The 57,671-nt window shown below is 38.1% G+C and carries 48 protein-coding genes and 1 tRNA gene (2 of these 49 running past the window's edge); 23 read left to right on the forward strand and 26 right to left on the reverse strand.

Features of this window, described 5'->3' with window-relative positions:
• Positions 1 to 167, forward strand: the end of a protein-coding gene (locus tag BUA97_RS13320; RefSeq protein WP_072999051.1) for an MBL fold metallo-hydrolase. Its footprint begins 601 nt before the window's first position; 167 of the gene's 768 nt are visible here — the last part of the coding sequence; the start codon falls outside the window, past its left edge; the stop codon is at positions 165 to 167.
• Positions 168 to 240: 73 nt separating this feature from the next.
• Positions 241 to 320, forward strand: a tRNA-Leu gene (locus BUA97_RS13325).
• A 156-nt stretch (positions 321 to 476) separates the two neighbouring features.
• Here the strand turns inward: BUA97_RS13325 and BUA97_RS13330 are convergent.
• The 12 genes from BUA97_RS13330 to BUA97_RS13380 all read right to left on the reverse strand — a co-directional run bounded on the left by BUA97_RS13330 (position 477) and on the right by BUA97_RS13380 (position 18,773).
• The gene (locus tag BUA97_RS13330; protein ID WP_072999053.1) at positions 477 to 974 is read right to left on the reverse strand and encodes a cupin domain-containing protein; all 498 of its coding nucleotides are present in this window, start codon (positions 972 to 974) and stop codon (positions 477 to 479) included.
• Positions 975 to 1,036: 62 nt separating this feature from the next.
• On the reverse strand, positions 1,037 to 3,304 hold the full coding sequence (locus BUA97_RS13335; protein ID WP_072999055.1) for a GH92 family glycosyl hydrolase: 2,268 nt from the start codon (positions 3,302 to 3,304) through the stop codon (positions 1,037 to 1,039).
• Positions 3,305 to 3,375: 71 nt separating this feature from the next.
• Complete coding sequence (locus BUA97_RS13340; RefSeq protein WP_072999059.1) at positions 3,376 to 4,242, reverse strand: ROK family protein; 867 nt, start codon at positions 4,240 to 4,242, stop codon at positions 3,376 to 3,378.
• A 125-nt stretch (positions 4,243 to 4,367) separates the two neighbouring features.
• Positions 4,368 to 6,692: a glucosamine-6-phosphate isomerase gene (locus BUA97_RS13345; RefSeq protein WP_072999062.1), complete on the reverse strand. Its 2,325-nt coding sequence runs from the start codon at positions 6,690 to 6,692 to the stop codon at positions 4,368 to 4,370.
• 143 nt (positions 6,693 to 6,835) lie between these two features.
• A complete protein-coding gene (locus BUA97_RS13350; protein WP_072999065.1) occupies positions 6,836 to 8,263 on the reverse strand; it encodes a glycoside hydrolase family 125 protein in 1,428 nt (475 codons plus the stop codon).
• A gap of 30 nt (positions 8,264 to 8,293) precedes the next feature.
• Positions 8,294 to 10,519 carry a GH92 family glycosyl hydrolase gene (locus tag BUA97_RS13355; protein ID WP_072999067.1) on the reverse strand — a complete coding sequence of 742 codons (2,226 nt, stop codon included), beginning with the start codon at positions 10,517 to 10,519 and terminating at the stop codon, positions 8,294 to 8,296.
• Positions 10,520 to 10,658: 139 nt separating this feature from the next.
• Complete coding sequence (locus BUA97_RS13360) at positions 10,659 to 11,630, reverse strand: glycoside hydrolase family 130 protein (RefSeq protein WP_175546205.1); 972 nt, start codon at positions 11,628 to 11,630, stop codon at positions 10,659 to 10,661.
• Positions 11,631 to 11,743: 113 nt separating this feature from the next.
• The gene (locus BUA97_RS13365) at positions 11,744 to 13,021 is read right to left on the reverse strand and encodes an MFS transporter (protein WP_072999070.1); all 1,278 of its coding nucleotides are present in this window, start codon (positions 13,019 to 13,021) and stop codon (positions 11,744 to 11,746) included.
• Positions 13,022 to 13,096: 75 nt separating this feature from the next.
• Positions 13,097 to 14,719: a SusD/RagB family nutrient-binding outer membrane lipoprotein gene (locus BUA97_RS13370; protein ID WP_072999072.1), complete on the reverse strand. Its 1,623-nt coding sequence runs from the start codon at positions 14,717 to 14,719 to the stop codon at positions 13,097 to 13,099.
• Positions 14,720 to 14,735: 16 nt separating this feature from the next.
• Positions 14,736 to 15,932: a SusC/RagA family TonB-linked outer membrane protein gene (locus BUA97_RS17345; protein ID WP_245795923.1), complete on the reverse strand. Its 1,197-nt coding sequence runs from the start codon at positions 15,930 to 15,932 to the stop codon at positions 14,736 to 14,738.
• Between the two features lie 41 nt (positions 15,933 to 15,973).
• Positions 15,974 to 17,686: a TonB-dependent receptor plug domain-containing protein gene (locus BUA97_RS17350; protein ID WP_245795925.1), complete on the reverse strand. Its 1,713-nt coding sequence runs from the start codon at positions 17,684 to 17,686 to the stop codon at positions 15,974 to 15,976.
• A 208-nt stretch (positions 17,687 to 17,894) separates the two neighbouring features.
• Complete coding sequence (locus BUA97_RS13380; RefSeq protein WP_072999073.1) at positions 17,895 to 18,773, reverse strand: AraC family transcriptional regulator; 879 nt, start codon at positions 18,771 to 18,773, stop codon at positions 17,895 to 17,897.
• 520 nt (positions 18,774 to 19,293) lie between these two features.
• Between BUA97_RS13380 and BUA97_RS13385 the strand changes: the two genes are divergently transcribed.
• The 3 genes from BUA97_RS13385 (at position 19,294) to BUA97_RS13395 (ending at position 24,874) form a co-directional block, all read left to right on the forward strand.
• Positions 19,294 to 19,863 (forward strand): hypothetical protein, encoded by a 570-nt coding sequence (locus tag BUA97_RS13385; protein WP_139258324.1) that lies wholly within the window; start codon positions 19,294 to 19,296, stop codon positions 19,861 to 19,863.
• A gap of 118 nt (positions 19,864 to 19,981) precedes the next feature.
• Entirely contained in the window at positions 19,982 to 24,076 is a 4,095-nt protein-coding gene (locus BUA97_RS13390; protein ID WP_072999075.1) for a beta strand repeat-containing protein, read from the forward strand.
• Positions 24,077 to 24,214: 138 nt separating this feature from the next.
• Positions 24,215 to 24,874, forward strand: coding sequence for a hypothetical protein (locus BUA97_RS13395; protein ID WP_072999076.1), 660 nt, complete (start codon positions 24,215 to 24,217; stop codon positions 24,872 to 24,874).
• 86 nt (positions 24,875 to 24,960) lie between these two features.
• Here the strand turns inward: BUA97_RS13395 and BUA97_RS13400 are convergent, their stop codons facing one another.
• The 3 genes from BUA97_RS13400 to BUA97_RS13410 form a co-directional block, all read right to left on the reverse strand.
• Positions 24,961 to 25,539: an NAD(P)H-dependent oxidoreductase gene (locus tag BUA97_RS13400; protein WP_072999077.1), complete on the reverse strand. Its 579-nt coding sequence runs from the start codon at positions 25,537 to 25,539 to the stop codon at positions 24,961 to 24,963.
• Positions 25,540 to 25,643: 104 nt separating this feature from the next.
• Positions 25,644 to 27,674 (reverse strand): TonB-dependent receptor, encoded by a 2,031-nt coding sequence (locus tag BUA97_RS13405; protein ID WP_072999078.1) that lies wholly within the window; start codon positions 27,672 to 27,674, stop codon positions 25,644 to 25,646.
• A 278-nt stretch (positions 27,675 to 27,952) separates the two neighbouring features.
• Positions 27,953 to 28,648 (reverse strand): VIT1/CCC1 transporter family protein, encoded by a 696-nt coding sequence (locus BUA97_RS13410; protein ID WP_072999079.1) that lies wholly within the window; start codon positions 28,646 to 28,648, stop codon positions 27,953 to 27,955.
• A gap of 288 nt (positions 28,649 to 28,936) precedes the next feature.
• Here BUA97_RS13410 and BUA97_RS13415 point away from each other — a divergent pair, with 288 nt between their 5' ends.
• The 16 genes from BUA97_RS13415 (at position 28,937) to BUA97_RS13490 (ending at position 42,701) form a co-directional block, all read left to right on the forward strand.
• Positions 28,937 to 29,479, forward strand: coding sequence for a hypothetical protein (locus BUA97_RS13415; RefSeq protein WP_072999080.1), 543 nt, complete (start codon positions 28,937 to 28,939; stop codon positions 29,477 to 29,479).
• Between the two features lie 16 nt (positions 29,480 to 29,495).
• Positions 29,496 to 30,113, forward strand: coding sequence for an outer membrane beta-barrel protein (locus tag BUA97_RS13420; protein WP_175546206.1), 618 nt, complete (start codon positions 29,496 to 29,498; stop codon positions 30,111 to 30,113).
• A gap of 3 nt (positions 30,114 to 30,116) precedes the next feature.
• Positions 30,117 to 30,599, forward strand: a complete 483-nt coding sequence (locus BUA97_RS13425; RefSeq protein ID WP_072999083.1) for a hypothetical protein — start codon at positions 30,117 to 30,119, stop codon at positions 30,597 to 30,599.
• Positions 30,600 to 30,611: 12 nt separating this feature from the next.
• A complete protein-coding gene (locus tag BUA97_RS13430) occupies positions 30,612 to 31,070 on the forward strand; it encodes a hypothetical protein (protein WP_139258326.1) in 459 nt (152 codons plus the stop codon).
• A 13-nt stretch (positions 31,071 to 31,083) separates the two neighbouring features.
• Positions 31,084 to 31,587: a hypothetical protein gene (locus BUA97_RS13435; protein WP_072999087.1), complete on the forward strand. Its 504-nt coding sequence runs from the start codon at positions 31,084 to 31,086 to the stop codon at positions 31,585 to 31,587.
• A 113-nt stretch (positions 31,588 to 31,700) separates the two neighbouring features.
• The gene (locus tag BUA97_RS13440; RefSeq protein WP_072999089.1) at positions 31,701 to 33,365 is read left to right on the forward strand and encodes a tetratricopeptide repeat-containing sensor histidine kinase; all 1,665 of its coding nucleotides are present in this window, start codon (positions 31,701 to 31,703) and stop codon (positions 33,363 to 33,365) included.
• Positions 33,358 to 34,014: a response regulator transcription factor gene (locus BUA97_RS13445; RefSeq protein ID WP_072999091.1), complete on the forward strand. Its 657-nt coding sequence runs from the start codon at positions 33,358 to 33,360 to the stop codon at positions 34,012 to 34,014. The genes BUA97_RS13440 and BUA97_RS13445 overlap by 8 nt, the downstream gene beginning before the upstream one ends.
• A 130-nt stretch (positions 34,015 to 34,144) precedes the next feature.
• A complete protein-coding gene (locus BUA97_RS13450; protein WP_072999425.1) occupies positions 34,145 to 34,618 on the forward strand; it encodes a Dps family protein in 474 nt (157 codons plus the stop codon).
• A gap of 69 nt (positions 34,619 to 34,687) precedes the next feature.
• Positions 34,688 to 35,383 carry a LytR/AlgR family response regulator transcription factor gene (locus BUA97_RS13455; RefSeq protein WP_072999093.1) on the forward strand — a complete coding sequence of 232 codons (696 nt, stop codon included), beginning with the start codon at positions 34,688 to 34,690 and terminating at the stop codon, positions 35,381 to 35,383.
• A gap of 280 nt (positions 35,384 to 35,663) precedes the next feature.
• Positions 35,664 to 37,886: a hybrid sensor histidine kinase/response regulator gene (locus tag BUA97_RS13460; protein WP_072999095.1), complete on the forward strand. Its 2,223-nt coding sequence runs from the start codon at positions 35,664 to 35,666 to the stop codon at positions 37,884 to 37,886.
• Positions 37,887 to 37,899: 13 nt separating this feature from the next.
• Complete coding sequence (locus BUA97_RS13465) at positions 37,900 to 38,451, forward strand: antibiotic biosynthesis monooxygenase (protein ID WP_072999098.1); 552 nt, start codon at positions 37,900 to 37,902, stop codon at positions 38,449 to 38,451.
• A 427-nt stretch (positions 38,452 to 38,878) separates the two neighbouring features.
• Complete coding sequence (locus BUA97_RS13470; protein WP_072999100.1) at positions 38,879 to 39,928, forward strand: cupin domain-containing protein; 1,050 nt, start codon at positions 38,879 to 38,881, stop codon at positions 39,926 to 39,928.
• 11 nt (positions 39,929 to 39,939) lie between these two features.
• A complete protein-coding gene (locus BUA97_RS13475; protein ID WP_072999102.1) occupies positions 39,940 to 40,626 on the forward strand; it encodes a YoaK family protein in 687 nt (228 codons plus the stop codon).
• Positions 40,627 to 40,631: 5 nt separating this feature from the next.
• A complete protein-coding gene (locus tag BUA97_RS13480; RefSeq protein WP_072999104.1) occupies positions 40,632 to 41,093 on the forward strand; it encodes a redoxin domain-containing protein in 462 nt (153 codons plus the stop codon).
• 2 nt (positions 41,094 to 41,095) lie between these two features.
• Complete coding sequence (locus BUA97_RS13485) at positions 41,096 to 41,611, forward strand: DsbA family protein (protein WP_072999106.1); 516 nt, start codon at positions 41,096 to 41,098, stop codon at positions 41,609 to 41,611.
• Positions 41,612 to 41,879: 268 nt separating this feature from the next.
• A complete protein-coding gene (locus BUA97_RS13490) occupies positions 41,880 to 42,701 on the forward strand; it encodes an alpha/beta fold hydrolase (RefSeq protein ID WP_072999108.1) in 822 nt (273 codons plus the stop codon).
• A gap of 70 nt (positions 42,702 to 42,771) precedes the next feature.
• Here the strand turns inward: BUA97_RS13490 and pgl are convergent, their stop codons facing one another.
• The 3 genes from pgl to gndA are packed head-to-tail and all read right to left on the reverse strand — an operon-like array spanning position 42,772 to position 46,419.
• Positions 42,772 to 43,485 (reverse strand): 6-phosphogluconolactonase, encoded by a 714-nt coding sequence (pgl, locus tag BUA97_RS13495; RefSeq protein WP_072999110.1) that lies wholly within the window; start codon positions 43,483 to 43,485, stop codon positions 42,772 to 42,774.
• 26 nt (positions 43,486 to 43,511) lie between these two features.
• The gene (gene zwf / locus BUA97_RS13500; protein ID WP_072999112.1) at positions 43,512 to 44,990 is read right to left on the reverse strand and encodes a glucose-6-phosphate dehydrogenase; all 1,479 of its coding nucleotides are present in this window, start codon (positions 44,988 to 44,990) and stop codon (positions 43,512 to 43,514) included.
• 10 nt (positions 44,991 to 45,000) lie between these two features.
• Positions 45,001 to 46,419 (reverse strand): NADP-dependent phosphogluconate dehydrogenase, encoded by a 1,419-nt coding sequence (gene gndA, locus BUA97_RS13505; protein ID WP_072999114.1) that lies wholly within the window; start codon positions 46,417 to 46,419, stop codon positions 45,001 to 45,003.
• A gap of 264 nt (positions 46,420 to 46,683) precedes the next feature.
• On the opposite strand from gndA, the gene ccoG reads away from it, so the two are divergent.
• A complete protein-coding gene (ccoG, locus tag BUA97_RS13510) occupies positions 46,684 to 48,126 on the forward strand; it encodes a cytochrome c oxidase accessory protein CcoG (protein WP_072999116.1) in 1,443 nt (480 codons plus the stop codon).
• A 4-nt stretch (positions 48,127 to 48,130) separates the two neighbouring features.
• On the opposite strand, the gene BUA97_RS13515 is transcribed toward ccoG, so the two are convergent.
• The 6 genes from BUA97_RS13515 to BUA97_RS13540 all read right to left on the reverse strand — a co-directional run bounded on the left by BUA97_RS13515 (position 48,131) and on the right by BUA97_RS13540 (position 54,733).
• Positions 48,131 to 49,012 carry a helix-turn-helix domain-containing protein gene (locus BUA97_RS13515; RefSeq protein ID WP_072999118.1) on the reverse strand — a complete coding sequence of 294 codons (882 nt, stop codon included), beginning with the start codon at positions 49,010 to 49,012 and terminating at the stop codon, positions 48,131 to 48,133.
• Positions 49,013 to 49,117: 105 nt separating this feature from the next.
• The gene (locus BUA97_RS13520; RefSeq protein WP_245795927.1) at positions 49,118 to 50,191 is read right to left on the reverse strand and encodes an alcohol dehydrogenase catalytic domain-containing protein; all 1,074 of its coding nucleotides are present in this window, start codon (positions 50,189 to 50,191) and stop codon (positions 49,118 to 49,120) included.
• Between the two features lie 123 nt (positions 50,192 to 50,314).
• Complete coding sequence (locus tag BUA97_RS13525; RefSeq protein ID WP_072999120.1) at positions 50,315 to 50,764, reverse strand: low affinity iron permease family protein; 450 nt, start codon at positions 50,762 to 50,764, stop codon at positions 50,315 to 50,317.
• 8 nt (positions 50,765 to 50,772) lie between these two features.
• Complete coding sequence (locus BUA97_RS13530; RefSeq protein WP_072999124.1) at positions 50,773 to 52,917, reverse strand: catalase; 2,145 nt, start codon at positions 52,915 to 52,917, stop codon at positions 50,773 to 50,775.
• A gap of 163 nt (positions 52,918 to 53,080) precedes the next feature.
• Positions 53,081 to 53,329, reverse strand: a complete 249-nt coding sequence (locus BUA97_RS13535; protein ID WP_072999126.1) for a hypothetical protein — start codon at positions 53,327 to 53,329, stop codon at positions 53,081 to 53,083.
• Between the two features lie 132 nt (positions 53,330 to 53,461).
• Positions 53,462 to 54,733 carry an NAD(P)/FAD-dependent oxidoreductase gene (locus tag BUA97_RS13540; protein ID WP_072999128.1) on the reverse strand — a complete coding sequence of 424 codons (1,272 nt, stop codon included), beginning with the start codon at positions 54,731 to 54,733 and terminating at the stop codon, positions 53,462 to 53,464.
• Positions 54,734 to 55,084: 351 nt separating this feature from the next.
• Here BUA97_RS13540 and BUA97_RS13545 point away from each other — a divergent pair, with 351 nt between their 5' ends.
• Positions 55,085 to 56,938, forward strand: coding sequence for an endonuclease (locus BUA97_RS13545; protein WP_072999130.1), 1,854 nt, complete (start codon positions 55,085 to 55,087; stop codon positions 56,936 to 56,938).
• 84 nt (positions 56,939 to 57,022) lie between these two features.
• Here BUA97_RS13545 and rpsO read toward each other — a convergent pair whose 3' ends face one another.
• Both rpsO and thrC read right to left on the reverse strand, forming a co-directional pair.
• Entirely contained in the window at positions 57,023 to 57,292 is a 270-nt protein-coding gene (gene rpsO / locus BUA97_RS13550) for a 30S ribosomal protein S15 (RefSeq protein ID WP_072999133.1), read from the reverse strand.
• A gap of 236 nt (positions 57,293 to 57,528) precedes the next feature.
• A protein-coding gene (thrC, locus tag BUA97_RS13555) for a threonine synthase (protein WP_072999135.1) crosses the window boundary here: on the reverse strand, positions 57,529 to 57,671 show its 3' portion. The gene runs 1,192 nt beyond the window's last position; the window shows 143 of its 1,335 coding nt (coding positions 1,193–1,335); its start codon lies beyond the right edge, outside the window — the gene reads right to left on this strand; it ends in the stop codon at positions 57,529 to 57,531.

Genomic DNA, 57,671 nt, shown 5'->3' on the forward strand with positions numbered 1-57,671 from the left:
ATTCACATTTTATTCTTCCACAGGTTTTGGAACTCGTGGAAGAGCTGAAACCAAAGAAAACTTACCTTATCCATATCAGTCATCATTTAGGTTTTCATGATGAAGTGGAACTTGAACTTCCTGATAATGTACACCTTGCTTTCGATGGATTGGAAATTGAATTTTAATTCTAAAAAAAGTTGAAAAAAATTTCCAGAATAATGATTTTTTGAATTATATTTGCACACCAATTTAAAAGCAGCCCAGGTGGCGGAATTGGTAGACGCGCTGGTCTCAAACACCAGTTCTTAGGAGTACCGGTTCGATCCCGGTCCTGGGTACAGAAAATCCTCTGAAACTATTGTTATCAGAGGATTTTTATTTTAAAGGGTAGTGAGTTAATAATGTTTAACAGACGAATTAGAAAAACTGCCCAATCAAAACATTGCGGTTGACAGAGCAGTTTTGAATTCTTTAAAATGAAATATCAGTTTATTTTACCTTCCAAAATCGTCCTGAACTCTTACGATGTCTTCCTCATCAGAAGGATTTGAATCATCTGTATGTTGCCAGATTTCTGCAACTATTCCCCAATTGTCTAGTCCGATCAAGCGGTGTCTTTCTTCCTGTTTCAGCCTGATCTGATTTTTTGGTCTATACTCCTTCATCTCACCTTCCTCGTCTGTATTGCTGATTTTGATGCCTACTATGCCTTCCAGCACTTGCCATATCTCAGCTCTCCTGTGATGATATTGCCAGCTTAGTCTGGCATTGGGAGCAACAATAAGAATTTTCGGGCTCAGTTTTCCTCCTATTTTCAAATTTTTAACATCAATACCGTCAAAATATTGATCTGCAAATGCCTGTGCCTGGGTTTCATCAATAACAAAAAAACCGCCCCATGGTTTTTCGTCATTTTTCGCAGCAATATTAAAACCTTGTGAGGAAAGTAATGTTTCCATTCTCTCGAAAATCTCTATTTTCTCTGTGTTCATAATTTTTTATTAAATCAATTTTATTAGATTGAAATTTCACCTTTCAAAATAAACCACAATATTTATTCCCTGGACATCGAATATGGAAAATCTTTTTCATCCGAACCTCGTTCCTTATTGGGCTTATCATTCATGTTAAACTCAAGGATGCTTCCTTTGATCAGTTCCTTATGGCTTAACCAATTTTTTGAATACGGCTGCAAATTTACATTTAATGCTGTTACATAAATGTTTTTAAGGCTATTTTTCTGTGCTTTTATTTGGATCTTTTTTCCATTTTCCAAATGTATTGTTGCTTCCTTAAAAAGTGGAGTGCCTAAAACATACTGATCTGTTGCAGGTGTGACCGGATAAAATCCTAAAGCAGAGAAAACATACCATGCAGAAGTCTGTCCGTTATCCTCATCTCCACAATACCCGTCAGGTGTTGGCAAATATAACTTATCCATCACCTGTCTAACCCAGTATTGTGTTTTGTAAGGCGAACCCGCATAGTTGTAGAGATAAATCATATGCTGTATCGGCTGATTTCCGTGGGCATATTGACCCATATTCATAATCTGCATTTCTCGAATCTCATGGATCACTCCACCATAATAGCTGTCATCAAAAACAGGCGGTAGTAAAAAAACTTCATCTAATCTGGCCTCAAAATTCTTTTTGCCTCCCATCAGTTTTGCCAATCCGTCCACATCCTGAAAGACCGACCAGCTATAATGCCAACTATTACCTTCTGTGAATGCATCACCCCATTTGAACGGGTTAAAATTTTTCTGGAAACTTCCATCTTTATTTTTCCCACGCATTAAACCTGTTTCTTTATCAAAAAGATGTTTGTAATTGTATGCTCTTTTTTTATAGATATCAATCTCTGCAGCAGGCTTGCCAAGTGCTCTTCCTAACTGGTAGATGGCAAAATCATCATAGGCATATTCCAAAGTTCTAGCCGCATTTTCATTAATTTTAACATTATAGGGAACATAGCCGAGTTTGTTATAATATTCTACACCTCTTCTTCCAACTGCATCCATTGGGCCTTCGTTGTTTGCTCCATGCAGGACTGCTGTCCAAAGGGTTTCTATATCATAACCACGCAATCCTTTTATGTACGCATCTGCTACGACAGAGGCAGAATTGTTACCTATCATAATATTGGAATATCCCGGGCTGCTCCATTCCGGCAAGAAACCGCCCTCCTTGTAAGCATTCACTAAACCTTCCTGCATCTCTGAATTCATACTCGGGTAGACCAGATTAAGAAAAGGATACAATGCACGGAAGGTATCCCAAAATCCCGTGCCAGCAAATATCTTTCCATCTTCTATCTTTCCGTTGTAAGGACTCCAGTGTTTTATTTTGTTCTGTGCATCTATCTCGTATAGTTTCTGGGGAAAAAATAAGGTTCTATACATAGCGGAGTAAAAAGTTTTGACTTGTTGCTCTGTACCGCCCTTTACTTCAATTCTACTCAGATGTTTATTCCATATATCTTTGGCCTGGGTTTTTATCTCTTCAAAATTTTTATTTCCTATTTCCCTTTTAAGATTCAGTTCTGCCTGTTCAAAACTGATGAATGAAGAAGCTATCTTTGCATAAACAGATTCTTTATTTCTAAGTTTAAAACTTATAATCGCTCCCACATGGTCGCTCATAATCTCTAACTGGTCTTTTACAAAACGATCATCTTTCCAGCCTGTCGTAGCATCAAAACTTCTGTCGAACTGGATGATAAAATAATTTTTAAAATTCTCATATTTCCCTCTCGCATATTTCGTTGTGTAGCCAATAATTCTTCTTTCTTTTGGTAGAATTTTGATATAAGAGCCTTTATCCAAAGCATCAATGACAACATAAGCACTATCGGTTTTAGGAAAATCAAATTTAAAAAATGCCGCTCTCTCAGTTGGTGTAAATTCTGTGGTTACATTGAAATCAGCCAAATAAACGCTGTAATAATAAGGCTTTGCTACTTCGGCCTTATGACTGAACCAACTTGCCCGCTCATCTTCTTTGAATTTTATTTTGCCGATGCCTGGCATTATTGCAAATGCTCCATAGTCATTCATCCAGGGAGACGGCTGATGTGTCTGTTTGAATCCGTTGATTTTATCTGCATCATAAGTATAAGCCCAACCATCGCCCATCTTGCCGGTCTGTGGAGTCCAGATGTTCATTCCCCAAGGAAGTCCTATTGCGGGATATGTATTCCCGTTTGAAAGAGAGGGCTTTGACTGGGTTCCCATTAATGGATTCACATAATCTGCAGGTAAAAATTCTTGGCCAAATAATAAACTGCTGAATAAAATAAAAGCTAAAAATATGGACTTCATTATTTGATGTTAAAGGTTAGGATTAATTATATTCAAATCCTGAATTTATGATTTTTTTGAATACAATCTGTCTATTGATCTTTTACTTTTTTCAAAGCGTAACTTGCTGCTCCCAAAATAGCAGCATCTTCAAATATTTCTGAAATTTTCACTTGAAGAAAAATATTATTTTTGATTAAATTTTCATTAAATCTCTTCTCAAAATGAGGATATGCTTTTGTGATATTTCCGCCAATAACTAAAACTTCAGGGTTGTATGGTTTAACATATTTTGCTATAAACTCGGCAAAAGAATCTGCAAATTCTTCAAATATTCTGGATTGAATTTCTTTCGACTTCAACTGTAAATCTTTGCTTCCTGATATGGTTTTTCCTGTTAAATCTGCATATCGTTTAACAAACCATCTTGTAGCAAGATAATCTTCTGATATAGAGTCCTTCATAGGTTTATTCCAGAGATTTTCGTCTGTAGCAAAAGTCGAATTGAAAAATGTGGTGCCTAAACCTGTACCCAGAGTCACTCCAAATATTTTTTGAAATCCACCGACACAGCCACCGTAAACTTCGCCTTCCAGAAACGCTACGGCATCATTTAAAAAATGAATTTGCTGAGTAGAAATACACAATCGTTTTGCCAGCTCTTCTTTTATATTAACTTTATAAATATCGATGAATTTTCCTTGCAGCATCAATGAAATGCCATTTTCATAATCGAAAGATCCAGGCATTGCAATCCCAATCAAAAGATTATTAAAATTCAATTTTTTTGCTGCCTTCTCTATTGCAGAAACCCAGACAGAAAGTATTTTATCTTGTTTATCTAATGAATCTACAGTATCCCTTACATAAGTGGATGAAATAACTTTACGATTCTTGGGATCCACTTGAGCCAAAGTGATATGTGAACCACCAATATCTATTCCTATTATATTCTGCATTATTTTAATATTATATACCAATCAATCCTATTTTTTGAAAATCAATTTATAAATATTAACCAACAAATATCGTTAGTTTAAAAAATTAAATTGACCGTTTTTAATTTAAACGACTCATAAATATTTTAAGGAATACCTTGCGTAGACCTCTCCAATTCCCTTGCAGATCGAAGAAACTCATCTACACTCATTTCTCTGAAAAACAGCAGTCCATGGGTTGCCCTCAGGCGGGGACTTTGATTATCATAGAAGTATGCTTTTCCCAATATCAGCTGGATATCCTGCAACTGCTCTACCCAAGTCTTGATAGATAAGTGACTGAACTTTCCATTATACCTGTAGCTCGGGAAAGAAGCTTCTACCTGACTAAGATAAGAATTGGTAAAACTCTCGTCCATAGTGGTCATTGCATTCAGTGAAATCGGGAAAATATGGCTGGAATCTGCAACATGAAACTGATACCAAACATTTCTGTAACCCCATATCTTCAATTCTGACAGGTCTTTTTCCTTGGCCCATTCTCTCACAGCTTCAGCAATGGCCTGCAGAACTTTGTAATGTGTGTCCGGGCCACTGCCTTCCGGATCAAAAGCCAGGCTGATGACTGTAGGATTAATCTCTCTTAACTGTTTCAAAATTGGCAAAACATCCCTTTCTTTAATTGGTTTTTCTGTAAAAATTGCTCCGGTGTAGAATCCTAACCGCAGATGATGAACATGATCGCCCATCACACCAAAATGTGCCCACACCAACTCTTCTTCATATTCCCGAAGCATACCTTTGAGGGTCTGAATTTTTGGTTCGGGATTTTGCCCTGTATAACTGCCTTTTATAGCAAAAATTATTTCCAGAATTTGATTTTCTAACTCTGTTCTATGATTAACATCCCAAAGTTCTGCAATATTCCTTACGATCCTGTGAGATAAAGCTCTGTTTCTCTGATAGGTATCTCTAGAAGCAATATGTATGAGATAATGATAGACATCTTTATCTTTTTTGTTCCGGAATCCAGTTTCAAAAAAATCAGGATAAACCAACATTTGAATCTCTCCTTTTCTAATAAAAACAAGTGCGTCTTCCAAACTTTTTAATAGGAACTTGTTCGTTACAGCTGTAAAACCAGATGTAAGAACAGAATAATGAGACTGATTCGATTCATTTCTGGACTGATAGTTGATGTAAGGCAATAGTCCAAGAGAAATATCATCGTGATGAGGACCAGTATGATAAAACACTTCATTTTCTAGTTTTTCAATACCTTTAATAATTTTGCTCTCCATAGAATCCATAACACTTTTGACGGTATTTTCACCAAGGCCTGGAATTAGTTTTGTATAACAGTCATTCTGCAAATCCTGCAAGGTGAGGTGTTCTGCATATCTATTAAGCTTTTTTGTCAGTGCCATTACAGCTTTGTCTGTTTTGTCCTGATTCCATTTCCCAGAATTATAAAAATTATCAATACAATCCTTTAGCATACTTGCTGCGCCAGCAGTCAAATAAAATCTTCCGAAAGGAAGCTTCGCCAGGACAGACGCTGGATATAGATTAGAGGGAAAAAACTCCTGCGCATCCTTTATCATAGGCGCTTTTGCTTCTCCTGCAGCAAAAATAATGGCAACAGCATCTTTATTATAAGTGATCGTTTCCAAGCCGATGGTGATTACCAGACGTTCTTTGGAAACTTCTATACCACCAAGATCTCCGGCTGCAACCGCCTGTGTTTCAAAATTTGTAGCGGTGAGTCTGGTGGTGGAAAGTGCATCGGAACCCCGTGTGTTGAAAGCAATATGACCATCGGGACCTATACCGCCAAGGAAAAAACCAATGCCGCCTAAGTCACGGATTTTTTGTTCATAATCAGAACACCATTGATCGATAAGAAAAATGGATTTCTGCTGAATTTCCTCAGTTATGTTTTTTGGTGTTTCATAACGTAGATTGAGGTTTACAATATTATCAGGGAAGACCTGTTGATAAGTTTTACCTTCTGCAAGAGGGATTTCGTCACAGTTAATAAGTATAGCCTTTTCCCGGTTCAACCCCAGTCCTTCTATATAATACTGGTTGACATAATGGAAAAAACTATTACCCTGAGTAGATTTTATTGGGTAAAACTCATCGATCTGAACAAAATGAAGCCCATCCAGAGCAGGCTTTTCATCAAAGATTATCAAGTGTTTCTTTCTAATTTCTATGACATCATCTCTTTCCCAATTCTGCAAAATATGTTTGGTCCAGGAAATAAAATATTCTGGAGTTTTTCCTGTTGGCAGACTTATGACACCATTTGGATTTTCATGAGCCCATTCCAGAAAACGCAACGCAGTAAGTAAACCTAGATTAGGAAAATTATCTACAACTATGTAAGGAACGTTGGTTCTGTTTTTTCTCTCAATATTATCAAAAAAAGATTTTTCTACCGGTGTAAAGTTTTTTAACTTTTTCATTTTTCAAGAGTTATTAAATGTATCAGTTATTAGCCCGGCCAAATATTTATTTTTTAGCATGACTTTCCATATAGCCCATTTGGAAACCTATAAATAAATTCCGATAAAATGCTTATCATTTAAATTTTATGAGATTATCAAGTTTAATACAATAATTCGGGATGTTCATTGAAGGTTTTCCAAAGCAGTTCGCCAAACAATGTGTTTACCCATGCAAACCAGGATCTGGTAAATTTCTTGGGATCATCTTTATGAAAAGACTCATGCATAAAACCAGTCCCGCCATGTGTTTTCTGCAGGACTTCTATACACCATCTGATTTCTTTTTTATCCTCAGAAGTCAGTGCCTTCATAATGATACTCATTGGCCATATCATATCGAGTCCGATGTGTGGGCCGCCAATTCCTTCTGCCACTTTCCCCCTGAAGAAAAAAGGATTGGCTTCCGACCACACATATTTTCTAGTATTGATGTAAATAGGATCATCAGCCGCCAAAGCTTCCAGATAAGGAAGTCCCAAGAGGCTTGGACAATTTGCATCATCCATCAGATTATAGCTTCCAAATCCGTTGGTTTCAAAAGCATATATTTTTCCATATTCGGGGTGTTCGTAGATGCCATATTTTTTAACTGCAGCTTCTATCTCATCAGCCAAGCGATTAAGTTCATGAGCCAATGTTGTCTCATTTCTTATTTTTGAAACCATTTCTGCGACTTGACGCAGACTAACCACAGCAAATAAATTTGAAGGAATAAGGAAAGCATAAATAGTTGCATCATCACTTGGGCGAAACATAGAATTGATGAGTCCTACGGGTTCTGTCGGATAGCCATAACCTCCCATCGGGATTCCGTCGGTAGCCCATGCCGTTGTACGTTCAAATTTGTAGGGACCAAGATTTGTTTTCCGTTGTTGCTCGATAAAAGTCTGTAGAGTAAGCCTAATACCCTTAAGCCAGTCATTGTCAAAAGGTTTTGTATCTCCTGTTGTTTTCCAAAAATGATATGCGAGGCGAATTGGATAACACAAAGAATCTATTTCCCATTTTCGTTCATGTATTCCCGGTTTCATATCGGTATGATCAAACTGTTTCCATTCGCTTATTTTATTTTCATCATTATAGAATGCGTTGGCATAAGGATCTTTCAGGATGAAATCTGTTTGTTTATAAATAATTCCTGAGATAAGCCTGTGCAGTTTATGATCCTTGTTTGCAAACTGCAGGTATGGAAAAACCTGGGCAGAGCTGTCACGCAGCCACATAGCATCAATATCACCTGTAATTACATAAGTATCCGGATCTCCATCATTGTTTTTGTAGTAAACCGTTGTATCTAATGTATTTGGAAAGCAATTCTCAAAAAGCCATGCCAATTCTTTATTCCTGACCTTTTTCTTAAATGCAGAAATCGCATTTTCCACTGCTTCGCTGGTAAAATGTCTTTTATCCCTGGACACACGCACCACGGGAAATTCTTCAGCAATAAAGCTCTTCGAAAAGATATTCTGAGTAAAGAATAATCCTGCTCCGGCCAGGGTACTTGTTTTTATAAATTTTCTTCTTTCCATTACTACTATTTGTTTAGATTCTCTGTGTTTTTATTTTACAGGTTTGCTGCCCATTACAAATTTCAGTTCACCACCATTCATAATATCCTTGTGATTAAGCTCCCACCCAATTAATTTTTTGCCATTAAGGTATATTTTCTGGACGTAAATATTTTTCTCAGAGAGTTTATTGGCAATAACTGTGAATATTTTTCCGTTTTCGAGTTTTAGAGATGCTTTTGGGAATTGCGGAGCACCAATGGAATAAACAGGTTTACCTGGCGTTATGGGATAAAAGCCAAGTGATGAGAATATGTACCAGGCAGACATCTGCCCGCAGTCTTCATTGTTAACAATCCCTTCTGGTTTTGAAGAATACATATTATCCCGGATAAATTTTACCATTTTTTGAGTTTTATGAGGTGTTCCGGAAAAGTTATAAAGATATGGAACCGAATGCCCCGGCTCATCACCAAATCCTAAAGAGCCAATAAATCCGGAGATATCAGCATGTTGTTCACCTTTCATTTTTAAAGGTTCCGTAAAGGTGTTATCGATTTTTTTTTCGAAACTTTTCTTCCCGCCATACAGGTCCATTAGCTTGTCTATATCGTGTGGAACAAAAAAATCATAAGCCCATATATTTCCCGAAATCCAGTGTGGTTGAAGGTTTTTCCAATCATTAAGGATAAAATCTTCTATGAAACCCCCATCTTTTTTTCTTGGCCAGAAATGCTTATTTCCTCTATTAAATATATTTAAGAAATTCTGAGAACGTTTTTTATACACTTTAGCATCTTCCATTTTCCCTAATTTTTCTGCTAATTGTGCTATGCACCAATCGTCATACGCATACTCCAAAGTTGCAGACACCGATGCACCTTTTTCCGCAGGAGAATATCCCAATTGCATATAATCATTTAACCCGCCTCCAACATCGCTACTGCTCATTTTGTCAGTGAGAGATGCATCTTTCATGGCCGCAAAAGCTTGTTCATAATCTATACCCGGAACATCTTTTGAAATTGCATCCCAAATTACAGAAACGCTGTGATATCCGAGCATACAAAGATTGTCATATCCACAAAGCTCCCATATTGGCATATGGTCTTTTCTGTCGGTATACCTGCTAATAAGGGAATTTGCAAATTCTTTCGTATGTTTCTGGTCCATAATTGTAAAAAGTGGGTGTGTAGCCCGGAATCCATCCCAATAAGAATAGGTGGAATAATTGGTAAACCATTTTGCATTCAGATTTTCTTCTGAAGCCACGTAATTACCATTGGTATCCATATACAAGTTGGGAGCTATGTTTGCATGATAAACACTGGTATAGAAAATTTTTCGCTGGTCTTTCGTTCCACCGGATATTTCGTAACGATTGAGCAGATCCCTCCAGATAATTTGTGCATTTTTTCTGGCTTTTTCAAAATCAACATTTGCGGCTTCAAGATTAAAATTTTCCTGAGCACCTTCGAGACTTACAGGAGAAAGGGAAACTTTCACCTCTATAGCCTCACAATTATTTGTATCGAATCTAACCCAGGCTTTGGCATCTTTGCCCAGTGCAGACTTTTTATTCTGAATGGTACCATTAACATAAGTACCGGAGGATTTGAAAGGTGTGGAAAATTCTATCACAAAATAAGAAAAACGCTTTCCACCCCAGCCTTTACTGTAGCAATAACCTGTAATTTTTTTGTTGCTGTCTATATTAACATTGGTATGATAAACAGTTCCGAAAATTTTATTGGTAGGATCGACAATGATATTGGCTTCGTTCGTTTGTGGGAATGTATATTTATGGAAGCCAACTCTCTGAGAGGCTGTCAGTTCTACCTTCACACCATAGCTGTCCAGAACTACGGAATAATATCCAGGCGAAGCATATTCTTTGTCATGGCTGAACGCCGAGCGGTAAGTTCCTTCAGTATTTTTTTCGGTTCCGGGAAGCATATTTATCTTCCCAACAGTCGGCATTACCAGAATATCTCCTAGATCTGCCCATCCTGTTCCGCTCAGGTGATTGTGACTAAAACCCATGATGGTTTTACTGGAGTAATGATAGCCCGAGCACCAATCCCAGTCTCCGGATTTTGTATTTTGATCAGGACTGAGCTGGATCATACCAAAAGGCATGGCAGCACCTGGAAATGTGTGGCCGTGTCCGCCGGTTCCAATGAACGGATCTACTTCCGAAAGTATATCGTATTTATTTTTTTGTGCATTGATCACTTGCGTGAAAGCCAAACAAAATATTAAACCAATTTTTTTCATATTGACAAGCGATATAGTTTTTTTGATAATTAAACTTTCATTTTATGTAGCCCGACCTGAGTGAACATCTTTTATTTGTGGATTGGAAAGGCTGATAAAAAAGATTAGGAACGGAGACCGGATCAGTTGCCATAAAAAATCACAGAGCATTTTTTTTCATAAAATCTATAATTTCGGAAATATAACCGAAAGCTATAGCAACACAAGTATCGGCAGCGCCATAATAAACTGCTACTTTATCACCTTCATAAAGAGCTGCGCAAGGGAAAATAACATTGGGGACATCACCTGTTGTTTCATACAATTCTGCAGGTGCTATCAAGTAAGATTTGTTTCTGTAAAGTACTTTTCCGGGATTTTCCAGATCCAGCAGAGCCGCTCCCATTGAATATCTGAATCCGTTGCAGGTGCTGATTACCCCGTGGTAAAACATTAGCCATCCTTCTTCTGTTTTTATAGGAACAGAGCCGGCACCTATCTTTGTGCATTGCCAGGCACTTTCTGCGAATGGGGCTATCTTCATCACACATCGATGTTCACCCCAGTATTTCATATCCGGACTATAGCTGATATAGATATCACCAAAAGGCGTATGTCCATTATCGCTGGGTCTGCTCAGCATTAGGTACTTTCCGTTGATTCTTTCCGGGAACAAGACACCATTTCTGTTGAATGGCAGAAAGGCATTTTCACATTGAAAAAACTCCTTGAAATCAAATGTATAATCAATTCCAATTGTTGGTCCATTATAACCATTGCACCATGTAATCCAATATCTATCATCTATGAATGTAACTCTCGGATCATATTTATAATCAGAATCTATCATTTCTGTATTTCCTGTCTTGAAATCAATGGGACTATGTTCTATGTTCCAATGGAGTCCATCTTTACTAAAACCTACAAAAATATTCATCTGAACAGACTTGCTGTCGCAACGGAAAACACCTGCAAAACCTTCTCCAAAAGCGACAACTGCGCTATTAAATATGCTATTGGAGCCAGGAATATCGTAGCGGTGTATAATCGGATTTGCAGAATACCTCCACATTATATCTTTGAAATGTTCCGGACGGTCCTGCCAAGGGATTGATTTTTTATCAATTATCATTATTGCTTATAGTTTTTATTTTTAATCTCATTACTATTTTTAAACACATTTAAGAATGTCTGAAGTTGAACAATCAATGTCAATGCGACATTAATGACTGAGATAAATATTAATTATTTTTGACTATCAGGGTAGCTGAAAGGAACGAATATACTGACAAGAAAAGCCGGTATAGTGGCAACCAAAACCCATATAAAGAACATTCTGTATCCTAACCAATCGCTTAACAAACCACTTAGCATGCCAGGGATCATTACTCCAAGATTCATGATTCCTGTTGCAAATGCATAATGTGCAGTGGCATTTTTGCCGGGTGCTACCTGCTGCATCATATATAAAATGAGTGCGACAAAGCCAAATCCATAACCAAAATATTCAAAAATCACGGCACTGCTGATTGTAGCTATATCTGTGGGCTGGAATATCGCAAGGACAGCATAAACCGCAAAAGGAATATTAAAAATAGCGCATAGCCAAAGTAGTGATTTTTTCAGGCCTTTTTTTGAAATGAAATATCCGGCGAGAACAGAACCAAAAATAAATGCGGCAGAACCATAAGTTCCATAAATAAGTCCAATCTGTGATGTTGAAAGCCCCAGACCCCCGTCTTCTCGGGCTGCCTTGAAGAACAAAGGGGCGATTTTCATAGCAAATCCTTCTGCAAACCGGTACAATATAATGAATGTAATTGACCATACAATATTTCGTTTTGTAAAGAATGATGAAATCACTTCCCATAGCTCACGGAAAATTTGTTCTGAAGATACAGCTCTTTGTAATTCTGGTTGATCTTTTGGCAATATAAGATGATGATATACGGATAAGATAATCATCACTATACTATACATGAACATGATGCAGATCCAGCATTTAGTAACCCCATACTGTTTCTCAAGGATACCAGCGATATAGACTAAAAAACCAATACTGAAAATTTTTGCGAGGTTGTAGAAAGCACCTTGCCAACCCACATACTTAGCCTGCTGACCATTGGAAAGAGAATGAATGTAAATACCGTCCGCAGCAATATCATGTGTGGCTCCGCAAAATGCAATCAGACTTAATATCGCAATAGATTTGCTGAAAAAATCAGCTAAAGGTAATGTTACAGTCAGTAATGCAAAAAGTATCCCACATGCTAACTGGGTTGTTATTGCGAAGAACCTTTTGGTCATATATATTTCCAGAAAAGGACTCCATAATGGCTTCAAAGTCCAGGGTAATATTATAAAAGCTGTCCAGAAAGCAATTTTAGCATCTGAAACGCCCATGTTTTTGAACATAATCCCAGATGTTGCATTGATTGTTACAAAAGGTAATCCCATTGCAAAATATAAAGTTGGAATCCATAGAAGTGGTCTTGCACCACCTGCTTTTGTTTTTATTTTCATCAATAGATGATTTTTTAAAGATAGAGCACGTTACTACTGTGCTCTATCAATTGAGAAAATGATATAATTATGAATTTATTGTTTTTTATCCCACCATAGTTTTGTGCCTCCATTGTCTGCGCCGCCTAGCTGCTGTAATGCCTGTGCATAGTTGAACAATGAGTTTTTAGTACTGTTGGTATAAGGGATTCTGCGTATCATAATATTTGTATCAATGAGATTACCGCTGTCATTTTGTTTTATCTTGAATAAGATTGGATAACCTGTTCTTCTTTGTTCTGCCCAAGCTTCTGGTCCGTTCGGATACAGAGACAGCCATTTTTGTGTAATGATTCTTTCTAATTTCCTTTCATTAGAATCAGTGGTGTTCCAGGCGATTGTAATTGTACTCAATTGTGGGTCGCCGGAGGCAATGTTATTGGCTGTATTTTTTGGATCCACATAGGGTGCTTCTATTGACGTATTATCAGCCAGATAATTAGTAATATTTGTGTTTTTGCCCCATTCTCCAAAAGACTGCGTAATACCTGTTGTATAGTTTGTCTGGATATCTCCCGCACCGGAGTAACCTCTCAGAGATGCTTCTGCCTTTAAGAACCAAGTTTCTGCAGCTGTAAATAATTTGAATTTACCATCTGTTCCGGAAAAATAATCGCCGTTGGCAGATTTTGCCTGTGGCTGAGAATATCCTCCATAAGTGCTTTTCCCATTAAGAAGATCTATGCCTTGGCGAATCCCAATATATTGACCACTCACTGCGGCATCAGTTGCTGGTAAAACATAGGCAGAAAGCCGTGGATCATTATACCCTTTCAGATATGTTACTAAAGGGGCTCCAATTAAACAATCTCCCCATTCATAAATAATGAAGCTGAATTCGTGCTTGGTAACACTGATCAGTGCGTTATCTGTATTATTAGTTATCAGACCCGCAGAAGATGTAAGAGCTTGTTCAGAATACTGTTTGGATTTTACCGGGTCTGCATAGCTCATGCGCATAGCAAGTCTGAGTTTCAGAGAGTTTGCCAACTTTGCCCATTTTGCAAGATCTCCTCCATATACAAGATCAGCTCTTTTCAGTGCGGACTTATCTTCTGCATTTTGAGTTGATGAATTGATTCTTTGTAAATCTGCAATAACAGCAGTGAGATCCGAAATGAAGTAATTGTATGCATCCTGCTGAGAGTCAAAATCTGTTGTTCCGTTAGAATTCGGTTTTTCATATTTGCTGTAAACAACCGGACCGTGGGAATCGGAAACCCTGCTTGCAACAAAAATTTTTAATATTTTTTTAACTGCAAGTGTAGCTGTAAAGTCTACTCCCGGATAATAGTTTTTTGCAGCATTGTCAATAATAATAGAAGCATTAAACATAGATTGTTGTTCAGACATAATTGTTGAGTTCCATCCATCTATCATATTATAGGTAAGATTGTTTTTTCCGCCTGCAAAAGGGGTCGCTGTACTGAACATTCCACTATACATATCTGCATTCAAATTATACCTTATCTGATAGTTTGCCTGGAAGTTTCTTTGCAGAGTCTGCAAAGGATTAACAATTGCAGTATAATCTGCGAGAAAATTTTCCGGGCTACCATTATTTTGCTGGTTGATCTCTTCAAAATCATTAGTACAGTTTGAGGCAGAAAACATTAGTCCAGCACTAAGCATCCATATTTTAATATTATTTATTTTCATTTTTGTTTTGTTAAGATTAGAAATTGGCTTTTAAAGATAACCCGACAGATCTTGTAATCGGGATTCCAAATGAATCTACCCCTACACCTCCTGGTGTGTTTCCGGATACTTGCTCCGGATCAAAAGGTGCTTTTTTGTAGAAGAAAAATAAGTTGGTTCCAATAAGACTTACTGATACATTCTTCATATATCTGGAATCAAGATCAAAAGTGTAGGCAACAGATGCTTGACGCAAGCGAACAGTCGTAGCACTATATATATAAGCTTCGTCTATTCCTGAATTATTATTAAACCCTCCCACTCTTCCATAATAAGCTTTGGAATCTGACAGGCCGGTGTATGAAGCTCCAGCATTTGGTGTACCTGATGCGTAAACTGCATTTGCAATGGATACACCTCCTGCATCGCGTGAGCTTCCGGTGGTTTGGCTCACACCGTACAGATCATTGGCTTTTTCTGTAAGTGATAAAACCTGACCTCCAAATTTACCATCAACAAGAAAGGAAACATCCAATCTGCCAATCCTAAAAGTATTGGCAAAACCTAACATAAATTTAGGATTTGGATTGCCCAGATATCCAATTTCTTTGGTTGCTAAAGGAAGACCATCTGCATCTACCAAAATCCTTCCTTGATCATCCCTCTGGTACCGGAATCCATAAATATCTCCGAAAGAACCTCCCAGTTTTAATTTTGTATAGTTCCCTCCTCCTGAAAGAGAAAGAAGTAGTTTTTCGTCGATATTCAGACTATTTGGAAATAATTCTGTTATTGTATTTTTGTTTGTAGAACCATTCAAAGTAGTTGTCCAACCAAATTTTTCTGAAGTCAAAACTTTGTAAGATAATGATGATTCAAAACCTGTATTTTTTATCTTACCGGTATTTACATAATAAGAACCAGATGGCAATCCGCCTAAATTTGAAGAAATCGAAAGTGGCAAAAGCTGATTGGTAGCATTTGAATTATAATATGTAAAATCAAATGATAATTTATTTTTAAACAATCTTAATTCTGTTCCGGCTTCAAACGTTTTATTGAGTTCTGCCTTTGGAAATAACTGGCTGAAATTAGGGTCTGTCACCATTGAATGGGTAGGATACACAATATTTCCTGCATCTACAATATATGTATAGGTTCCATTAACATTTTCAACTGTATTGGTTCCATTCGGTGGCAGCCCTATTCCTACAGTTGCATAAGAACCCCTCACCTTCCAAAAGCTTATAGATTCCGGCAACTTAAAAATAGTTGTTAAATGGCATTGGCACCTAGTGATTCATAGTCGTAGCCGCCAGCCTGAGAGTTTGCCAAAGAGCTATCCCAATCATTCCTGAAAGTCATATCAACATATAACATTTCCTTGTATCCAACTGATGCACTTGTAAATACAGACTGTACCTGTTGTTTTCTGCTATAATATATATTGTGATATCCGTCTCTTGGACTTCCGCCCATCCATAAAAGATTGTTCGCAGTAAACAAATTGGGTGCAGATAAATAAGAATTGTCAATCTGGGTTACATTGTTTCTTGTGGTGCTAATACTTCCTCCCAATGTAAAATCTAAAGAAAAGTCATCACTTAATTTCGGGTTACCAATCAAAAGTGCATCACCATATGTAGAAGAAGTTTCGTATATATTCTGAAGAAGTCTACCATTGTTACCGCCAGCCAGCATATTCGGATCAGAATATGCAGAGATATGCCTTTGTGTATTTGAATTAACCCAGCTATAATTCCCTCTGATTCTAGCAGATAGCCACGGATTGATCTGATATGCCAGAGAAACTGAGGTATAAACATTTTTGTTTTTGCTTGTTACCCTGTTTCTGTTCAGTATCCAATACGGATTTTGTGTTGCAGGATTACCTTTAAATTTTCCATCTGCTCCTATTTCCCACCAGTTTTGGGCAGGCAAAAGTCTATCTTTATTAAGATATGAATAATTATCCTCTGTAAATTTGTCAAAATCTACACCCCTTGGAAGCCAGTACAGGCTTAAAAGCGGATTAAATGACGCACCTGGTGTTTGCCGGTTAACACTATTCTGCAGAGATCCGATAAAATTAGCATCCAGGGTTAATTTATCATCCAGTAGCTTACTGGAGTTTCTAAACGAAAGATTATACTGATCAAAAGCAGATGTCGGTACAATTCCTTTATTAGTCGTATTTCCCAGAGAAAAATAATTAGTTGATTTTTCATTTCCGGATTGAAAACTGAGACTATTAACCCAAGTCGTTCCGTTTTGTAAAAAACTTTTCAGATAATCATTTGAGCTGCCTTTCGCACCCCAGCTTTCTATAGTTTCTCCAGGCATCTGACCTGCAACTGAAGGATCAAATGACAGATAACTATGCTGCAGTTTTGGAAGACTGTACGCTTGATCTACAGTTAAACTTGTACTATAGGAAATAGAACTTTTACCGGCACGACCTTTTTTAGTAGTAATCAGAATTACTCCGTTTCCGCCAGCAGATCCGTACAAAGCAGATGCAGAAGCTCCCTTCAGGAAGTTGATGCTTTCTATATCATCTGGATTGATTGAGCTTAATACATCTCCGGAATCCGGCATACTGGAATACTGACTAATGTCTGGTGCTTTTCCCGCTCCGTTGATAATAGGTATACCATCTATAACGTACAATGGCTGGCTACTGGAAACCGATTTGTTTCCTCTCATTAAGACTCTTACGGAACTGCCAACGCCATTGGTTCTATTGATTTGTACGTTTGACACCTTTCCATTGATAGCGTTTAAAAAATTAGGTGTTTTTACCTCTGTCAACTCATCTCCGCCAATCTGCTGTGCGGAATACGTGAGTGACTTAGCTTGTCTTTTAATGCCTAATGCAGTAACCATAACCTCTTCTATATTAGATGTTTTGGTGGTGTCCTGTAATGTTTCCTGAGCATTAGAACAAAAAGAATAAGCCAGAAAAATTGGAATAATTGCTTTTTTCATAGAATTTATTGTTTTTTGATCAGAGATTTAAAATTTTTATTATCATTATTATTAATAATTCATTAATACTTAATTAATAATGACAAATCTAAATTTTGTTACTGATGTGATGTAATACTATTTTGTCAAAAAAACATATTATTTTTCCCTGTCACAGATCAGCTGATATAATTTTAATATAATAACCCTGAAAAAGCAGAATAAAGATCTATTGGATTTTCTTCACACCATTGAACTGTTGTTTAAAAACCGTAGGTGTAACTTTTTTTATCGACTTAAAAGTTTTATTGAAATTAGCAATATTATTAAAGCCCGCTCTGAAGGCTATTTCAGAAATCGTCAGATTATTCTCCAAAAGCCAGCGTGTCACATAGCTGACTCTGATCTCATTGATATAGTTGATAAACGTTTTTCCACAACGTTTCTTGATAAACCTGTTGAATGTAACAGTGCTCATATTCACCAATGCTGCACCGTCTTCCAAAGTGATCTTATCCCCGAAGTTTTTATGCGCATAATCATGAATTATTTTCATTTTATCGTTATCTCCAAAATTTTCATTTTCAACACTATAAGAAGATAGAGGTTTCCTATTTTCCGCTGTGGACAATTCATAAAGAATTTTCATAATCTCAATAAAAGAGTCGAAACCCCGCAGGTCGGAAAGATTAAGAAACGATTGCTTCAGCTTCTCAGCCGTACTTTCTGTAAATAAAATGCCAAGATTAGATTCTTTTAATAAACTATTGATGGACTTGAAAATATTTTTATCCATCAGGCTTTGGCTGAAAAAATCCTGGTTAAACTGTACGGTAATCTCGTGTGTTTTCTTGTGTTGGCATTCATGATTTGCCCAGCAATGAGGGAGATTCGGACCTATAAGCACCAATTCTATATCCTCAATAATACCTATGTGGTCGCCAACCAATCTTTGATATCCTTTTCCCTTTAATATAAAATTGATCTCTACCTCCGAATGAAAATGGTATGGATAATCAAAAGATTTTTTTACACGGTCGAACACAAGAAAGCTGTCTTGTGGAGAAAGCGGAGTTATTTCTCTTAGAATGTTTTCTAAATTATGCATATATCTCTTTTAATGTTAATAAATCAACTATTATAACATCTAGAATCTGTGAAAAAAAGCATAATCCTTGAACAAACGGTTTGGAAATTAAAGATTTTAAGGACAATCATATTAATATTTGTGTTTTTATTGATACTATACCATAAGAAAAATAAAATTATGAAAAAATTAATTAAGAGATTTATTTTTTTGCATCAATTAAACGATTGGATTTAAAATAAATATTTCTAATTACGTTTTTATCGATCCGGAAACACATTGCCATTTAGAAATAAGTTATAACTGTCAGATTAAATTTCTGTTAACAAATCAGTCAGAATCAAAAATGCGCATACCATCACCATTACATTTAAAATACTAATATTCAATCAATTGAATTTAAAATTAAATTATATCAGATGTGTGACTGATTAAAAAATAATAGCTTATTATTAAAAATTTTGAACTAACATTCAATTATTTTAATAATACATTCAAATATTAACAAAATAAATGTAAATTTGCACAAACCACAAACCTCATGATGATAAAAAATAACAGGATAACACCTCTGTTATCTTTTTTTCTGTTCTTTTTTTTCAATACCATTTACAGTCAGATCTACGTTTCTGAAGGTGCAAGCGTGTATGTAGAAAAAAACACCCTTGTAACTCAGAATCTTGAAAATGTAACATCACATTCTAGAAATCTTACTGAAAGTTATTCACAAACAAGCTTATCTACTGAGAAAACAGAAAAAAACGAAAAACTTCTCGCTGCAAAGAAAGCAAAATCAAGCCAGCCAAAAAAGCTGATTGCAGCTGACAAAAAAGGACAAAAACCATCTTCAGCCAAAAAAAAAGAAAAGACATATACATTTTATCACAGGTATACTAATACTGATGACTGTCATTTCACAACATCTGATTCTACTAAAAAACCTATTATATCACCCGACCAGCACCTGAAATGGGATGTATCGAAGTCGGGATTTACATTCGCCTCTGTTTGTTTTTATGAAAAAGTGCGGATATTCTATAAAACCAGTTATCTTCATAACCGAAACAACCAGGCTTTTCGGACGCGGCCTCCCCCAATCTCTTTGTCTTAAGATTAATATGAATGTATTTTATACATTTTATTAATTAAAACGAAAACTTTTTGATTATCTATCAGTTATATCCTTCTTTTCGGAATAGATACAGCTATTTTTATTATATAAACGAATAATGAAAAAAAATACTACTTACTCTGCATTTGAAAAAAGTGCAGCACAAAAGCTACGGCTTTTAATTTTCACACTAGTGATGATATTCAGCTATTTGCCACTTTCGGCACAACAGCCTAATTCCTTTGTTCTTACCGTTCCCGGACAGAATCTTAATTTTCTGAATGCTAACCGTACTCTTGTTACAAATGCGGGAAACAATGGTTTATCGGCAGGTTCTGTTTGGCGTTATGATAACCTTATTACGACGAATGGTATTACTATTTATGGATTGTTAACCATCAAAGAAATCAATGGCACCGGAACAGTCTTAACCGTGTTGGATGATGAAACAGCAGGCACCGGTCTTCCTGGCAGATTTCAACCTAGGATTACAACCACAGGAACAGGAGGTAATATTTTATTTGAGCTTGAGTTTTATGAAGTCAAGACCAACAACAGAGCCTACATCTCGGAATACTACTTTACAGCAGCTGATATTGACGGAAGCGAGTTTGTAGAAATCGGTGGGTATTCTACTTACCAGATAGATGCTACCAGCGGACTTACAATTACCCAACAATCTTCCGGACGTACCAGATTCGCAGGTATCAGTACGGAGCTTGACGGAATCAATTTTGAAAATACAGCAGCTTTTATTGCGCAGTATAAGTTTCCTTACACAAGAGTTACATTTGCATTAGGTAAAAACAATGCCGGAACCAGCCGTCAGTTTTCCCTGCAATTCGGAACCGCCGGAGGTACATTTACCAACCCTACAACGGTAAGAAACCCTGTAAAACTGATTTATATTACCAAAAAAGCGGACACTGACCATTTTGTTGCAGGAACTACCAGGAAGTATACGGTAGAACTGGATAATATTGGATCTACTGCAGAAAATGTAACACTTTCGGATCCTCTGCCCGCTGGAATCACCTACGCTCCAAATACCACCACCATTGCTGTACCCGCAATAAGTCTGACAGAAAATGTTGCGGATAACTTCAATTCCGTGTCTTATGCACGTAACAACGGGATGTCCTGGTGGAAAAACGAATGGGTAGAAATAGGAGAAACTACAGATCCTGCTGCAGGGCAAATCACAGTTACAAACAATACTCTGCGTTTTCTTACTTTATCGAACGGAAGAGGTATCGAAAGAAGTGTTGATCTTTCCAAAGCATCTAATGCAACGTTGTCCTTCAATTATACCCAGACTAATGCCACCGGAAGTTTAAGTGTTCAGGCATCCAAAGATGGATCAACTTACTTCACGATTGGGACAATCAGCGGAAACACCACTAACACGACATTTAGCGCAGTTATCGATCCTTCATATATGGGAGTCGATACACGTATACGTCTTGTTAACACAGGCACCACATGGAATACCAAAACAACTACCATAGATGATCTGGTAGTGGCTTATACGCTTTCGCAAGTAGCACAGAATAAAACCAATGCATCAGGAGGTACTTTATTAAATGGTGTACCATCTAATGTGATAGTAAGTGGTGATAATATAACGTTACTACCAGGTGCAAAAGCTACCATAACCTATGATGTCAATGTGAACTGTAATGCTCAGGGAACCATTGTAAATACAGCAACAGCGTCTGCACCAGGATTATATGAAAATACTATTTCGGCTTCTCATACTGCCTATGTTAATCCGGTAGATGTCACCGGATCCAGCCGCTGTGATGCAGGTACGGAAACCCTTACAGCAAATGGAGCACAAGGTAACCAGCAATATAGATGGTATGCAGCTTCCACCGGAGGATCTCCTCTGGCTACCGGCCAAACTTTTACAACGCCAAACATATCCACTACCACAACCTATTATGTTGCTTTTTACAATCCTGATACGGGTTGCGAATCCGGACGTACTCCTGTTATCGCTGCCGTATCATCTGCAGGGAGTATAACCGGTACGGGAGTGATCTCTACTACCACATCAGGCAATGGAACAACATCAAGTAATACGGGAGATGTAGCAGCGCCAAATACTGCAGCAAATAACAATGCTTCAGGAACAACAGCATGGACTAATCTTACAAATGTAGTAAGCAGCAATGATGCAAGAACATCTGCATCTAATATTGCTGCAAATGGCGGAACATCCCAATATCTGGAAATACCTTTCCCAACTATTACCATTCCTGCCGGATTGCCTGTGATGGGAATCAGCATCAGTGTAGAAAGAAACGGAACTGCGAGCAGTATAAAAGATAACGTCATTCAGCTTTTGAAGAATAATGTAGCTGTTGGTAGCAATAAGGCAAATACAGGAATATTCTGGCCTTCTACGGATGGCAATATTATTTATGGCGGCAGCACGGATCTATGGGGGACATCCTGGAGTGCTTCTGATTTTACAAATACAAAGCTACGTATTCAGGCCATTAATACTGCAGGTGCAACAGCAACTGCGGCGATAGACTATGTATCTTTTACAGTTTATTATGGCGCATTTGGTGATGATCAGAGCAGTGTAAGCTTTACTATTTCTGGTATTTCTGGCGCTACAGGATATACATGGACTGTACCAACTGGTGCTACGATAACTTCAGGCCAGGGATCAGACGCCATTCTTGTTAACTTTAATAATGCGGGACAAAGCGGAACATATAACGTTTGTGCAACACCTACAAATGATTGTGGAAGCGGAACTCAGGTTTGCCGTGCGATTGCAATTACCAATAATGTAAATAATGAGATTTCTGGTACTGTTTATAATGATCCGGACGGTTCCGCAAGCGGACTAAAAGTGGATGGGACACCGATTTCACAAATTGGAGGGAAACAACTGTATGCAATTCTGACTCAAAGTGCCACAACAGGTAGCCCTGCGACAAACCGCGCAATTTCTTCTGTCACTATTGCCCCTGATGGAACCTATAAATTCTCATACCTTGCCAATACCACGGCAAATTATTATCGTGTTTACATCAAAACAACACCATATGGTGATGGAATTACAGTTCCTGCAGCTTCTGATTTACCCGCAGGAGCAGTATTCAACGGAGCAATTGATAATGATGCTAACAACTCTCTTACTGGTGGAAGTTCTACCAATGGCTACCTGAATGTAACAGCCGGAAACAATACCAACAATACCAATGTTAACTTTGGTATAGCAGTAAGTAACCCTGTAGGAACTCCTGATGTAACCAGTACTCTGGAAGATAATGCGAAAACATTTAATATTTTAACAAATGACATTGCCACTTCGGGAAGCCTGAATGCTGCTACTGTAGATTTAGATCCAGTTACTGCGGGCAGACAAACCACCATTACAACGGTTAACGGAACCTGGACCGTGGATGACAGCGGCAATGTCACTTTCACCCCTGTACCGGATTATTTTGGTGACGATTCTATCAATTACACAGTAGAAAACTCTTTGGGATATAAATCCAACTCAACCAGCATCACAATTACTGTAGATCCTGTGAATGACGTTCCTTCTTTCACAAAAGGAGCTGATCAGGTACAGGCACAAAACAGCTCTGATACGCTTTATACTGTACCCGGATGGGCGACTAATATCAGTAAAGGTCCTTCGAATGAGTCTTTACAAAACATCGTTTTCTTGGTGACTAATAACAATAATGCATTGTTTGCAGTTCAGCCTACAATCAATGCTAATGGGCAACTGCAATATACTGTAGCCGCCAATGCTACAGGAACCGCTACAGTAAGCGTACGTATCCAGGATGATGGTGGTACAGCAAACGGAGGAGTTGACACATCTGCTATACAGACCTTTACAATAACTGTAAATGGTACATTCTGTTACAAACCTGCCGTGACAAATGGGGGAATTAACATTCCTTCCCAACATGGTATAACGGCATTATCAAGAGCCGGCGCAAACAATGGTAACTGGCCGATGGTGAGACAAAGTGCATGGACTGTTCTGGAATCTAAAGAAAAAGGATTTGTTATCAACAGAGTACCAACAACGGCATCTCTTAGTAATATCACGGATCCTGTAGTTGGAATGATGGTTTATGATATCGAGGCAAAATGTCTTAAAATATACGCTGTTAAATCTGGTGAAACAAACCCTGCATGGCATTGTTTTCAAACGCAGGCTTGCCCGGATTAATACTTTTATATCTCAGGATAACTGGTTCAAATCATCTGGTTAAGATATATGATCTATTGAAAATCCTGATGTAATGCAATATAACAATCCCCCTTCATAGTCCATAAACTCTGAAGGGGTTAAAAAGATTACTGAAAAATGAAAAATATTATAAATATCACGGCGATAGCCATCATGTTGTCTTTCTCGGCGAAAGCACAAGTAGCTATCGGAAAAAATGAACTTTCCAAAATACAGCCTGCCAATTTGGTAACCAATCCGAGTATTGCGCTGGAATTTTATGATGCGGCCGATAACAAAAGCGGAATCGTATTACCTTGGACATCTACAGTCAACAATCAGCCTGTAGCCTATAACTCAACTACAGGAGCCGGATACAGAGGCATCCAGGGTACTGTAGAAAACGGAACTCTTATTTTTGACCTGTCTGACAAAAATGTAAAATACAGAAAAGACGGCGCTTGGTTTGATCTCACTAATGTTACCTATCCTGTCACTGTAAAAAGAGCGGATAACTCTACACAGATCATCAACGCAAATAATGCTGTTGACAGTTCTTTGCAGAACAATATAAGAGAATCTGAGAGTGCAAAAATTGCTATAGGTACGAATTCCAACAGTGATACAACACCAGGAATTTTGGTCCTTACAGATACAAATCGTGCAATGGTCCTTCCAAAAGTAGCCAGCCCGCATCTGAATATTGTAAATCCGGCTCCCGGTATGATGGTGTTTGATACTGTAAAACAACAATTAGCTGTATTTAACGGAACTGTATGGAGTTTTTGGAAACCATAAACTTCTTATACACAAAGAAAGAAAGCTGTCTCAAACGAGGCAGCTTTTTTTGATTAAGTATATTGTTTATTACAATAATACAGTCGTCATTTTTGTTTCGTTCCTGATCGTTGTATTTTTTTGAGCCAGGTTTTTCGTTGATTTTCATCAGAAGTTTTAATGATACCGATATAGCTTACTTTAACGGGCTTTATTCCACAAAACTCCAAAACGGATTTTTTGAGCTGGTTGACACTCGGTCTTCCGAAAAACAATCTGTAATAAAAACCAGGCTGATCCAGAGTTGTAATAATATGTGCAGTCTTGCCCTTCAAAAGCTTATCCCACCAGACTGAATTTTCTCTATATCTGAAGGCGAGTCCTGGCAAAAACAATCTGTCGACAAATCCTTTTGTAATAGCAGGCAAACCACCCCACCAGACCGGATGAATCCATACTAGATGATCTGCCCAAAGAATTTTTTCCCATGCCTCAATAAGGTCCGGCTCCAGTTCCATCTTTTTTTGATATCCAAACTGAAGATTAGGATTGAAATTCAGCTCTGCAATAACAATTTCTTTAATCTCAGCTTCCGATTGTTCAGCGCCCTTTCTATAAGCTGCTGCAATGCCGAAGTTGAAAGAATTTTTATTGGGATGACCATTGATAATCAATATTTTTTTCATGCCTAATTGTGTTTACCATTCATACAAAATTACAAAAACATATCAGGTTATACATTCGATTATCCTATTCCATAACATGAGTTTTGCTGGTAAAACTCATGTTATTAAAATTGAGTTTCAACACCGATTATGAAATTTCTTCCAGCAGCAGGATTATAATACCGCCCGCCAAAAGCATTGATATCAAAACCGGAAACATAGCCTGTATTGTATAAATTCTGTATATGCAATGACAATCGTATCATTGTATTGTCTACAGCTATAGGCAACCTGAAATTGATATGGCTTATAATACTAGAATCTGACCAAACCGAATTAGCATCGTTCAATGGCAGTTTTGATGTATAAAAATGAGAATAATCCACGGACAACTTTTTGAAAAGGATAAAACTTAACAGCGAGTTTACAGTGGTTGCGGGAACACCTGTCAGGTCATTCCCCGAAAAATCAATACTATTCTGCTCATAGTTCTGAAATCTGAACTGATAAAAACTCCCTGAAAAACGTAATTTGAATCGGGTAAAATAGTCATTCCGAAGATAGAAACTTTTGGATTCCAGAAGAAACTCAAAGCCTTTCTGGACGGTCTCGCCGGCATTGACAAAATATTCTTGCCCAGCTTCATTTTGTCTCCGTACAATAGCATCCTTCATCCGGAAATCAAAATAACTGCCTTCTAAAAATAATACGTTTCCGAACTGCTTTCTTATGCCAATTTCTTTATTCCAGCCATATTCCGGAGAAAGAGCGGAATTGAATTCCTGTGTTGAGGAACGGATTTCTTCGTTGGTCGGTGCCGAATTTCCTCTTCCTACTTTTCCTCTTATTGAGAGATTTTTATCCATAAAATAGCTGAGTCCGAAGTTGGGAAGCCATTGGTTTTTGTTACGGACATTTCCATATTCTGCTTGCGGATAAAGCCTTTCCCAGATGTATGAAACGGAATTGAGACTGACGGAAATGTCCGTAAAGAATTTTTCATTAATGTTTAGTTTTTGAGAAAGAAAATAAAAACCTGAAGTATTTTTTAATTTGTCAAAATTTTGCGGATCAGCTTCTGTTCCTTTATTATTATCGTAGTTCTTCACAACTATGTGATTAATCCCGTCTTCGAATCCGAATCTGTAAGCTAAGAAAATCCGACGCCAGTTTCGCTCATAGTTCAGATGCGTCCGCAATGCCAGATTATTTTCATAACGGTGCTCATAATTCGTAATAAAGGGGTTTTCAAAATCAACGTAAGAACCCTGAATCAAAATAAAATGAGAAAAATTCTTACCAAAATCATACTCATTGGAAATCCCACCAAAAGTCATTCTATTTCTGATGCCTGCCCGTTGTTCTTTAGCACCTGGAGTAACTGTAGTTGAAGGTCTTGCCTGTCTGCTGTCAGACTTCCATTGTTCCACAGTCAGTCCGCCAGGCGTCTGATAATCAAGACCTGAGAACATTATCATGCTTTTCAGGGTACTTTTTTCAGAATAACGGAATTGATCTTTCAGGAAAATCTGTTTTCTCATCATTCTGGATTGTTCTCTGTAAGAATCCGTCTGATAATAATTTTGGAAGATTTCAAAGAAATGCTTATTCAATGTCTTTGAAAGGATAAAACTTTGGTTAAAAGTACCATAACTCCCGACAGACAAGCTGGCAGCAATATCTTCCGATTCTTTTGTTTTCAAAAGCAGTGTTCCGCCGGTTTCTGCTCCATAATCGCCACTTTCCGGTCCTTTATAAAGTTCGATTTGATCGATCAGTTGTGGTGAAATAATATTGAAATAGGTATTTCCGGATGCGTCAGACAAAATAAAATCATCAAGATAAACTTTGATATTTCTGACACCGAAAGGCGACCTTAACGTGCTGCCCCGCAGTGATAGTCTGTAACTTCCGGGGGAACGTTCCTCCATCCTTACACCGGCAACCTGATTGACAGCCTCCAGAAGGCGTTCCGGAGGGTTCTGAATCAGAAGATCTTTGCGCAACACAGACACCGATTTTGTAGAAGCTATCAAAGATGTCGGTTTTTTATAAGCATCAATCCGCACCTCGGAAATCAGATTTGCAGAATCTACAGCCTGAGACCATAGACCTGCAGAAGAATAAAAAAAAAGAAACAGGTAAAATTTTTTCATTAGATCTGCGAGTGCAAAAACCGTACATTTATCTGTAGATAATGTATTATTTAATATTTATGATTATCAAAGGATCAACTATTTTCAAAAATCAACTTATATTTCAGTTAAAATCTTTAGCCAGACTGACACAGGTACAGATTGTATTTCACTATCCATGATGCAACCGACGAGCATGGATAATAGACAATGAGATACACGCTGTTTTGCAAAAGATCAAATTAAGGATCTTTGTCCATATTCAGGAGTTATGAGAAATTATTGTCCCAAAATGTTTTTTAGGAAACCGTTACTCCAAAAAGATGTCCGATTAAAGCGGTGATACCCATTGCAACAGTTCCCCAAAAGCAAATTCTCAATACGGCAATTCCCATTTTTGAACCTCCGGTTTTCGCAGAAATTGCACCTAAGATCATCAGAAAAATAATCGAAAATCCATATTGAAAGTAAACCATTTGTTCTATAGGTGCCAAAAGTGAAACCGCAAAAGGCAATATCGCTCCCAGCGCAAATGAACCGAATGATGCAAATGCAGCTAGTAAAGGCTTGGCCTGAGTTATTTCGTTGATTCCCAATTCGTCGTGGGCATGAGCTGCCAAAGCATCATGATTGGTAAGTTCGGTAGCAACCTGAAGTGCAGTTTCCTTGCTTACGCCTCTTTTTTCATAGATTTTTGCCAATTCTCTCAGTTCAATTTCAGGCATTTCTTCCAGTTCCCGCTTTTCTCTTAAAAGATCTGCTTTTTCGGTATCCTCCTGTGAACTGACGGAAACATATTCTCCTGCTGCCATAGACATCGCTCCTGCAATCATTCCTGCCAATGCGGCCAGAATGATGGTATTCCTTTCCGGGTTTGCAGCAGCTACACCGATGACAATACTTGTGGTAGACAAGAGTCCGTCATTCGCACCCAAAACAGAGGCGCGAAGCCATCCTACCCTATTGACGTAATGTTTTTCTAATTGATGGTGCATAATTTTAATTTCTAAACATTTGATCCATTGCTATATAACAATATTGTACATATTTGGATTTCCTTAAGTTATTTCGGTTAGACAATTATAATGTATCATACAAAAATAATAAGATTATCAATGAAAATTTGATATAATTCTGACTTTCAGATATCTCTTCCATGATCTGATTAATAAAAGATTCTAAATAGGTACAAATACCTATAAACAAAGTGGGTTTTTCATTATTGAATTGAAAATCAAACCAAAATATCTTTGCCATATCAACAACCAATAAAAATCAATACAATGAAAAAGCTATTCTTTTATCTGTTCGCAGGACTTTTTATGAGTTCTATCTTATTCTCTTGTCACAGAGACGGTGATGATGAAAATAACAATGCAAACAATGCCGGCAGCTCAGCCACTCTGACTGCAGAAAATTATGGATTTGATGGCAGCCATGCCGGAAAATTCAGCTCAACAGCGGCGGGAATCGTTAGGACTTCCGCAGCAGGAATGACAATTGTTACAATTTCGGGAATCCGGGATGGAGGAAAAGAATCGATCAATATGGTTCTGTATGGCGATGTTGCTGCAAACAAGACTTATACTCTGGGCAACGGTTCTCAAAACGGAATCGTGATCAGAAAAGATTACCAGAACGTAACGGATCAGGCCATGTCTTACAGCACAGATAATAACGGCACCAATATGACCGGTGGTGGCGAAGTGAAGATCACATCCGTTAATGGTAACAAGGTCGAAGGAACTTTTTATGCAGTTGGATATAATAATTCCGGGAAAGAGGCTTATGCTGAGCAGGGAAAATTCAGTGGAACGATTAACTAAAATCCTTATCAATACTATGAAAACTCTTTATAAAACTACTGTTGCGATATTTTGCCTCTGTTTATTCAGCAAAGCTACAGCACAACGCCTTGATATTTTGGGTGGAATCAATATGACCGGCATCACTCACGAAACATCACAACAGAAAACCGATCAGTCCGGTAATGTTGGTTACCATGTTGGGATGGCTGTTTTTGTTGCTTTCAATCCGGAAAAATACAAAAAAGATGATGACAGAGAAGGTTATGGATTGCTTCCAACCTTGCAGTTTGTAAAAAAAGGAAGCTCAAAAAACAGTGTCATCAACAATTCTGCTGCGGATATCAAGCTGGGTTTTCTTCAGCTTAATCTTCCTCTGATCTATACTGCCAGCAATATGGATATCGGACTTGGACCTTATGTAGCATATGCATTATCCGGCAGCAAAAAATACAGAGTTGGCAACGGTGAGAAAGAAAAAATAGATTTCGGGAATGAGCTGGGCAGAATGGATTATGGTTTGGGAATCCAGTTTACTTTATTTATGTTCAAATTTCAATATGACTATGGATTGGCCAACCTAGCAAAAGGCAATGACAACAAAGCCAACACCCGCAGTTTCAGTCTGAGCGTCAATATTCCTCTCGTCCAATAATCCATGACATTACAACATATTTTCATAGGTTTTTCATTATTGGTTTGTAATTTTTCAAATGCACAGCAGAAAGATTACAAACCTTTTCTGGAAACGCTTTTCGTGCAGGCCAAAAATGATTTTAAGGACATTGCCGGCGAAGAAAATGAAACCAGCATGTTCAGAGATTCTAAATTAAAACCTGAGATTGGGGAGATAAAAATCAGCATAATGTCTTATAGTAAGAATTTGACTTGGACGATCCCTTTAGATAAATCCAAAATAGTTCAAAAAGATACTGAAGATTTTATCAAAACGAAATTTCCTGCTAATGAGAATTATGTGATTGTGGACAGTGACGACCTGGAAAACGAAAACTTCATGACAAAAAATGTCTATCTGAAACACGGCGACCGAAAACCGAAACTGATTTTCCAAACATTTTATTACAAGGATAAAGAAGATACTCAGAAAAGCAGTTTCAGCATGATAATATATGGAAAATAATAAATGAAAAAGATGAAAAAAGTATTATTAAGCCTGATGTTATTAACAATAATGTCTATCCGAGGGCAGATTTCCAAAGACTTTGGGAAAGAAATAAAAGCCCTTCTTGAAGCTGAAGCTCCAGATCTGATGATGAATGAATTCAAAAGTGAATATGCCTCAACATTTTACCGGACGAATTTGAAACTTGAGGGTTTCGAGATTAATTATATTGTCAGTGCAATTATTGGTAATGTTCTTTCTGCAAAATATATCAATAAAGGTGATGAAAATATAATGGAATCTATATCCATCCGGCTCAATACAATGTCCTATTTGATTTACGACAGTAAGTATGATCCTGAACGATTTAAATTAGATGACAACACATTAAGAAAAATACTCGTAAAAAGTAATACAACAGGAAAAACTCTTCTTGTTATTACTTTAAGTCAATCTGATGAAATCTATTTCCGATTTGTAAGAATTTAATTTCAAAACCTTTATGAAAACTTTAATTATAATTTTCCTGGTTGCATTCAGTCATATTATTGTCAATGCCCAGACTTTTTCTCAGATCATTTCCAGCCTGGAAAAATATGCCAAAGATGGTTTTAAAAACAGACTCGGAAAAAAGCTGAATGACAGCGAAGACGGTAAAACTTCTTTTTACCAGCCGAATTTCAAATTACCTTATGGCGATGCACAGATCAGCATCGAAAAAGACCGCAAACTCTGCATCATCACCTGGATGATACCAATGGATAAAGCAAAAGCCATCATCCCTGAATTTGAAAAAATAATGGAAAATAAAACCAAAAATGATCCTGACTATTTCATAGAAAATAATGGCAGCAAAACCCAGGGCTATGAGCTAAAGGATCTTTATATGGCGGATGGTTACACTGGCGAAGACTTATTGATGATGAGTGCCGTATACTCTATCGATCAGAAAGATGCTTCAAAAGGAAATTATTATATTCAGATTCTTGGCGATATTGAAGAATAAGTTTTAAAAATTTTATATCGATGCTGCCAAAGTCATTTTACCTACAATAAAAATTTATATCTGACCGCTGATATAAAAAGAGATTTATAATATATTTGTGTAAACTTAAACCTGTGAGAACCAAACACTTTATCCCTATCCTTATTCTTTTTGTAATTATAACATCAAAAGCTCAATCTATATCTGTTCTTAATAAAGAACTTGAAAAAAGTAAATCCTTAAAAGAGTCATCAAAAATTGAATCTGATCTGGGCAGGATCTATTTTGGCAAAGGTGATTTTTTAACCGCACAAAAATTTTTTTTTGCCGCTCTGGAAAAAGCCGAGAAAATTAAAAACGATCACTTGATCGCTAGTGCTTGTAATAATATTTCCGCAACATATATGGAAACTGAAAATGATTCTCAAGCTGAAAATTATGCAAAAAGATCTATTGATTTTAATAAAAAGATACGAGACCATGAGGGTCTAGCAGATGCATACAATTCCTTGGCAAATGTCTATTACTTTCAGGAAAAGGATCATCTCAGCCTGCATTATTTTTCTGAGTCTATAAAGGAAAGAAAAATAGTCAAAGATTCTGCAGGCCTTTTTGCGGGGTATAAAAATCTTGGATCAAATCTTTTTGAAATCGGCAAAACGGACGAGGCCATAAAAACCATTGAACAAAGTCTGAAATATATATCGAAAAAAACAGATTCTGCAAAGTGGATCGGTTCTTATCTTACTTTATCACAGGCCTATTTGTACAGTGGAAAATCCGACAAGGCCAAATACTATCTCGATCAGTGCTATCAGTATATTCATAATTATAAAGATAAAAGCAAAGTCGAAGATTATTATTATACTGTTTCTCAATACTATGAAAAGACAGGAAATACGACTGAAGCATTTAAAAATTTCAAATTATATGCAAAATATAGAGACAGTGTTATCAGTACTGCAAAAAACAGGCAACTATCTGAACTCAATTTAAAATATGAAACTGAAAAAAAACAAAACCTGATCAATCATCAAAATTTTGAACTTAAACAAAAGAACACTCTGCTGATTTTCATTGGTGCGTTTTTTCTGATTGCCATAATCGTGGCATATTTCATCTATAAAAATTACCGGTTCAGGCAGGACAAAAAACTACAGAAAGAGATTTTCCGTCAGAAAGAAGTGGAGACAAAAGCCCTCTTCGAAGGCGAGCAGAATGAAAGAATCCGCATCGCAAGAGACCTTCACGACAGTGTCGGCCAGATGCTTTCCCTGATAAAAATGAATCTTTCTTCACAGGAACAGAATCTGGAGAATGAGAAGGTTCAGAATCTGGTTGATAAAACAATCTCGGAAGTCAGAACGATTTCTCATAATCTTATTCCCGAAGAACTGAATTTCGGAATAATCCCTGCTCTGGAAAACCTTGCTGACAAAGTCAATTCCTCTTCTTCCACAAAAATGGAAATCGATATTCCGGATGAAATCAGAACTTTGGAATTCCAGAAGCAAAATGAACTTTCCATTTATAGAATTGTTCAGGAAGTTGTCAATAATATGATAAAACATGCAGATGCCACTTCTGTTAATCTATTAATTAAAAAAACGGAAAACATCCTGATTATTAATATCAGGGATAACGGAAAAGGTCTTGACAACAACTCGATTTCCAATTCTTCTGGCATCGGCTGGAAGAACATCAATGCGAGAGTCCACATGATGGATGGAAAAATAAAAATCGAATCGGAAAAACTAGCCGGAACTCAAATCGAAATCACTTTGCCTCAAAATGGATAATCAGGAAAAAATCAATATACTTTTGGTAGATGATCATCAGATGATGATCGATGGCATCAGGAATCTACTGTCCAATGAAACGAACTGTAACATCGTGGACGAAGCCAACAACGGACAGGTAGCTTATGAGAAAATTGCCGCAAATCCTACAAATTTTGCACTTATACTGACTGACATCAGCATGCCGCTTCTCAGCGGAACAGAACTTTGCAGAATGATCAAAAGCGAATTCCCCCACATCCAGGTTCTGATCCTCTCGATGTATAACAATTCGACTGCGGTGAAAGAAGCTGTTTTGGCAGAAGCAGACGGTTACATTCTGAAAAATGCCGGGAAAGATGAACTTTTGAAAGCCATCCACAGGATTTCCAATGGCGGAACATACTTTTCGCAGGATATTATACCGCTGATATACAATCAGTACCATAAAGAAAAATTGCAGCAGGAACAATTATCGCTCCTCACAACAAGGGAACGCGAGATTCTCAGTTTGATCATTAAAGAAATGACAAGTGAAGAGATTGCCGAGACATTATTCATCAGCAAAAAAACAGTGGACAACCACCGTCAGCACCTGCTGGAAAAAACAGGCTGCAAAAGTACAGTCGGACTTGTAAAGTTTGCGATCAAATACGACATCGGGCAGTAAAAAAATCAGACCTCTTCTCATTCACCGATTCATTTTGCCCGTTCGTCGAAAATAATGTCAAAATAATAGGATTTCATCCGACCTTTACATCAGAAAAAGAGCAATAGTGCTCAAATTAAATCCTACCATTATGAAAACAAAAATCGGAATTACAGAACAAAACACAGAAGCTGTAGCGGAACAATTGGCAAAACTTTTAGCTGATGAAACCTTGCTCTACATCAAAACAAGAAATGCACACTGGAATGTAACGGGAGATAACTTCCATGCCAACCATATCTTTTTTGAAGAGCAATACAAACAATTGGATGATATGATCGACAGCGTTGCGGAACGTATGCGAAAAATCGGACATTATGCTCCAGCTACGATGAAAATCTATCTGGAACTAACACATCTTACAGAATACAGCGATAGAACCAATGACGGCTTGGGTTATATGAAAGATTTACTGGCTGACCACGAAAGCATTATCGAATTCCTTAGAGGAAACATCACACCTTTTGCCGAAGAATTCAAAGATTACGGAACCAGCGATTTCATCACAGGATTGATGGAAACCCATGAAGAAATGGCCTGGATGATTCGTTCATACTTCAGATAATTTAAACCTGTGTTCATCAAAATCAGAAAAGGATAATTATATTTGTATACATCATAAATAACTACTCCTATGAAAGCTCTGATTGTTGATGACAACGATATCGCCAGAACTACTTTGGCACATCTGGCTAAACAGATCCCAAATCTTACGATAGAAAAAGAGTTTAACAATGCGATAGAAGCTTATCATCACCTGCAGACAAACCATGTGGATTTGATTTTTCTTGACATCGAAATGCCGGAAATGACAGGCATCGAACTCACGAAAAACCTTTCCGGGAAAGATACGCTCATCATTTTCACAACCTCGAACAAAGACTATGCACTCGAAGCTTTCGAACTGAATATCGCCGATTATATCCTGAAACCAGTGATGCCTGCAAGATTTTTACAGGCAGTCAGCAAAGCACAGGCTATTCTCGAAAGCAGAAAAGATAAGGTGGAAATCACAAAAGATGAATTTATTTTCGTCCGGGATTCTAATATCACTAGGCGTCTGAAGCTCGACGATATTTTTTATGCCGAAGCAATGGGCGACTATGTTAAGTTTTATACAAAAGAGAAAATGTTTGCCATTCACGGAAAGATGAAAACCGCAGAAGAACGCTTGCCAAAAGAACATTTCATCAGGGTTCATCGCTCTTTCATTATCTCCGTCGGCAAGATAGACACACTCCAGGACGGCGGAATTATGATCAACGGAAAATTCATTCCCGTCGCAGATGCATACAGAAAAGCACTCAACACGAGAATGAATGTGTTTTAGTTTTAGTATTACAGTATTTATTTAGACTGGTCTGATCTGTCTGGAATTTATCCGGAGCCTGTCGAAGTGTCACCGCTTTTTTTTCATTACGAAAGAGATGAAGCCATCGATAGAACTCTTCAGCAATCGCAATAAAAAAACAACTCCATTCAAGCTGGGCTGCAATATCCGAAGTTCCTGTTGCGACGCAAAAATTCCCCTCCTTTGGAGGGGTGGCGAAAATTCAAAGAATTTTTGACGGGGTGGTCAATAACAATTTGATGCTAAGTACGACATACTTATGAAAAAAATATCTTCAGTAATGAATAACAAGCGGTTCAGCTATTTTATCATCCTCACATTTATTGCGGGTTCTGCGTTGTTGATAGTAGTTCAGATCAATTCTGCCAATAACACAAAATCGCTTATCCGGAATAACAACATGTTGCTGAACGAGCTTCGTTCCAGCAATCATTTACGACAGATAGACCGCGATATTTTAGGAGTGGAAAGCAGAATCCGTGCATCCATAGCTACCAACGATACAACTCACCTGAATGGCGTTGACCAGAAAATTGATGAAGTAGAAAACTTCCTGGATTCGATTTCGGAAGATAATCAGGATGCAGAACTGGAAAAACTGATCCACAGGCTCAGCATCCTGGCAATGGAAAAAAAATTGGTGAAAGAAAAATTGTTATTGCGCTACAATACTTTGGGAAATATGGATGACCAGACATCCATCGCTAATCCTAGAGCCAGAAAAATCTCCAATGAAATCACTGAGATCACCGCCAGAATATATGAAACGCGCCGAATGGATATGGTCAAGCTGAGCAAGCAAAGCGAGGAAATGGGTAGAAAAGCAAGATTGTATGATATTTCGATCTTGTTTTTACTGGTTTTAAGCGGCGGAATTGTAGGTTTTCATATTCTACGACAGTTCAAAAGACAGCGTTTACTCATTGAAAAGCTGGATATTGCGGAGAAAAAAGCGTCAGCCGCGGCACAGACCAAAGAGAACTTCCTGGCCAATATGAGCCACGAAATCCGTACGCCTTTGAGTGGAATCTTAGGTTTTACCAATCTTTTGCAGAAAAGGCCTTTGGACGAAACATCATCCGAATTTGTATCATCGATTCAGCGGTCGGGCGAAAATCTGATGGCCATTATCAACGATATTTTAGATCTTTCAAAAATCGAAGCGGGAATGATGCGTATCACACCCGGTATTTTCAGCATCAATGGATTGGTCAATTCGGTAGAGACATTTTTTGTGGAACGAGCCAAAGAAAAAGGATTAACCATCTCCAGCAAAATCGATTCCTCAATCCCTGATACCTTGAATGGCGATGCGACCAGACTGACTCAGATCCTTGTCAACCTCATCGGAAATGCTATCAAATTTACGCATCAGGGAAGTATTACTATTGACATTTACAATCAACAGCAAAACGAAGACGAAGCCGTTATAGGATTCAGAATCTCCGATACCGGAATAGGAATCGACAAAGAAAAGCTGAATGAAGTTTTCGAAAGATTCAACCAGGGCGAAGATTCTACCACCAGAAATTTTGGAGGAACGGGATTGGGCCTGTCCATCGTGAAAAGTCTGATCCAGCTGCAAAACGGAAATATCGAAGTGACAAGCGAACAGGGAAAAGGAACGACTTTCCATTTTTACATTCCTTACGGTATTGCAAAAGAACAGATTACAACAATCCCTTCTGTCAATACACAATATTTTAAAGATAGATCAAATGCACCCCTGAAAGTTTTGGTTGTTGATGACAATGCCATCAATCAAAGTCTGATGAAACACCTGTTATCGCAATGGAACATTGATTTTGACATCGTCTCAAACGGTTTGGAAGCGGTGGAATATCTTCGGAACAATGCTTCTGATCTGGTTCTAATGGATATTCAGATGCCTCAGATGGACGGTTATGCTGCCACACAAAAGATCCGGGAAGAATTGAAACTGAAGATCCCCATCATCGCCATGACCGCACATGCTTTGGCCGGCGAACGCGAAAAATGCCTGAGCCGCGGCATGAACGAATATATTTCTAAACCGATAAAAGAGGAAGAATTATTTAAACTGATTTCCGGTTTCGGATTGCAAGAAAACGGTAAAAAGAATATAGAAACCGAAGAAACAGTCTCGTATTACAAAGTTATCGACCTCGCCTATATGAAATCCATCAGCAATGGTGATACAGATTTCGAAAAAACGGTTACCCAACAGTTTTTAGACAAAGTTTCGACGCATTTACAGGAACTGAAATCAGCGTATGACCATAAAGATTTCAAATTACTGAAACTGCGGGCACATGATTTGAAATCGAGTGTTGCCATTATGGGATTATTGCCTTTGTTAGAAGAAAAACTGAATAATCTGGAATTAACCAACGAGGAGAACACAACTTCAAAACGCGCTTTGGAAGACACAGAACGTATTTTGCTAAAATCTCTTTATGAAGCCAAGCTGTTTTTGACATCCATCACAGAATCCATTAATTAGCACCATTTTCATCATGGAAACCCAAGGGGCATCAGTCGTCATCACACATCACATCCTGGACGGAAAACAAGCAGAATATGAAACATGGCTGGACGAAATATTACCCGTTGCCAAAAATGCCGACGGGTTTATCGACTGGCAGGTTGTGCGGCCAATTCCAAATCTCACCTTTGTTTACACAGTCATCATCCGATTCGATACCATTGAAAATCTCAAAAACTGGATGGAGTCTGATGCCCGGAAAAAGCTGATCGACAAAGCGCATCCGTTATTCACAAAAGAGGATAACTACGAAATCAAATCCGGTCTGGATTTTCTTTTCTACGGTGAAAAGGCTGATATCAAAACACCCGTTCGCTGGAAACAGTATCTGGCCACTTGGTCCGTCATATTTCCTTTGTCTATTCTGATGCAGCTGGTATTGCTGCCATTTTTGAGACAGCTTGATCTCCCTGCCAATCGGTATCTGGACACCTTTATAAGTACAGGATGCCTGGTTTTTCTGGTGATTTTTGTGGTAATGCCGAATTACACAAAGCTGATTAGGAAATGGCTGTTTAAGTAATCATTTTCCAACATCATATTTTACAATCATTGAACCTTTTTCAATGATTTTTTTGTTATAAAGTTCAAGTGTGAGTGATTGTATAATTGAAATTTTTTCTGTTTTGGTTGTGCAGGTCAGATTATACCTAAACAGATTCCTGTTTGCGTTCCGCAGTTTAGATTAGACTTTCTCGGATTCCTGTTTGAGTTCCGCAGTTTAGATTAGACCTTCACAGATTTCTGTTTTAATTCCGCAGGTCAGATTAAGCTTAAGCAGATTTCTGTTTTGGTTACTATCAGGTATTTTTCTTTCAATAATTTTAAATAGTCTAATCTCAACGATTCATTTTGCCCATTCACCGAAAACAACTTCATTACTGAACGATTCCGAAGTAGCTTTACCATAGAAATTAAGAGCAATAAATAATTAATCACTAAAAATTAATATGATGAACCCAGAAAACCTAAGCTTCAAATACGAATTGGAAAAAAAAGCACCACGCACCAATGATGGCGGAACAACAAGAGGAGCATCTGTAAAAGAGTTTCCTGCTTCCATAGGCATTGCAGGCGTTTCTATGAGACTGCAGCCGGGAAGCATGAGAGAGCTGCACTGGCACGCCAACGCCGCCGAGTGGGCTTATGTGATTTCCGGAAAGGTGCGCACCACGATTATTCATCCTGACGGACACAGCTATACCGATAACTTTGAACCCGGAGATGTATGGTATTTTCCAAAAGGTTACGGCCACTCGATCCAGGCGACAGGAACGGAAGAATGTCACTTCATTCTGATTTTCGATAACGGAAATTTTTCTGAGGATCACACGTTCAGTGTAACGGATTTTGTTTCAAGTGTCCCTCCTGAAATTGTGGCTCAGAATCTGGGTATAACCCTGGAAGAAGTGGCGGCATTACCTCAGAAAGAAGCCTATTTCGCAGCCGGTGTTGTTCCGGATGAACTGTCATCCGTAGCCTTGGCAAGGCCTGATGAATCTGATATCGAACTGACAAGTTTCCACCGTTATCCTTTGCATGCCCAACAGCCAAGAATCATTCCTGGTGGTGGTCTGCAGAGATTGGTAACTAGTAAGGAATTTCCAATTAGTACCACCATGGCAGGTTCTGTTTTGGAACTTCAGCCGGGTGCTTTGAGAGAAATGCACTGGCATCCGAATGCGGATGAATGGCAGTATTTCATTTCCGGACAGGCGGAGATGTCGGTTTTCCTGGCAGAATCTACAATCGTCACAGAACAGTTCAGGGCAGGAGATGTCGGTTATGTGCCGATGGGAGCTGGGCATTATATTAAAAATACTGGCGACACGGTTTGCAAAGTGCTCATTGGCTTCAACAGTGGTGTTTATGAATCCATTGATTTGAGCGAATGGCTGGCCGGAAATCCTAAAGATGTTGTCGAAACGAATTTCGGTTTGAAAGGAGGGGAAATCGAAAAATTCCCTGGTGAAAAGGTATTCATCCAACCTGCTAAATAAATATTTTGCTGATGGAAGCTCAGTCTTATGTATCAATTCGTCAAATCAGGAATCAGGAGAAACTGGCGATATTTCTCGCTTTGATCGCAGGCTATATTGATGCGACAGGATTGATAAAATGGAAAACTTATGTTTCCTTTATGAGTGGTAATACCACACAATTGGGAGCAGCTTTCTTCAGTGACAAATTTGGAACCGTCATCACATCCTTTACGGTTATCGCCGGGTTTTTTATAGGAATCTACGCAGGAACCTGCCTGTCCTTATGGAAACAGAATAAGAACCCAATATTAATATTTTGCTTAGTTTCCGGGAATCTGATTTTCTATTCAATTATTGATTATTTTTATAATATCAATAGTGTATTATCCATTTCGATTGTAGGATTTGCAATGGGATTGATGAATACGATTGTTACTTCGGTCGGAAACCAAAAGGTAAATACCGACTTCGTGACGGGAACTCTCAATAACCTGGCAAGAAATACCGCAATGCTGACTATGACGAAAGATAAAGCAGAAAAAAAGGCATCCCGATCAAATGCGATTCATCTGCTGTTATTATGGATTGGATTTTTTTCAGGCGCTTTTGCCGCCCCTTTCCTACTCGATGATCTAGGAAAATGGACTTTGATCCTTCCAGCTTTATTACTAATAATTTGCGGATTATATATTTCAAAATTTAACTCCAAAAACTAAAAACGATGTTACAGAAAAACGAAGTTGCACCAGGTTTTACATTATATGCAACGCCCGACCAGAAAATCACCCTTTCAGAATTCAAAGGGAAAAATGTGATCCTTGCTTTTTATCCGGCAGACTGGAGTCCGGTTTGCAGTGACCAGATGGCTTTATACAACGAAACCTTAAAATTTTTCAAACAATATGATGCGGAGATTTTCGGAATCTCTGTGGACAGCAAATGGTGTCATTTGGCCTTTTCACAATCCCGGAATTTGCATTTCCCATTATTGGCAGATTTTGAAGAAAAAGGAGAAACCTCAAAAAAATATGGTGTCTATGACAGCGAAGAAGGTGAATGCAAACGTGCACTTTTCGTCATCAATAAAGAAGGCATCATCGCATGGAGTTACCTGTCACCAACAGCCATCAATCCTGGTGCAGACGGAATCTTAGACGCTTTAGAAACACTTAACACAAAATAATTATGTCACTAAAACCATCAGTCAGTGCAACTGACCATACTCAAGGCAACCTAACTGCCGATCTGGTTATCGTAGAATATGGCGATTATCAATGTCCGTATTGTGGCGCCGCTTATCCTGTTCTTAAAGAATTGATGAAAGAATTTGGGAGTCAGGTGAAATTTGTATTCAGAAATTTTCCGCTTTCGGAGATGCATCAGTATGCGAGAATTGCGGCAATTGCGGCGGAAGCTGCAAATCTTCAGGGGAAATTCTGGGAAATGCACGATGCAATTTATGAAAATCAAAGAGATTTGAATGAAAATCTGTTGATGAGATTAGCACAAGAATTAAAATTGAATATGCCTCAGTTTGAAAAAGATCTGGAAAGCACAAAACTAGCCGAAAAGGTAGATTCTGATTTTGAAAGCGGCGTGTTGAGTGGTGTGAACGGCACACCTTCTTTCTTCGTGAATGGAAATAAATTCAATGGAGGCGCGGAAGATCTGATCGGGCTATTAAGAGAGAATACTGTTTGATCCCAACGTTAGTTTTTGTCTGTTCAACGACAGTTTTTGCCTTTGCGACAGAAAAAACTGTGACATAGGTCCAAGTGTTTGTAGCTTTACCATAGTTAAGTTATGAAACGAGAAACAGATTCTGAGATCAGAAAATAAAATTTTAAGACAGGGAACGATTTTAACTTAGGTTAAGATGTAATAAATTTATCCAACCTACATTTGCTAAAGAATTAGAACAAAAAAATAATAAACAAATATTAATCACAAACAATTAAAAAAGTAAATTATGAGCACACTAAAATTAAAAGACGGAACAGAGATTTTTTACAAAGACCAAGGTGAAGGACCAGTTTTGATGTTTCACCACGGATGGCCATTATCATCAGACGACTGGGATGCGCAGGTGATATTCTTTTTAAAAAAAGGTTACAGAGTGGTGACACACGACAGAAGAGGACACGGAAGATCAAGCCAGAATATTTACAACCACACCATCGAGCAATATGCTTCTGATGCTGCAGAACTGGTAGAATTCCTGGATCTGAAAGATGTAGTTCACATCGGTCACTCAACTGGAGGCGGCGAAGTGATCCGTTATGTAAACAAATATGCTAATGGAAGAGCTAAAAAAGCGGTCCTCATCAGTGCGATACCGCCGGTGATGGTTCAGAGTGACAGCAATCCTGATGGTGTTCCGATGTCTGTTTTTGATGATATCAGAGACCAGACCATGAACAACAGAAACCAGTTTTATTTTGATTTGACCTTTCCTTTCTACGGTTATAACAGAGAAGGCGCAGATGTGAAAGAAGGTGTACAGAGAAACTGGTGGAGACAAGGACTGATGGGTGGCATTGTTGCGCATTATGACGGAATAAAAGCATTCTCCGAAACGGATTTGACAGAAGATCTGAAAGCTGTGGATATTCCGGTTTTGGTAATGCATGGCGAGGATGATCAGATTGTTCCTATTGCCAATGCTGCATTAAAATCAATTAAATTATTGAAAAACGGTAAGATGATCACTTATCCTGGCTTCCCACACGGAATGCCCACTACAGAGCATCAAACCATCAACAAAGACCTTTTGGAGTTTATCCAGTCGTAAAATTTAATATTATAAAAATAAAACCGGAAGTGTGTTTCTTCCGGTTTTATTGTTTTATAACGATAATTACTTATCCGTTCATTGCTTCATTGTCTGTAAAAAAACGAAAGCCTTCTTTTTCTTTATTGATGAGCTGCATCGGGTATAATTCCGGATTATAATCTCCTTTCAATACCTCATGCAAAGCGTGTCTTTTTGAAGCTCCGAAAGCTATTACGAGAATATTTTCCGCTTTATTGATGATTGGTTCTGTAAGTGTGATTCTGAACATATTCTGAGATTCGAGGAAATAAGCGGCCACCCATTTTTCTTTTTCTCCAAGAACAGATTCGCCGGGAAATAAAGAAGCCGTGTGTCCATCATCTCCCATTCCCAAAAGTATAAAATCAAAAACACCTTCATTTCCAAGAACTGTTCGGATCTGCTTTTCATACTCTTCAGCATAATCTCCTGGCACTGTTCCGTCCTTATACATCGCAAAGATATGGCTATGATTAACAGGGACTTTATTCAGAAGTGTTTCAAAGGTCATTTTTGCATTGCTTCTTTCATCGGTCAGAGAAACCCAGCGTTCATCCACCCAGAAGAAATAGATCTTATCCCACTCGATGTCCGCATAGGCGTCGGTAGCGAGCAATTCGAAAATCGCTTTTGGAGAAGATCCGCCGCTTAAAGCAACTACAAACCGACCATGTTTCTGAACTGATTTCACCGAAAGGTCGGCAAAAGTGTCAGCAGCCTTTTTATATAGTTCATGCAAATCTTCAAATACTGTGATATTCATTTTTCTTTTTTGATTAACTGATTAAACTATACCCAGCCATGACCTTGTCTTTCCACTAATGTGAAACTTTCTTCTGGTCCCCAGCTTCCTGCTTTGTAATTTGGGAATGAAGCTTTTTTGTTTTCCCAATCCTCCTGAATCGTTGTTACAACATCCCAGGCTTCCTCCACCTGATCAGATCGCATAAATAAAGTGAGATCGCCGATAATGGCATCAAGCAACAAGGTTTCATAGGCTTCCGGAGTATCTTCTTTGCATGCAAAATAATCAAAGACCATTTCCACAGGTTTCAGTAGCATGGAAAGTCCTTGTTTTTTTGTCATAAACTGCAGTCTGATATCCATCGATGGCTGAATATTAATAATCAGTCTATTGGCGGAAAGAAGGCTGGAGCTATCAGAAAATGTAGAATGCGGAAGGGGTCTGAACTGGACGGTGATATAAGAATGTTTTTCCTTCATTTTTTTTCCGGTGCGGACATAGAAAGGAACATTCTGCCATCTTTCGTTATCAAGATAGAATTTTACAGCCACAAAAGTCTCTGTGTTAGAGTCCGGAGCAATACCTTCTTCCTGACGGTATGCCTTCTGTTTTTCTCCGTTTATAATGCCTTCTCCGTATTGACCTCTCACAGCATAGTGGTCTACTCTAGTCGCCGGAATTCTGCGAATCGCCTTCAGGACATCTACTTTTCGGTCTCTGATCTCATCCGATTCCAAAGATGCCGGCGCTTCCATCGCAACCATACACAGGATCTGCAGCAAGTGGTTCTGAACCATATCTCTCAAGGCGCCGGTCTGCTCATAGAAACCGCCTCTTGTCTCCACACCAACCTCTTCCGCCACCGTAATCTGCACAGATTCTATATGCCTGTTATTCCATAAAGGTTCGAAAATCGAATTCCCAAACCTGAAAGCTAGTATGTTCTGAACTGTTTCCTTTCCAAGATAATGATCGATACGATAAATCTGCTTTTCTTCAAAAGTCTGGGACAAAAGCTGATTCAGCTCTACAGCAGTTTGTTTGTTATATCCAAAAGGTTTTTCAATGACGATCCTGTCTTTGTCCGCTTCAGAAGCCAGCGATGTATTCTTGATATGATTAGAGATGGTAGAAACAAAATTAGGCCCGATGGACAGATAGAACAATCTGTTGCCTCTCATCCCGAAATCTGTGTCAAATTCCTGAAGTTTCTCATTTAGTTTTCTGTAGGAGTCCTCATCATCCAACTGGTGTTGTAGATAAAAGATGTGCGGCTGGAAAGCCTGCCACTCATCAGAAGTAATGTTCTTTCTTGAAAAAGCTTCCAGATTGGTTTTGATATAATTTTTAAAATAATCATGATCATGATCAGACCTTCCCAATGCGATGATGTTAAAATTAGCAGGCATTCTTCCATCAATAAAAAGATTGTAAAAAGCGGGAAAAAGTTTTCTTTTTGCCAGATCACCAGTTGCGCCAAAAATTACAATATTAGTAGCGTTCAATATACTATTGTCAGTCATTCATTCAAGTTTAAATATTTGTACTATCCCAAGATGTGTGGAAAATACCTTCACGATCTACTCTTTGATACGTGTGTGCTCCAAAATAATCGCGTTGTGCCTGGATCAGGTTTACGGGCAAAAATTCTGTTGTGTATGCATCAAAATAACCCAATGCAGTCTGGATTCCCAAGCTTGAGATACCGTTTGAAACGGCATAAGAAGCGGTTTTTCTTAAAGAATGGGTTTTTGACTTTACGATCTCTGAGATTTCTTCATCCAATAAAATATTAGAAAGATTCGGGTTTCTCGTATAAGCAGAATAAAACTTCTCTAAAAGTACGGAACGGATGATACAGCCACCTCGCCAGATTTTTACAACATCCTTCAATGGGATATCAAAATCATATTCCTCGGAAGCTTTTACCAATAACGCCAAACCTTGTGCATAGCTGATCAAAGTTGACAGATAAAGCGCATCACCTACTTCTTTAATAAATATTTTCATATTTTCCGGTGTTGCAACATCATCATTAGGATATAATTGAGACGCTTTGATTCTCTCTTCTTTATAAGCTGATAAAATTCTTGATGTCACAGCAATATCAATAGTCGGGATAGAAACCCCTATTTCCATTGCCTGTTCAGAAGTCCATTTTCCCGTTCCTTTTGCACCGGCTTTGTCCAAAATCATATCGACCAGATAAGCATTGGACAAACTATCTTTTTGCCGGAAAATATCTCTTGTAATCTCGATTAAGAAAGAATTCATCTCGCCATTGTTCCATTCTTTGAATATTTCGTAAAGCTGATCATTATTTAAATTGGCTCCTCTTTTAAGCAGATCATAAGCTTCGCTGATGAGCTGCATGATGGCATATTCGATACCGTTATGAACCATTTTCACATAGTTTCCTGCAGCACTTTTACCCATGTATGCAGTGCAAGGCTCTCCATCAACTTTTGCTGCTATAGATTCCAGCATAGGTTTCAAGAGCTTGAATGCTTCCAAATCTCCTCCCGGCATTATACTGGGTCCTGTTCTGGCACCTTTCTCACCTCCGGAAACACCCATTCCCATAAAATGGAGACCTTTTGAAGCTAAATCTGCAATACGTCTTTCTGTATCTCTGAAATAAGAATTTCCTGCATCGATCACAATATCACCTTTGCCCAAAAGCGGGGTTATATTTTCCAGAACTGCATCTACCGGTTTTCCCGCCGGAACCATCAGGATAATTTTCCTTGGACTTTCCAATGCTGTCACAAAATCTTCCAAAGATGCTAATCCTTTTATTTCCATACCACCGGTTGCACCTGTATGCAGCTCATCTACTTTTCCTTTGTCCAGATCAAATCCTGCTACGGAAAAACCGTGATCAGCTATATTATAGAGGAGGTTTCTTCCCATCACTCCGAGGCCGACAACCCCGTAATTGTATCTTTCCATTCTTTTATAATTAGAAATATTTTAATATTTACAAACAATAAAATTACATAAAAGCTAATCAGTAAAAAAACAAATTGCGAAAAATTAATAATCACCATTAGTTTTAATCATTAATGATAAATATCATTTCCAATTATTATAAAATGTCCTTTTTGTCCTATTATGGTTCTTTATATTACTATTACTCAAAACGTTTATGTCGGACATTTGTAAAGCGTAAAAAGGCTATAAAAAGAACCTTTCCCCCCTCAAACTTTATTATAAATGAACATACAAAATACAATAGAAAACATCTCAGAACACGAGGAAAAAACATTCCGTGACTCTGTCGGAACCATGGACAGTACAGGAAAAAGAAAATGGGTCTTCCCCCGAAAACCCAAAGGAAATTATACTACGAAAAGAAATTATACTAGTTATTTACTTCTTTTAATATTTTTTATTCTGCCGTTTGTTAAGATCAATGGAAATCCATTTTTACTGATCAATATTCTTGACAGACACTTCTTTATTGCCGGACAGCCATTTTATCCGCAGGATTTTTACATTCTGGCTTTAGCTGCAGTGACAGCCGTTATTTTCGTTATGATTTTTACTGTAGTTTTCGGAAGAATATTTTGTGGTTGGCTTTGTCCGCAGACCATTTTTATGGAAATGGTTTTCCGGAAAATAGAATATTGGATCGAAGGCGACCGTAATAAACAGATGAAACTCGAACGACAGGCCTGGGATGAAGAAAAAATTAGAAAAAGGGTTACAAAATGGTCTATATTTTTACTGATATCAGCTATTATCAGCCATGTTATGTTTATGTATATTGTAGGCTATGAATCGGTGATCAGAATTATGGAAGAAGGACCGGCGCAACATCCGGGAAATTTTGTAACAATGATTATTTTCACAGGAATTTTCTACTTTGTTTTTGCCTGGCTGCGTGAGCAGGTTTGCACTTTGATATGTCCGTACGGAAGATTACAGGGGGTTCTCATCGACAAAAAAACAGTCAATGTTCACTATGATTTCAAGAGGGGTGAAAACCGTGCAAAATGGCGCAACGGCGAAGACCGAAAAGCTGTGGGAAAGGGTGATTGTATCGATTGCCTGCAATGTGTTGTGGTCTGCCCTACAGGAATCGACATCAGAAATGGTCAGCAGCTGGAATGTACCAACTGTACTGCCTGTATCGATGCCTGTGACGAAGTGATGGTGAAAGTCGGACTGCCAAAAGGTCTGATACGTTATGCGACAGAAGCTGAGATAGAAAATCAGAGCCAGTTCAAATTCACGTCGCGAATGAAAATTTCAACTTTTGTATTGTTTTGTTTAGTGGTATTTACCGGATTTCTTTTTCAAGACAGAGGAAGTATGGAAGCAAAATTCATCAAACCTGCGGGAAGTACTTTTATCAGCCACAATGGTAAAATTACCAATACGTTTACTTATACCTTTCTGAATAAATCCTATCATGACCAGTCCGTTACAATTAAAGTTCTGGAGCCGCAGCACAGCGAAATTTCTATGCCGAATGGCCGAATTATAAAAGTAAAAGGGAATGAATTATTAAAAGGCAATATCAACATCAGCCTTCCGGAAAATGAAGTCCGGTTATATAAGCAGAATATCGAGCTGGGCGTTTATGATAAAGACGGAAAGCTTCTCGATTCCTACAAAACGGTATTTGAAGGGCCTTTTAAAATACAGCTTTAAGCCTTTATACTTTATATCTCTGGCGAAAGCTGACCGGGCTATAACCCGAATGTTTTTTAAAAAGCCTGGCAAAATAGGAATAATCTTCATATCCAAGGCTGAAAGCCACATCTACAACATTACTGTCTAAAAAAATAAGCGTCCGTTTTGCTTCCAGGATCAATCTGTCCACAAGCACTTCGGATGCTTTTTTGCTGATTACGGACTGGGTGATCCTGTTGAGATGCTTGGGAGATATATCAAGCATTTCGGCGTATTGGGAAACCGATTTTATAGTTTTGAAATGTTTCTCAACCAGATTTTCATAATCATAATAATGTTTAAAATAAGACAGTCTGAGGTCCGTACTGTCGGCTTCCTGATCTGTATAATGTCTTGTAGCGTAGATATATATTATCGTGAGAAGAGCGATGATCAGACATTCTTTCATAAAACCGGAGTCATTATTTTCCTGATCGATTACTTTCAGAAGTGATACTATTTTATCCAGATCCTTATTTTCAACAACAATTTTCCGGGAAATGTTTGGTGAGCCAAAAAAGGGATAATCCTTTAATCTGAGGTTAACGTAGTGAAAATCATAATATTCCTGTGATGTAAAAAAAATAAAGCCTTCTGCATCATCAGACAATTCCCAGCTGTGAACCTGCCCTGGTAAAAGAAAAAAAAGGCTACCTTCCGAAATTTCGTAGCGTGTAAAGTCAATCTCATGAATACCTCGCCCTTTTGTAAAAAGCACCGTTACATAACTATCGTGCCGATGTGGTTTCTCTATATGTTTCCGGTTATTTTTCAAATGGTTTTCCAGTGTATTAAAATAAAAGTCATCTTTATTATTCTTATTATTTTGAAAAAACCGGGTGTGAAGAACAGCAATGGAATCCATAGATTTCAATTAAATTATTACAATCAAACGAGTTGACTCCTGTCAAAATGGCATTGGGAGACTTTTGCCTCCCAATGCTATCTCAAATCTAATGAATATATGGTTTTACTTCCAAGGATCCAGCACAACTTTCACACAGTTGTCCTCTTTTTTATGGAAAATCTCATAGCCTTTTGCAACTTCATCCAGTGCAAGCCTATGGGTTATAATATCATCCAGTTTTACCTGCCCTGTTTCTACATACTTCAGAAGTTTGTCGACGATGGCATGCACAGGCGCCTGTCCTGCTTTGATAGTCAATCCTTTATCGAATATCTGTCCTAATGTAAAATTATCATAATTTACAGGATAAACACCCAGAACAGAGACGGTTCCGCCACGTCGTACAGCACTGAAGCAAGCTTCTAGAACTTTGACAGATCCTTTTTCAAAATTAAGAACTGCTTTTGCCTTGTCTAATAAGTTACGTTCCGGTTCGAAACCAACAGCATCTATACATAGATCTGCGCCTCGTCCGTCCGTCAGATCACGTATTTGCTCTACTGTTTGTTTCGCATCCTGCCAAAGAATGACTTCGCAGCCAGTCAGCTTTCTGATCTGTTCCAAACGGTACGGAAGCGTATCAATCACAATGATTTTGCCTGCATTATGGAGAATAGCACTTTTGACAGCCATTGACCCCACAGGCCCGGCTCCGAAAATCACAACAGACTCCCCGCCCTTCAGCTCACCCCACATCACGCCAGTATAACCAGTAGGGAAAATATCGGTTAAAAATAAAACCTGCTCATCTGTCAGGATATCCGGGACTTTTCTAGGTCCGAAATTGGCATAAGGAACCCTAACATATTGTGCCTGTCCACCATTATAGCCGCCATAGAGATCGGTATAACCAAACATACCGCCGCCTTTTTCCGTAAGAATCCCTCCTTCGGGCCCATAATGATCTGTGTTGCTGTTTTCACAACCCGAAGGAAGATCATGCTGACAAAAATAACAGCATCCACAGGCAATCGGAAACGGGACGACGACCCGGTCACCTTTCTGAAGATGGGAAATATTAGATCCCATTTCTTCAACAATTCCCATGAATTCATGTCCCATCACCATGGGCTTCAGCTGGGGCATTCCACCAGAATACATATGCAGATCACTTCCGCAAATGGCTGTTGATGTCACTTGAGAATAATATCATTCGGATCCTCTATAATAGGATCATCCACTGTGTCGCAGGTAATTTTGCCCGGCATGTGGAAGACTGCTGCTTTCATAACTTTAATATTTTAATGGTTGGTAGTTAGATTATTGCTTCTTTGCTGACTTTTTTGCTTCGATATTCTCGTCTGCCCGGTCAATTGAATGGGAAGTGTGGATATCCTCTTCATTTTCACATTCAGAAGAAATTTTTTCATAGAACGTATGCAACGTATCAATGTCCTCTTCATTCATATCTTCTACGTCTACGAGCCTGTTGCTCGCTTCTTTGCTGGCCGCAATCAATTCATTTAATTTCAGCTGAATAGCTTTGGAATCTTTATTTTGAGATTTCTGAATCACAAATACCATCAGAAAAGTAATAATCGTGGTAGTTGTATTGATGATCAGCTGCCATGTATCCGAATAATTAAAAACAGGTCCACAGATAAGCCAAAGCACAATCACTCCGGCTGCAAATCCGAAAGCAAAAGAACTCCCGGACCATTGTGTAATCTTATCCGCCAGCCATTCGAATTTATTTTTATTCTGTTCCATAATCCGGATTACGCTGGATTGTTTCTTTGCTGTTCAAATTCCCAGACTCTGTGATTGGTTACCGCTTTTATGAAGAGATTATCGCTATTCTTTTCTGTAGCATGTATGATTGCAGAATCCTCATGCTGTTTCAGGCTGATGTTGCTTTCTGTATAAATCTGATCAGTATCCGAGCCAAAATAGATCGCTTTACAATGTTTATAAGCTTCATTTACAAATAAAAGTGTTCCCGCTTTATTTTCCGGGTTCAACAGGTTTTTCGCAGATTCTTTCCCGCCACAGAGATATAATGCATCAAAACAAACGCTGGATGTACTGGTCAAAGAATGTTTCGGCTCGAAGACACTTCCGTCATCTGCCTTCACGTGGGCAAGACTTCCGGAAATAACCTGAACCATTGCGCCTTCTTTTTCAAGTTTGGTTTTTAAACCATTAACTTCTTTAGCATTCACACCATTTTCCATAATAAATCCAATAATCCTGCTTTTGATGGTATCTTTAATGGTATTTGCCATGCTTAAGGCTTCAGAATTCGGAACACTTGGTTCCCTTTCCTGACTTTGTAAGTTTTTTGGATCTGCGTCAGCGGGGATACTTGCATTAGGCTGCTTTAATTTGACTACGTCGACACCAACTTTCTTAGCTACAATCGAGGCTAATTCTTTATTAATGAACAGCAACTGACCAACTAATCTTTCTCTGATGGCAGGAACCGTCACTTTGGACAATTCAAAAATCAATGCGTTCTGAAGATGTACTTTTTCCGGTTCGGATTGGCTGTTGTAGAACAATTTAGCCTGCGAATAATGATCCACAAAGCTTTGACTTCTTGCGCGGACCTTGTTTCCATCCACACGTTCTGCCTGTGAAGTGAAGCCGCCTTCCTTCATCATCGCCTGAAACGGACATCCGCCACCGATTGAGTTGGGTTCATAGCTGACTTTGCCTTTAACAATCTGCTGACGCATGTGTCCGTCCCGCTGATTGTTATGCACTGTATTGATCGATCTGTTGATCGGAATCTCATGAAAATTCGGCGAGCCTAATCTTGATAACTGTGTATCAGTATAGGAGAATAGCCGACCCTGCAGCAAAGGATCATTACTAAAATCAATCCCGGGAACCAAGTGTCCGGGATGAAAAGCAACCTGTTCTGTTTCTGCAAAGAAGTTATCCGGGTTTTTGTTCAGGGTAAGTGTTCCTATCAGCTGAACAGGCACCAGTTCTTCGGGAACTATTTTCGTAGGATCGAGAAGATCAAAATCGAAGTCATTTTCATTTTCTTCAGGAATCAGCTGAACTCCAAAATCCCATTCAGGAAAAGCACCGTTTTCTATCGCTTCCCAAAGATCTCTCCTATGAAAATCGGGATCTTTCCCGGAGATCTTGGTAGCCTCATCCCAGGCTACGGCATGCACGCCAAGTTTCGGTTTGAAATGAAATTTGACAAAATGAGCATCGCCTTCACTATTGATAAATTTGAATGAGTGAACGCCGAAGCCTTCCATCATTCTGTAACTTCTGGGGATTGCCCTGTCACTCATCAGCCACATTATCATGTGCATGCTTTCCGGCATCAGTGAAATAAAATCCCAAAATGTGTCATGCGCAGAAGAAGCTTGTGGAATTTCCATATCAGGTTCCGGTTTAACCGCATGAACAAGATCCGGGAACTTGATCGCATCCTGAATAAAAAACACAGGCATATTATTGGCGACGAGATCATAATTACCTTCCTCCGTATAGAATTTAACCGCAAATCCTCTTACATCTCTTGCCAGGTCGGTGCTTCCCCGAAAGCCGGCAACTGTTGAGAATCTGACAAAAACAGGAGTCTCCTTCCCCACTTCCGTGAGGAATTTTGCTTTGGTATATTTTTTCAGGCTTTGATTCAGCTTGAAAACGCCGTGGGCACCGGAACCTCTGGCATGGACAATCCTTTCCGGGATTCTTTCGTGGTCAAAATGTGTGATTTTTTCTCTCAGAATAAAATCCTCCAGTAAGCTTGGACCCCGTTCTCCTGATTTGAGAGAATCCTGATTGTTATTAATTTTAAGACCTTGATTTGTGGAGAGTTTCTCACCGTTATTATCCGTTGTATGATCCTGAAGCTGATCCAGCTTGGGATTCGTCAGATTCTTGTTATTTTTCATAATTTATAGAGATTGGTTGATTAAAAAGAAATTGATATCAGGATCTGAGTTCAGAATCCGAATCAATATTGTCTTATTATTAGAGTGTCAATACAGAAGAAATAACACCTCCTTATTGATAAAGAAGCATTCAGAATAAATACTAATAAAATAAGGTAAATACTTAGCGAGTTCTTCCAGAATCACGTTTTGGTGTGGACAAACTATCAGTTCTGGAAGTGTTAGCGGCATCAACATTGTTGATCCCGGAAGAAGCAGTGGTGTCCATATAAGTTCCGCTGTTCTCAGACGCAGAAGGCTGAGTGTTCATAGATGTACTGTCCGGCGATACCGATTCTGAATTTTCAGAAGACTTATTGCTGTTGCAACTAAACAACAATCCCACTGCGAGGATTATTAATAACTTTTTCATAATAATTTATTTTTTGGTATTTGGTATTATCAAAGTTATATAGAAGATTATAGCCTGTTTATGATTTGAGTCATAATGATTCATTCCAATTTGCTGTAATTCATGAATTGAATAATCAGAGTAATATCAAAATTATTTTTTTGAAGGGTCTATGATCATACGAAGCGGCTGATCTCGTGTGATATAGGAATTCAGCCAGTTAAAGAAAGTCGTTATTTTATTTCTGACATTAATAAGCGACATCAGATGAACAAAAATCCAGATCAGCCAGGCAAAAAAACCGCTAAAATGTTTGAATGGTCCCGGAAGATCTGCAACGGCCCGGTTTCTTTTAATAATGGCCATAGATCCTTTATCCTTGTATATAAATGGTTTTTTATCTTTCTTTTTTTCCTGAGCCACCAAGTTTTTTGCCAACAGTTCAGCCTGCTGTATAGCAACCTGAGCGAGCTGCGGATGACCGTTTGGAAATGCCGGATCTGAAGTCATAATACACGTATCTCCAATTGCGTAGATATCATTAATACCAATTACCTGGCTGAAGGAATCCACAGCAAGCCGGTTTCCTTTTCCGTAGCAATCTTCAGGTATTCCTTCGAAGGTTTGTGCCGTTACACCTGCAGTCCATATCAGATTCTCACTAGCTATAGATGTGCCATCTGCAAGATGAACAACACCATCCGCATAATCCTTAACCACCTGCCCCAGCTTCACAATCACACCACTTTTCTCAAGAGACTGCTGAGCATATTTTTGTGATTCTTTGCTCATAGGCGCAAGTACTGTTGGCAAACCATCAATGAGATAAATGTCAAATGCAATATTTTTCAGTTCGGGATAATCCCTAAATAATATATTTTTCCTCAGTTCACTCAGCATGCCGGCTATTTCGACACCAGTCGGACCGCCGCCTGCAATAACAAAAGTCGTAAGCTTGGCTCTTAGTTCGGCATCTGAGGTTCGGGACGCTTTTTCCAGCCTCTCAAGGATTTTGTTTTTTAAATTGATAGCATCTGTAATGGTTTTCATGGGAAGCGCATTATCCATGATATTTACGTTGCCAAAATAGTTGGTTACAGTCCCGGTTGCAATAATCAATTTAGAATAAAAAACATCTCCGCAATTCAGGATGATCTTCTTCCCGTCAGGCATAATTTCTTCCAGGCTTCCCATAATAAATGAAAAACCTTTTTTTGAACTGAAATGCTTTCTGAAAGGATAACTGATGTTAGACACATCCAGAAAACCTGTAGCAACCTGATATAGCAACGGCGGGAAAAAATTATAATTATTTTTATCAATCAGGATGACATGCGCATCTGTTCCGGAATCCAGTAATCTTTCAGCCAGTTCTACTCCGGCGAAGCCTCCTCCAATAATTACAATATTATTTTGATTTTCCATTTTAAAAAATTTAAAGATTACAAACCTATTATCAGGCCAGCTTCTAAAAACATTCGATTTTATACCTGTTACGCTACTTCGCCTGTTTTCAGATTAATCGTGCATCCGTCTGTCAGGATGATGTATTTCAAAGTTATTAATAGCCTTATAAGGTTTTTATGACTGTGATCATATCCATTTTTCAATTACCACCTGAATTATTTCTTGATTTTCATTTTTTATTGATAAAACCTGAGATTTTTGATTTGTAATAATGACATAACAATTTATTAATGAATGATTTAAAAAAAACAAAGCTAATGTTATAAAAAAACAATAAATTTATGCCCCGACATTTTTAAAAATATTATCATGTTAAAAAACTACCTGTTTGCATTTGCTGTTTTCCCTGTTTTTGCACTATCCCAGATTCCGCAAGGCTATTACACCGGAACCGAAAGTTTATCTGGTTTTGCACTGAAAACAAAACTTCATGACATCATCTCTGCAAAAAACTATAATTGGCATTATGATGACCTGAAAACATTATATGGACAGACGGACATTGATAAATATTATGATTACGATGCCACCAATACAACCTATCTGCTGGACATCTATTCTAACAATCCTACGGGAACAACAGCTTATCATTACACTCTTGCCAATATTATAGGAAGTGCCAATGCAGAAGGCTTGGGCTGGAACCGTGAACACATGATGCCCCAAAGTTCCTTCAACAGTGCGTATCCAATGTACTCTGATTTATTTTTTGTAATTCCTACAGATGCAAGAATCAACCAGCTAAGAAGCAATTACCCTTATGGAAAAGCAGGTTCGACAGTATATTATAATTTTACCAATGGTTCCAAACAAGCCTCTAACGGAACACAGAATGCGACTTATACAGGCCGTGTTTTCGAACCGATAGATGAGTTTAAAGGAGATATTGCAAGAGCTCTTCTGTATTTTGCTGTCAGATACGAAGGAAAACTGGGTAGTTTCAACTTCAGTACAAATGCTGATCCTACAAAAGACCAAAATCCATTAGACGGAACAGAGGAAAAAGCCTATGAAAACTGGTATGTTGCCATGCTCCTGAACTGGCATCAGCTGGATCCGGTTTCACAGAGGGAGATTGACAGAAACAATTCTGTTTATAATATTCAGAAAAACAGAAATCCTTTTATCGATCATCCGGAATGGGTCAGTATGATATGGAACCAGACGCCGGATAATGTTTCGCCATCTGCGCCTTCACAGCTTTCTCTGGAAAGGAACTCTGCTTATTTTGTAGATCTAAACTGGCAGGCCAGCCCGGAATCTGATGTTATCGGGTACAAAATCTATCAGGATGGCGTTTTAATAGGCTCCACGAAAACCACTTCTTTTTCAGCAGATCATCTGACGCCTGCGACGACCTATAACTTTACTGTGAAAGCTTATGATAATGCTTATCTGGAAAGTGCCCAGAGCAACACGATGAGCGTGACAACACTCACAGCAGATATTTTTGCAAAGGATCTTCAGATTGTAAAATACATCGAAGGCTCCGGCAATAACAAAGCTTTCGAAATCGTTAACCGAACTGGTCACAAAGTTAATCTGAACGGGTACAAATTATACATCCAGTATAAGGGAACCGCCTATTATTTTGGTGAACCCTTCGAACTGGAAGGCAGTATAGAAAATAATCAAAATTTTGTGGTTATAAATCCAAATGCCAATCTCAGCTGTTTCAATAATTCTAACGCCAAGTTTATAACGGCAGCACCATCACTTACTTTTACCGGTGGACAATATGTGGATCTGTCGTACAGATCTGCAACTGTGGATGCCATCGGAATCAAAGGTCAGGATAACAGCAACGGGAACAAATCGCTTTATAGAAAATCAGATTTCATAAACCCTACAAACAGTTTTGATATCAATGAATGGATCACACATCCTTCCGACTATTGCATGGGACTGGGCGTTTTGGCAGCTAATGAGGTTAATAAAAATGAGACTTTCAATATCTACCCAAATCCTGTCGCAGACGTAATTAATATTAATGGCGATCTGAAAAATGCTGAATCTGCAAAGATTTTTGATATTTCCGGAAAATTAATTTTAGAAATCAAAAAACCTTTTGCTAATAAAAAAGCAATTGATGTCCATGCTTTACACCCTAATATTTACATACTTAATATTGATGGAAAATCTGTGAAATTTATCAAAAAATAATTTTTTGAATTTTAGGTAACAAAAAAGTATTCATAAAAAAAGCAACTCAATTGAGTTGCTTTAATTTTTTGCCTGAGCCTGGAATTATTTTCTGATTCCTAATTCAGCGATAATTGCTCTATATCTGTTGATATCTTTTTTCTTCAAATAATCTAAAAGAGCTTTTCTTTTACCTACTAACTTTACAAGAGATCTTTCTGTGTTGAAATCTTTGTGGTTAGCTTTCAAGTGCTGAGTCAAGTGGTTGATTCTAAAAGTGAATAGAGCAACCTGTCCTTCAGCAGTTCCTGTGTCCTGTGCAGATTTACCGTGCTTTGCGAAAATTTCTGCTTTTTTTTCTGTTGTTAAATACATTCCAATATTGTTTAATGATTATTATGTAATTCGGGTGCAAAGATAAGATTATTTTTTGGATTGATCACTGATAAGAAAACTATTTATTTAAATAATTCTAAAACCACAAATGAACAAAAGAAAATTACTTAATTCAAATCTAATTTGTCATTCTGACAGAATCTCGACAGCTCCGTTTAGATTCAAAATGACAAAATTGTGTTATGAATGTCAAAACTTTGTTCCTTTTGTGGTTTTTACCGCTTCTCCTCCATCAAAAATTGTTTCACCACTTCAAAATCCGCTGGAAATTCCACAGTTTTTTTTTCTTTTTTATTAAAAGCTTCAAGTTTTTCCGGAATGATAATTTTTTCATTCAAAACCTCTTCCACCACTTCCA

The sequence above is a fragment of the Epilithonimonas mollis genome, assembly GCF_900142325.1.
Taxonomy (GTDB): domain Bacteria; phylum Bacteroidota; class Bacteroidia; order Flavobacteriales; family Weeksellaceae; genus Epilithonimonas; species Epilithonimonas mollis.

Excerpts from the sequence above, each read along its gene's own strand:
- BUA97_RS13435 (WP_072999087.1), top strand. The coding sequence starts at position 31,084 with ATGAAAACTTTAATTATAATTTTCCTGGTTGCATTCAGTCATATTATT.
- ccoG (WP_072999116.1), top strand. The coding sequence starts at position 46,684 with ATGAACATACAAAATACAATAGAAAACATCTCAGAACACGAGGAAAAA.
- BUA97_RS13370 (WP_072999072.1), bottom strand. The coding sequence starts at position 14,719 with ATGAAAATAAATAATATTAAAATATGGATGCTTAGTGCTGGACTAATG.
- BUA97_RS13535 (WP_072999126.1), bottom strand. The coding sequence starts at position 53,329 with ATGAAAAAGTTATTAATAATCCTCGCAGTGGGATTGTTGTTTAGTTGC.
- BUA97_RS13405 (WP_072999078.1), bottom strand. The coding sequence starts at position 27,674 with ATGAAAAAATTTTACCTGTTTCTTTTTTTTTATTCTTCTGCAGGTCTA.
- BUA97_RS13490 (WP_072999108.1), top strand. The coding sequence starts at position 41,880 with ATGAGCACACTAAAATTAAAAGACGGAACAGAGATTTTTTACAAAGAC.
- BUA97_RS13340 (WP_072999059.1), bottom strand. The coding sequence starts at position 4,242 with ATGCAGAATATAATAGGAATAGATATTGGTGGTTCACATATCACTTTG.
- BUA97_RS13420 (WP_175546206.1), top strand. The coding sequence starts at position 29,496 with ATGAAAACTCTTTATAAAACTACTGTTGCGATATTTTGCCTCTGTTTA.
- gndA (WP_072999114.1), bottom strand. The coding sequence starts at position 46,419 with ATGGAAAGATACAATTACGGGGTTGTCGGCCTCGGAGTGATGGGAAGA.
- BUA97_RS13415 (WP_072999080.1), top strand. The coding sequence starts at position 28,937 with ATGAAAAAGCTATTCTTTTATCTGTTCGCAGGACTTTTTATGAGTTCT.
- BUA97_RS13410 (WP_072999079.1), bottom strand. The coding sequence starts at position 28,648 with ATGCACCATCAATTAGAAAAACATTACGTCAATAGGGTAGGATGGCTT.
- BUA97_RS13330 (WP_072999053.1), bottom strand. The coding sequence starts at position 974 with ATGAACACAGAGAAAATAGAGATTTTCGAGAGAATGGAAACATTACTT.
- BUA97_RS13465 (WP_072999098.1), top strand. The coding sequence starts at position 37,900 with ATGGAAACCCAAGGGGCATCAGTCGTCATCACACATCACATCCTGGAC.
- BUA97_RS13455 (WP_072999093.1), top strand. The coding sequence starts at position 34,688 with ATGAAAGCTCTGATTGTTGATGACAACGATATCGCCAGAACTACTTTG.
- BUA97_RS13360 (WP_175546205.1), bottom strand. The coding sequence starts at position 11,630 with ATGATAATTGATAAAAAATCAATCCCTTGGCAGGACCGTCCGGAACAT.
- BUA97_RS13445 (WP_072999091.1), top strand. The coding sequence starts at position 33,358 with ATGGATAATCAGGAAAAAATCAATATACTTTTGGTAGATGATCATCAG.
- BUA97_RS13430 (WP_139258326.1), top strand. The coding sequence starts at position 30,612 with ATGAAAAAAGTATTATTAAGCCTGATGTTATTAACAATAATGTCTATC.
- BUA97_RS13480 (WP_072999104.1), top strand. The coding sequence starts at position 40,632 with ATGTTACAGAAAAACGAAGTTGCACCAGGTTTTACATTATATGCAACG.
- BUA97_RS13395 (WP_072999076.1), top strand. The coding sequence starts at position 24,215 with ATGAAAAATATTATAAATATCACGGCGATAGCCATCATGTTGTCTTTC.
- BUA97_RS13355 (WP_072999067.1), bottom strand. The coding sequence starts at position 10,519 with ATGAAAAAAATTGGTTTAATATTTTGTTTGGCTTTCACGCAAGTGATC.
- BUA97_RS13515 (WP_072999118.1), bottom strand. The coding sequence starts at position 49,012 with ATGGATTCCATTGCTGTTCTTCACACCCGGTTTTTTCAAAATAATAAG.
- BUA97_RS13400 (WP_072999077.1), bottom strand. The coding sequence starts at position 25,539 with ATGAAAAAAATATTGATTATCAATGGTCATCCCAATAAAAATTCTTTC.
- BUA97_RS13460 (WP_072999095.1), top strand. The coding sequence starts at position 35,664 with ATGAAAAAAATATCTTCAGTAATGAATAACAAGCGGTTCAGCTATTTT.
- BUA97_RS13530 (WP_072999124.1), bottom strand. The coding sequence starts at position 52,917 with ATGAAAAATAACAAGAATCTGACGAATCCCAAGCTGGATCAGCTTCAG.
- BUA97_RS13390 (WP_072999075.1), top strand. The coding sequence starts at position 19,982 with ATGAAAAAAAATACTACTTACTCTGCATTTGAAAAAAGTGCAGCACAA.
- BUA97_RS13525 (WP_072999120.1), bottom strand. The coding sequence starts at position 50,764 with ATGGAACAGAATAAAAATAAATTCGAATGGCTGGCGGATAAGATTACA.
- pgl (WP_072999110.1), bottom strand. The coding sequence starts at position 43,485 with ATGAATATCACAGTATTTGAAGATTTGCATGAACTATATAAAAAGGCT.
- BUA97_RS13425 (WP_072999083.1), top strand. The coding sequence starts at position 30,117 with ATGACATTACAACATATTTTCATAGGTTTTTCATTATTGGTTTGTAAT.
- BUA97_RS13470 (WP_072999100.1), top strand. The coding sequence starts at position 38,879 with ATGATGAACCCAGAAAACCTAAGCTTCAAATACGAATTGGAAAAAAAA.
- BUA97_RS13380 (WP_072999073.1), bottom strand. The coding sequence starts at position 18,773 with ATGCATAATTTAGAAAACATTCTAAGAGAAATAACTCCGCTTTCTCCA.
- BUA97_RS13335 (WP_072999055.1), bottom strand. The coding sequence starts at position 3,304 with ATGAAGTCCATATTTTTAGCTTTTATTTTATTCAGCAGTTTATTATTT.
- BUA97_RS13365 (WP_072999070.1), bottom strand. The coding sequence starts at position 13,021 with ATGAAAATAAAAACAAAAGCAGGTGGTGCAAGACCACTTCTATGGATT.
- BUA97_RS13350 (WP_072999065.1), bottom strand. The coding sequence starts at position 8,263 with ATGGAAAGAAGAAAATTTATAAAAACAAGTACCCTGGCCGGAGCAGGA.
- BUA97_RS13345 (WP_072999062.1), bottom strand. The coding sequence starts at position 6,692 with ATGAAAAAGTTAAAAAACTTTACACCGGTAGAAAAATCTTTTTTTGAT.
- BUA97_RS13540 (WP_072999128.1), bottom strand. The coding sequence starts at position 54,733 with ATGGAAAATCAAAATAATATTGTAATTATTGGAGGAGGCTTCGCCGGA.
- zwf (WP_072999112.1), bottom strand. The coding sequence starts at position 44,990 with ATGACTGACAATAGTATATTGAACGCTACTAATATTGTAATTTTTGGC.
- BUA97_RS13545 (WP_072999130.1), top strand. The coding sequence starts at position 55,085 with ATGTTAAAAAACTACCTGTTTGCATTTGCTGTTTTCCCTGTTTTTGCA.
- BUA97_RS17350 (WP_245795925.1), bottom strand. The coding sequence starts at position 17,686 with ATGAAAAAAGCAATTATTCCAATTTTTCTGGCTTATTCTTTTTGTTCT.
- BUA97_RS13450 (WP_072999425.1), top strand. The coding sequence starts at position 34,145 with ATGAAAACAAAAATCGGAATTACAGAACAAAACACAGAAGCTGTAGCG.
- rpsO (WP_072999133.1), bottom strand. The coding sequence starts at position 57,292 with ATGTATTTAACAACAGAAAAAAAAGCAGAAATTTTCGCAAAGCACGGT.
- BUA97_RS13475 (WP_072999102.1), top strand. The coding sequence starts at position 39,940 with ATGGAAGCTCAGTCTTATGTATCAATTCGTCAAATCAGGAATCAGGAG.
- BUA97_RS13485 (WP_072999106.1), top strand. The coding sequence starts at position 41,096 with ATGTCACTAAAACCATCAGTCAGTGCAACTGACCATACTCAAGGCAAC.
- BUA97_RS13385 (WP_139258324.1), top strand. The coding sequence starts at position 19,294 with ATGATGATAAAAAATAACAGGATAACACCTCTGTTATCTTTTTTTCTG.